Source organism: Curtobacterium sp. NPDC089991, assembly GCF_044748425.1.
Lineage (GTDB): Bacteria > Actinomycetota > Actinomycetes > Actinomycetales > Microbacteriaceae > Curtobacterium.
Map to the genome: position 1 here is coordinate 110588 of NZ_JBIVGB010000007.1, position 57671 is coordinate 168258.

Annotated in this window: 49 protein-coding genes and 1 tRNA gene (2 of these 50 running past the window's edge); 27 read left to right on the forward strand and 23 right to left on the reverse strand. The window is 70.7% G+C overall.

Going from position 1 to position 57671, the window contains the following annotated elements:
- The 4 genes in view from ACIPV1_RS17615 to ACIPV1_RS17630 are tightly spaced (at most 6 nt apart) and all read right to left on the reverse strand, a layout consistent with a single transcriptional unit that may run on beyond the window.
- Window positions 1-621, reverse strand: partial view of an FtsW/RodA/SpoVE family cell cycle protein gene (locus tag ACIPV1_RS17615; protein ID WP_132099242.1) — the beginning only. Its footprint begins 822 nt before the window's first position; the window shows 621 of its 1443 coding nt (coding positions 1-621); the start codon lies at window positions 619-621; its stop codon lies off the left edge, out of view.
- Window positions 618-1976: a Stp1/IreP family PP2C-type Ser/Thr phosphatase gene (locus ACIPV1_RS17620; protein WP_111083696.1), complete on the reverse strand. Its 1359-nt coding sequence runs from the start codon at window positions 1974-1976 to the stop codon at window positions 618-620. The genes ACIPV1_RS17615 and ACIPV1_RS17620 overlap by 4 nt, the downstream gene beginning before the upstream one ends.
- 6 nt (window positions 1977-1982) lie before the next feature.
- Window positions 1983-2534, reverse strand: coding sequence for an FHA domain-containing protein (locus ACIPV1_RS17625; protein ID WP_111083697.1), 552 nt, complete (start codon window positions 2532-2534; stop codon window positions 1983-1985).
- On the reverse strand, window positions 2531-3211 hold the full coding sequence (locus ACIPV1_RS17630) for a DUF3662 and FHA domain-containing protein (protein WP_123292929.1): 681 nt from the start codon (window positions 3209-3211) through the stop codon (window positions 2531-2533). Before ACIPV1_RS17630 ends, ACIPV1_RS17625 begins: the two co-directional genes overlap by 4 nt.
- 86 nt (window positions 3212-3297) lie before the next feature.
- Between ACIPV1_RS17630 and ACIPV1_RS17635 the strand changes: the two genes are divergently transcribed.
- Window positions 3298-3384: transfer RNA gene (locus ACIPV1_RS17635), tRNA-Leu, on the forward strand.
- An 86-nt stretch (window positions 3385-3470) separates the two neighbouring features.
- Here the strand turns inward: ACIPV1_RS17635 and ACIPV1_RS17640 are convergent.
- Window positions 3471-3950 carry a hypothetical protein gene (locus ACIPV1_RS17640; RefSeq protein WP_402726933.1) on the reverse strand — a complete coding sequence of 160 codons (480 nt, stop codon included), beginning with the start codon at window positions 3948-3950 and terminating at the stop codon, window positions 3471-3473.
- 58 nt (window positions 3951-4008) lie between these two features.
- Between ACIPV1_RS17640 and ACIPV1_RS17645 the strand changes: the two genes are divergently transcribed.
- The gene (locus tag ACIPV1_RS17645; RefSeq protein ID WP_131920786.1) at window positions 4009-4710 is read left to right on the forward strand and encodes an NUDIX domain-containing protein; all 702 of its coding nucleotides are present in this window, start codon (window positions 4009-4011) and stop codon (window positions 4708-4710) included.
- On the opposite strand, the gene ACIPV1_RS17650 is transcribed toward ACIPV1_RS17645, so the two are convergent.
- Entirely contained in the window at window positions 4693-5310 is a 618-nt protein-coding gene (locus ACIPV1_RS17650) for a TetR family transcriptional regulator (RefSeq protein ID WP_402726934.1), read from the reverse strand. The two genes, ACIPV1_RS17645 and ACIPV1_RS17650, sit on opposite strands and share 18 nt — an antisense overlap.
- Before the next feature lie 20 nt (window positions 5311-5330).
- Window positions 5331-6866: a PucR family transcriptional regulator gene (locus tag ACIPV1_RS17655; protein WP_131877947.1), complete on the reverse strand. Its 1536-nt coding sequence runs from the start codon at window positions 6864-6866 to the stop codon at window positions 5331-5333.
- Window positions 6867-6958: 92 nt separating this feature from the next.
- On the opposite strand from ACIPV1_RS17655, the gene gabT reads away from it, so the two are divergent.
- The 4 genes from gabT to ACIPV1_RS17675 are packed head-to-tail and all read left to right on the forward strand — an operon-like array spanning window position 6959 to window position 11432.
- Window positions 6959-8320 (forward strand): 4-aminobutyrate--2-oxoglutarate transaminase, encoded by a 1362-nt coding sequence (gene gabT, locus ACIPV1_RS17660; RefSeq protein ID WP_132099246.1) that lies wholly within the window; start codon window positions 6959-6961, stop codon window positions 8318-8320.
- Complete coding sequence (locus ACIPV1_RS17665) at window positions 8317-9849, forward strand: NAD-dependent succinate-semialdehyde dehydrogenase (protein ID WP_402726935.1); 1533 nt, start codon at window positions 8317-8319, stop codon at window positions 9847-9849. The genes gabT and ACIPV1_RS17665 overlap by 4 nt, the downstream gene beginning before the upstream one ends.
- On the forward strand, window positions 9846-11234 hold the full coding sequence (locus ACIPV1_RS17670) for a flavin monoamine oxidase family protein (RefSeq protein WP_402726936.1): 1389 nt from the start codon (window positions 9846-9848) through the stop codon (window positions 11232-11234). The genes ACIPV1_RS17665 and ACIPV1_RS17670 overlap by 4 nt, the downstream gene beginning before the upstream one ends.
- 36 nt (window positions 11235-11270) lie before the next feature.
- The gene (locus tag ACIPV1_RS17675) at window positions 11271-11432 is read left to right on the forward strand and encodes a hypothetical protein (RefSeq protein WP_159572952.1); all 162 of its coding nucleotides are present in this window, start codon (window positions 11271-11273) and stop codon (window positions 11430-11432) included.
- 84 nt (window positions 11433-11516) lie between these two features.
- On the opposite strand, the gene ACIPV1_RS17680 is transcribed toward ACIPV1_RS17675, so the two are convergent.
- The 4 genes from ACIPV1_RS17680 to ACIPV1_RS17695 all read right to left on the reverse strand — a co-directional run bounded on the left by ACIPV1_RS17680 (window position 11517) and on the right by ACIPV1_RS17695 (window position 16573).
- Complete coding sequence (locus ACIPV1_RS17680) at window positions 11517-12881, reverse strand: NAD-dependent succinate-semialdehyde dehydrogenase (protein ID WP_123937134.1); 1365 nt, start codon at window positions 12879-12881, stop codon at window positions 11517-11519.
- Between the two features lie 19 nt (window positions 12882-12900).
- Entirely contained in the window at window positions 12901-14322 is a 1422-nt protein-coding gene (locus ACIPV1_RS17685) for an APC family permease (protein ID WP_123937135.1), read from the reverse strand.
- 161 nt (window positions 14323-14483) lie between these two features.
- Window positions 14484-15542 carry an agmatine/peptidylarginine deiminase gene (locus tag ACIPV1_RS17690; RefSeq protein ID WP_402726937.1) on the reverse strand — a complete coding sequence of 353 codons (1059 nt, stop codon included), beginning with the start codon at window positions 15540-15542 and terminating at the stop codon, window positions 14484-14486.
- Entirely contained in the window at window positions 15539-16573 is a 1035-nt protein-coding gene (locus ACIPV1_RS17695) for a nitrilase-related carbon-nitrogen hydrolase (protein ID WP_123937137.1), read from the reverse strand. Before ACIPV1_RS17695 ends, ACIPV1_RS17690 begins: the two co-directional genes overlap by 4 nt.
- A gap of 60 nt (window positions 16574-16633) precedes the next feature.
- Here ACIPV1_RS17695 and ACIPV1_RS17700 point away from each other — a divergent pair, with 60 nt between their 5' ends.
- Window positions 16634-17074 carry a VOC family protein gene (locus ACIPV1_RS17700; protein ID WP_123339303.1) on the forward strand — a complete coding sequence of 147 codons (441 nt, stop codon included), beginning with the start codon at window positions 16634-16636 and terminating at the stop codon, window positions 17072-17074.
- Between the two features lie 106 nt (window positions 17075-17180).
- Window positions 17181-17999 (forward strand): SDR family oxidoreductase, encoded by an 819-nt coding sequence (locus ACIPV1_RS17705; protein WP_123671290.1) that lies wholly within the window; start codon window positions 17181-17183, stop codon window positions 17997-17999.
- 6 nt (window positions 18000-18005) lie between these two features.
- Here ACIPV1_RS17705 and ACIPV1_RS17710 read toward each other — a convergent pair whose 3' ends face one another.
- A complete protein-coding gene (locus ACIPV1_RS17710) occupies window positions 18006-18659 on the reverse strand; it encodes a DUF1345 domain-containing protein (RefSeq protein ID WP_123937138.1) in 654 nt (217 codons plus the stop codon).
- 748 nt (window positions 18660-19407) lie between these two features.
- Between ACIPV1_RS17710 and ACIPV1_RS17715 the strand changes: the two genes are divergently transcribed.
- A complete protein-coding gene (locus tag ACIPV1_RS17715) occupies window positions 19408-19800 on the forward strand; it encodes a hypothetical protein (RefSeq protein ID WP_402726938.1) in 393 nt (130 codons plus the stop codon).
- Window positions 19801-19805: 5 nt separating this feature from the next.
- Here the strand turns inward: ACIPV1_RS17715 and ACIPV1_RS17720 are convergent, their stop codons facing one another.
- Genes ACIPV1_RS17720 through ACIPV1_RS17735 form a run of 4 tightly spaced genes read right to left on the reverse strand, consistent with a single transcriptional unit; the run spans window position 19806 to window position 24431 of the window.
- Window positions 19806-21143, reverse strand: a complete 1338-nt coding sequence (locus tag ACIPV1_RS17720) for a flavin monoamine oxidase family protein (protein ID WP_402726939.1) — start codon at window positions 21141-21143, stop codon at window positions 19806-19808.
- Complete coding sequence (locus ACIPV1_RS17725; protein ID WP_402726940.1) at window positions 21143-22507, reverse strand: NAD(P)/FAD-dependent oxidoreductase; 1365 nt, start codon at window positions 22505-22507, stop codon at window positions 21143-21145. Before ACIPV1_RS17725 ends, ACIPV1_RS17720 begins: the two co-directional genes overlap by 1 nt.
- 2 nt (window positions 22508-22509) lie before the next feature.
- Window positions 22510-23952: an aspartate aminotransferase family protein gene (locus ACIPV1_RS17730; protein ID WP_123292906.1), complete on the reverse strand. Its 1443-nt coding sequence runs from the start codon at window positions 23950-23952 to the stop codon at window positions 22510-22512.
- The gene (locus ACIPV1_RS17735) at window positions 23949-24431 is read right to left on the reverse strand and encodes an Lrp/AsnC family transcriptional regulator (RefSeq protein WP_035809531.1); all 483 of its coding nucleotides are present in this window, start codon (window positions 24429-24431) and stop codon (window positions 23949-23951) included. The genes ACIPV1_RS17730 and ACIPV1_RS17735 overlap by 4 nt, the downstream gene beginning before the upstream one ends.
- 133 nt (window positions 24432-24564) lie before the next feature.
- Here ACIPV1_RS17735 and ACIPV1_RS17740 point away from each other — a divergent pair, with 133 nt between their 5' ends.
- From ACIPV1_RS17740 to ACIPV1_RS17765, 6 genes are all read left to right on the forward strand, one after another.
- Entirely contained in the window at window positions 24565-26019 is a 1455-nt protein-coding gene (locus ACIPV1_RS17740; RefSeq protein ID WP_123937142.1) for an aminobutyraldehyde dehydrogenase, read from the forward strand.
- 31 nt (window positions 26020-26050) lie between these two features.
- Complete coding sequence (locus tag ACIPV1_RS17745) at window positions 26051-27238, forward strand: ABC transporter ATP-binding protein (RefSeq protein WP_123292904.1); 1188 nt, start codon at window positions 26051-26053, stop codon at window positions 27236-27238.
- On the forward strand, window positions 27235-28455 hold the full coding sequence (locus ACIPV1_RS17750; RefSeq protein ID WP_221182536.1) for a PotD/PotF family extracellular solute-binding protein: 1221 nt from the start codon (window positions 27235-27237) through the stop codon (window positions 28453-28455). The genes ACIPV1_RS17745 and ACIPV1_RS17750 overlap by 4 nt, the downstream gene beginning before the upstream one ends.
- Entirely contained in the window at window positions 28452-29387 is a 936-nt protein-coding gene (locus tag ACIPV1_RS17755) for an ABC transporter permease (RefSeq protein WP_123339295.1), read from the forward strand. Before ACIPV1_RS17750 ends, ACIPV1_RS17755 begins: the two co-directional genes overlap by 4 nt.
- The gene (locus tag ACIPV1_RS17760; protein ID WP_123937143.1) at window positions 29384-30244 is read left to right on the forward strand and encodes an ABC transporter permease; all 861 of its coding nucleotides are present in this window, start codon (window positions 29384-29386) and stop codon (window positions 30242-30244) included. Before ACIPV1_RS17755 ends, ACIPV1_RS17760 begins: the two co-directional genes overlap by 4 nt.
- A gap of 534 nt (window positions 30245-30778) precedes the next feature.
- A complete protein-coding gene (locus ACIPV1_RS17765) occupies window positions 30779-31165 on the forward strand; it encodes a hypothetical protein (RefSeq protein ID WP_123937144.1) in 387 nt (128 codons plus the stop codon).
- A gap of 21 nt (window positions 31166-31186) precedes the next feature.
- Here the strand turns inward: ACIPV1_RS17765 and ACIPV1_RS17770 are convergent, their stop codons facing one another.
- Genes ACIPV1_RS17770 through ACIPV1_RS17795 form a run of 6 tightly spaced genes read right to left on the reverse strand, consistent with a single transcriptional unit; the run spans window position 31187 to window position 41801 of the window.
- Window positions 31187-32635, reverse strand: a complete 1449-nt coding sequence (locus tag ACIPV1_RS17770; protein ID WP_402726941.1) for an arabinose isomerase — start codon at window positions 32633-32635, stop codon at window positions 31187-31189.
- Window positions 32632-36567 carry a hypothetical protein gene (locus ACIPV1_RS17775; protein ID WP_402726942.1) on the reverse strand — a complete coding sequence of 1312 codons (3936 nt, stop codon included), beginning with the start codon at window positions 36565-36567 and terminating at the stop codon, window positions 32632-32634. The genes ACIPV1_RS17770 and ACIPV1_RS17775 overlap by 4 nt, the downstream gene beginning before the upstream one ends.
- Before the next feature lie 31 nt (window positions 36568-36598).
- Window positions 36599-37528 (reverse strand): ATP-binding cassette domain-containing protein, encoded by a 930-nt coding sequence (locus tag ACIPV1_RS17780; RefSeq protein WP_123937147.1) that lies wholly within the window; start codon window positions 37526-37528, stop codon window positions 36599-36601.
- 1 nt (window position 37529) lies between these two features.
- On the reverse strand, window positions 37530-39308 hold the full coding sequence (locus tag ACIPV1_RS17785) for a dipeptide/oligopeptide/nickel ABC transporter permease/ATP-binding protein (RefSeq protein ID WP_123937148.1): 1779 nt from the start codon (window positions 39306-39308) through the stop codon (window positions 37530-37532).
- Complete coding sequence (locus ACIPV1_RS17790) at window positions 39305-40246, reverse strand: ABC transporter permease (protein WP_123937149.1); 942 nt, start codon at window positions 40244-40246, stop codon at window positions 39305-39307. Before ACIPV1_RS17790 ends, ACIPV1_RS17785 begins: the two co-directional genes overlap by 4 nt.
- 19 nt (window positions 40247-40265) lie before the next feature.
- Entirely contained in the window at window positions 40266-41801 is a 1536-nt protein-coding gene (locus ACIPV1_RS17795; RefSeq protein WP_185094121.1) for an ABC transporter substrate-binding protein, read from the reverse strand.
- 181 nt (window positions 41802-41982) lie between these two features.
- Between ACIPV1_RS17795 and ACIPV1_RS17800 the strand changes: the two genes are divergently transcribed.
- From ACIPV1_RS17800 to ACIPV1_RS17820, 5 genes are all read left to right on the forward strand, one after another.
- Window positions 41983-42996, forward strand: a complete 1014-nt coding sequence (locus tag ACIPV1_RS17800; RefSeq protein ID WP_185094122.1) for a LacI family DNA-binding transcriptional regulator — start codon at window positions 41983-41985, stop codon at window positions 42994-42996.
- 127 nt (window positions 42997-43123) lie between these two features.
- Window positions 43124-45673, forward strand: a complete 2550-nt coding sequence (locus ACIPV1_RS17805; protein ID WP_402726943.1) for a glutamate--cysteine ligase — start codon at window positions 43124-43126, stop codon at window positions 45671-45673.
- Window positions 45673-47457, forward strand: coding sequence for an N-acetylglutaminylglutamine amidotransferase (locus ACIPV1_RS17810; protein ID WP_402726944.1), 1785 nt, complete (start codon window positions 45673-45675; stop codon window positions 47455-47457). The genes ACIPV1_RS17805 and ACIPV1_RS17810 overlap by 1 nt, the downstream gene beginning before the upstream one ends.
- The gene (locus tag ACIPV1_RS17815; RefSeq protein WP_402726945.1) at window positions 47454-49403 is read left to right on the forward strand and encodes a S9 family peptidase; all 1950 of its coding nucleotides are present in this window, start codon (window positions 47454-47456) and stop codon (window positions 49401-49403) included. Before ACIPV1_RS17810 ends, ACIPV1_RS17815 begins: the two co-directional genes overlap by 4 nt.
- 155 nt (window positions 49404-49558) lie before the next feature.
- A complete protein-coding gene (locus tag ACIPV1_RS17820; protein WP_123937155.1) occupies window positions 49559-50476 on the forward strand; it encodes a GNAT family N-acetyltransferase in 918 nt (305 codons plus the stop codon).
- Between the two features lie 20 nt (window positions 50477-50496).
- Here ACIPV1_RS17820 and ACIPV1_RS17825 read toward each other — a convergent pair whose 3' ends face one another.
- The gene (locus tag ACIPV1_RS17825; protein ID WP_402726946.1) at window positions 50497-51366 is read right to left on the reverse strand and encodes a phosphotransferase enzyme family protein; all 870 of its coding nucleotides are present in this window, start codon (window positions 51364-51366) and stop codon (window positions 50497-50499) included.
- 131 nt (window positions 51367-51497) lie between these two features.
- Between ACIPV1_RS17825 and ACIPV1_RS17830 the strand changes: the two genes are divergently transcribed.
- The 7 genes from ACIPV1_RS17830 to ACIPV1_RS17860 form a co-directional block, all read left to right on the forward strand.
- Window positions 51498-52475 carry a matrixin family metalloprotease gene (locus ACIPV1_RS17830; protein WP_402726947.1) on the forward strand — a complete coding sequence of 326 codons (978 nt, stop codon included), beginning with the start codon at window positions 51498-51500 and terminating at the stop codon, window positions 52473-52475.
- Between the two features lie 84 nt (window positions 52476-52559).
- Complete coding sequence (locus tag ACIPV1_RS17835) at window positions 52560-53579, forward strand: YhcG family protein (RefSeq protein WP_402726948.1); 1020 nt, start codon at window positions 52560-52562, stop codon at window positions 53577-53579.
- A gap of 44 nt (window positions 53580-53623) precedes the next feature.
- Entirely contained in the window at window positions 53624-54340 is a 717-nt protein-coding gene (locus ACIPV1_RS17840) for a GntR family transcriptional regulator (RefSeq protein WP_402726949.1), read from the forward strand.
- 91 nt (window positions 54341-54431) lie between these two features.
- Window positions 54432-55460: a sugar phosphate isomerase/epimerase family protein gene (locus tag ACIPV1_RS17845; RefSeq protein ID WP_402726950.1), complete on the forward strand. Its 1029-nt coding sequence runs from the start codon at window positions 54432-54434 to the stop codon at window positions 55458-55460.
- Entirely contained in the window at window positions 55457-56410 is a 954-nt protein-coding gene (locus tag ACIPV1_RS17850) for a 3-hydroxyacyl-CoA dehydrogenase family protein (RefSeq protein WP_402726951.1), read from the forward strand. The genes ACIPV1_RS17845 and ACIPV1_RS17850 overlap by 4 nt, the downstream gene beginning before the upstream one ends.
- 11 nt (window positions 56411-56421) lie before the next feature.
- Window positions 56422-57195, forward strand: coding sequence for an SDR family NAD(P)-dependent oxidoreductase (locus ACIPV1_RS17855; RefSeq protein ID WP_402726952.1), 774 nt, complete (start codon window positions 56422-56424; stop codon window positions 57193-57195).
- Between the two features lie 120 nt (window positions 57196-57315).
- Window positions 57316-57671, forward strand: partial view of an MFS transporter gene (locus ACIPV1_RS17860; RefSeq protein WP_123339283.1) — the 5' end (the start) only. The gene runs 1036 nt beyond the window's last position; 356 of the gene's 1392 nt are visible here — the first part of the coding sequence; it begins with the start codon at window positions 57316-57318; its stop codon lies beyond the right edge, outside the window.

Genomic DNA, 57671 nt, shown 5'->3' on the forward strand with positions numbered 1-57671 from the left:
CGCGGTGACGAGGTACCCGGCGAAGAACAGCGCCATGGTGATCTTCGCGAGCTCGCCCGGCTGGAACGAGAACGGTCCGACGCGGATCCAGACCCGTGCTCCGCCGGGCGCGTAGCCGATGCCGGGGAGCATCGGCAGCAGCAGCAGCGCGATCGTCAGGAACATGAAGATGTAGCGGTAGCGCTGCAGGAACCGGTGGTTCCGGACCAGCAGCAGCGTGATGATCGCCAGGACCATCGCGAGCATCGTCCAGACGATCTGCTTCACACCGATGGCGTCCCAGCCGGTCAGGCCGTTGTGAACGTCGATGCGGTAGATCTCCGCGATGCCGATGCCGTTCAGGACGAGTGCGATCGGAAGGACGAACGGGTCGGCGTTCTTGGCGACGACCCGCAGCACGACGTGCATCACGAGCCCCAGCCCGAGGATGCCCCCGCCGACCCACAGCACCGAGGTGTCGAACAGTCGCCCCTTGGTGCCGAGCTGCACGAGCACCATCGCGCCGGCGCAGATGCCGCAGGCGATGACGAGCAGCACGAGCTCGAGGTTCCGAGCACGGGCGGGTTCACGGAGCTTGATCGTGATCGCCTGCGTGAACGACTGGGCGGTGGCGTTGCTCATCGCGAGCCCCGGGTCGGGGACGGGGAGGGCGTCGACGACCGGGTCGGTGACGGCGAGGGTGACGAGGTGGATCCGCCGTCACCGCCGGTACCGGCTTGGTCCTGCCCGGTCTCGGCGGCCTTGCGCAGTCGGTCGACGATGTCCCGCGCGTCGTCGAGCGACTGCGCGTTGATCGTCGAGCGGACGTTCTCGCGGGTGTAGTCCGGCAGCATCGACACGGTGATGTCGGTGTCCTCGTAGACGTCCGACAGCGCCAGTGGTCCGATCGACTGCTGGACGCCCTTGTAGATGGCGACCGTGCCGCGGTCGGTGCCGACGTAGTAGTGGTCCTGGGTGATCCGCCAGCCGAGGAACACGGCCCCGACCAGGGCAGCGACCGCCACCACGAGCGCGACCGTCCACGAGACCCGACGTCGGATGCGGCGTCGGCGGTCCTCGGCGATGAGCTCCGCGAAGAACTGGTCGGACTCGGGCTCGAAGTGCGAGTCCTCCGGGGCGGTGGTGACCTTGAGCGGGTGCAGCAGGATCGTGGGGAGGCGGATCGGCTTGCGACCGGTCGACGCCTCGAAGGTCAGGGGGGCGGCCGCGGACCCGACGGTGGTGGCCGCGTCGTCGTCGTCGTCGACCTCGTCAGCGGTGACGTCCATGACGACGACGGTGACGTTGTCGGGGGCGCCGTGGTCGAGGGTCTCCTTGACCAGGCGCTGTGTGACCTGGTTGGCGTCCATGTTCGACGCCAGGGCGTGCCGGATGCGCTCTTCGGCCAGGTACGACGACAGGCCGTCGGAGCACAGCAGCCAGCGGTCGCCCGGCTGGATGTCCATGATCGCGGTGTCGACCTCTGGTGCGGCATCGACGTCGCCGAGCACCCGCATGAGCACCGAGCGACGGGGGTGGACCGCGGCTTCCTCCGGGGTGATCCGGCCGCTGTCGACCAGGCGCTGCACGAAGGTGTGGTCCGACGTGATCTGCTGCAGCTCGCCGTCTCGGTGGCGGTAGATGCGCGAGTCACCGATGTGCGCGATCGCGATCTGTTCGCCGACCCGGATCATCGCGGACACCGTGGTGCCCATGCCGGTCAGTTCCTGGTGTTCGAAGACCGTCTCGGTGATGAGCTGGTTCGCCGCGATCAGGGCCGACTGCAACGCGAACTCGGCGTCGTGGGCCGAGGGGAACTCGCGGTCCACCTCCCTGATGCGCCGGATCGCGATCGCCGAGGCGACGTCGCCGCCGGCGTGCCCACCCATGCCGTCCGCGACCGCGAACAGGTGCGCCCCGGCGTAGCCGGAGTCCTGGTTGTTCGCGCGGATGCGGCCCACGTGGGACACAGCGGCGCTCAACGTGCGAGCGGTCATGCCGGGTTACCGCCGCAGCTCGAACGTCGTCGTCCCGATCGTGATCGGCGTGCGCTCCGCGACGATCAGGGGAGCGCTCACCTTCTGACCGTTGACGAAGGTGCCGTTCGTGGACTCGAGGTCGGTGAGGAGCCAGCCGTCGGCGCGCAGGTCGAGCCGGGCGTGGTTGGTCGAGGTGTAGTCGTCGCGGATCACGACGTTGGACTCGCTGGAGCGGCCGATCGTGATCGGCCCGCCGCCGAGTGGCATCTCCATGCCCTCACGCGCGCCCTCGGTGATCACGAGGCGCACCGCTGCCGGCGAGGGCGACTGCGTCGCCGCCGTGGGTTGCCCGATGAGGTCGGTGAACGCGCCGCCCGAGGCCGCCGCCGGCGCTGCCGCTGCGGGGATCGTCGGGGTCGTCGGGCCGGAGGGAGCCGACTTGGAATCCGTGGGGATCGTGCGCACGCGCTGGCCGAAGAGATCACTGCGCAGGGCGAAGACGATCACGAAGACGAACAGCCAGAGCACCGCGAGGAACGCGAAGCGCAGGACGAGCAGGGTCAGGCCTGTGGTCATCGAGCACCTCCGTCGTTCTCCGGGATCACCCGGAACACCATACGGGTACGACCGATCTCGATGGTGGAGTCCGGCTCCACGATCGCCTGTTGGAAGTGCTGTCCGTTCAGCTTCGAGCCGTTCGTCGAGCCCAGATCCGTGGCCTGGGCGTGCTTGCCGTCCCACAGGACCTCGACGTGCTTCCGGCTCGTCCCGGTGTCCGCGATGGTGATGTCGGCGTCGCTGCCACGGCCGATCACGGTGCGTCCGCGCTGCAGGCGGTGGCGCTGCGAGCCGATGTCGAGCACGGCGATCCAGGCGACGTCGCGCTGCACCGTGGTGGAGTCGATCTGCAGGATGCCGGTCGACAGGGTGCCGTCCTGCTGCAGCCGGATGGTGACCGGTCCGGAGAACGAGTAGTTCTGCGCGACGGCGTGCTGGTGGGCCATCTGCGTGAGTTCGTCGATGAGCGGACGACCGACGTCGTTCATGCGCGTGAAGTCCGGCGGTGCGAGGCGCACGGTGAACTCGTTCGGCACGAGGATGCGCTCTCGCGACACCACGGCGGCCTTCGTGTCGAGCTCACGGCGCAGGGCGCTGGAGATCTCGACCGGCTGCACACCGGAGCGGAAGGTCTTCGCGAACGCGCCGTTCACGGCGCGCTCCAGCCCTCGCTCGAAGTTGTCCAGCAGGCCCATGTGTCTCCAGAGTCGTCGGTCGTCAACCACTGCATGGTAGTGGTTGGCGCAGGGGGCAGTCTGTGCGTGGTAGTGTTTTGGGGCTGGCGCGAGTGGCGGAATTGGTAGACGCGCACGGTTCAGGTCCGTGTGCTGGAAACGGCGTGGGGGTTCAAGTCCCCCCTCGCGCACCAGGCGAAACAGCGAAAGGCCCCGGAGGAATCCGGGGCCTTTCGTGTTCTTCCAGGACGTACCGGGGCGGCCGTCGCCGGTGGGCGGATCAGGTCCGATCGGCGTCCGTCGCGTGGTCGGGATCCGGCCAGGAGGCGCGGCTCGACCCCGACACGCCGGGCCCGGAGAACCCGTGGTCGGTTCTTCCCGCATCGCTGCGTGCGAAGAACGGGCGCGCGCTGGGCAGGAAGAGGAGGACCGCGGCGACGACCGACAGCGCGATCGTCAGGAGTCCGAGTTCGCCGCTCGTGAGGCTGAGCACCGCACGGGCCGCGGCGACGACGACCAGCACGATGCGTGCCACCCGCGACCCGGCGGCCGTGCGGACGACCGCCCACCCGACGAGTCCCCAGACCACGATGGCGACGAGCACCGTCAGGACCGTGCCGATGGCGTTGCCGCCCGTTCCCGCCACGAACTGCAGGACGGTCGCCACCAGGCAGACCGCGACCCAGACGAGCCAGAGCACGAACGACACGGTGACGACCTGCGGTCGCTCCGGGCGACGGGTGAACGGTGTCCTGGTCATGGCTGCACGGTACCGGGCGGGCGAGTCGTGCGAGCAGCCTCCCCGCTAGCGTGACCAGGTGACCGATGATCGTGCAGCAGCTCCTCGTCCCGGCGTCGACGTCCCCGATGCCCGTGGGCGGACCGGACTCGACGCCGTCGGCCGTGACCTCGACCGCAACCCCGACGTCGTCGTGCGGGACGTCGAGGTCGTGTCGGACGGCTGGCACGTGCTCCGTCGCACCACGCTCGACGTCCGGCGCCGGGACGGCCGGTGGGACCGACAGCAGCGGGAGACCTACGACCGCGGGAACGGCGCCACCGTGCTGCCGTACGACGCCGAGCGCCGTACCGTCCTGCTCACCCGGCAGTTCCGGTGGCCGGCGTACGTGAACGGGCACCCGGACGGCATGCTCATCGAGGCAGCGGCGGGGCTGCTCGACGAGGACGACCCCGAGACCGCCGTCCGCCGCGAGGCCGCCGAGGAGCTCGGCATCCGGCTGGGCGACCTGGTGCGCGTCGGCGACGTCTTCATGAGCCCCGGTTCGGTCACCGAGCGTGTCCACTTCTACGTCGGTGCCTACACACCGGCGGACCGGGTCGAGGCGGGCGGCGGGGTCGAGGACGAGGGCGAGGACATCGAGGTGCTCGAGCTGGCACTCGACGAGGCGCTCGCGATGGTCGAGGACGGCCGGATCGCCGACGGCAAGACGATCATGCTGCTGCAGTGGGTGGCACTGCGGTCAGTGGCACCGCGGCGGGTGTCACCCCGACAGGGCTGAGCCGTCCAGGCCCACCGCTCGGGCGATCGTCGTGCGGACCAGGCCCTCGCGGGTCGGTCGGTCGAGGTAGTCGACCAGGGCGTACCCGTTGGTGGCGTCGACGAGCGCGAAGAGCAGGCGTCCCACGCCGTCCGGGTCGTCGGTCCGCAGCACGCCCGCGCGCACCCCGTCGACGACGACCGTGGTCGCGAGGAGCTGCCAGTCGTCCATGACGTCCCGTGCCGCGGTCGCCACCGCCGCGTTCGTGCGGCCGATGCTCCACGCGTCGGCCCACAGGGTGGCGACGTCGTCGCGCGCGGGATCGGCGATGCAGCCGAGCAGGGTGCGGAGGCCGGAGACGGGGTCGGGCGCAGCGCCGACGATCGCGCGGACCTCGGCGACCTCGGCTGCCGCGACGGTGCGGAACGTCTCGCCGACCAGGTCCTCCATGCTCGGGCGGTAGTGGGCGACGAGCGACGGCGCGACCCCGATCACGGCGGCGACCCCGCGGAGCGTCACCGCCGCGAGGCCCTCGGCGCGCGCCAGGTCGACCGCGGCCGCCGCGATCTGGGATCCGCGTTCGGCCGGGCTCAGGCGCCGGCGGGCCGGTGTCGACGGCATCGTCCCACCGTATCCGCGGGTCACGCGCCCTCGACGACGAAGGCCGCCCACAGGTCGGCACGGGTCGCGAAGACGGAGAGGTCGCGGTCCAGGAGTCGGCCGGCGTGCTCGACCCGGGAGCGTGCGGTGTGGCGGTGGATGCCGAGCACCTGGGCGGCGCGGTCGTACTCGCAGTTCTGCTCGAGCCAGGCGCGGACGGTGCGGGTGAGCTCGGTGCCCGCCGACCGGTCGTGTTCGAGCAGGGGAGCGAGGAACGCGCGGGCGACGGCTCCGGCGTCCACGTCGACGTGGGCCAGGTGTGCGAGGACGCCTTCCCGGGCGAGGTCGCCGAACTCGGTGGTGCCCGGTCGTCCTTCGCGCCGACGGTCCAGGGCCTGCACGGCCTCGGTGCGAGCGCGGCCGAACGACCGGTACGCGGCACCGTCCGACAGGCCGGCCCGGAGGTCGAAGCGCCCGACCAGTTCCTCGACGATCGCGGTGTCGTCGGCGCTCACGCACAGGAAGAGGGCGTCGTCGACGGCGAAGAAGAGCTGTCCGGGCCGGTCCTGCACCCACAGTTCGAGCAGGTCGACGACGGTGTCGAGGTCGTGGTCGTCGACGTCGAGGGCCGCGATCCGGACTGGTTCGGCGGGCAGGGGACCCCACACCTCGCGCGACGTCGACTGGACCACCTCCGGATCGCCGACCGAGAGCATGGTGAGCAGGCCGGTGCGCAGGAGCCCGCGAGCCCGGGCCAGCTCACGGTTCTGCTGCAGCGCGAGTCCGGCGAGGGCGATGACGGACGTCACCACCTCACGACCGGCGCGGTCGAGCGCACCGCCGTTCGCGATCGCGAGCACGCCGCTCAGGTGGCCCCCGCTGCCGAGGGTCTGCAGCGTGAACCCGGTGTGGTGCTCGGTCGTCACCGGCAGGCTCGCCCGCTGTCCCGCGCGCAGCAGGCGCAGTGCCTCGGTCCGGAGCAGCTCGAGGTCCTGCGCGGGCACGCCGTCCGCCGGGTGACCACGGTCCAGGCGCCCCGACACGTCGAAGAGCCCGACCCAGCCGTCGAGCTGCCCGGAGAGCTCGGCGATCGTCGCCCCGAGCCCGTCCGGGCGCATCGCCGCGAGCGAGATCGCCCGCTGTGCGGCGAGGGCCCAGGCGTTCCGGGCGTTCGCGTCGCGGGCGACCGCTTCGGCGTTCGCCTGCGCGACCGCGATGAACGAGGTCTCGTAGGGCACCTCGAACAAGGGGAGTCCGTGCTGCGAGCAGGCGGCGACGAGGGCGTCCGGGGTGCCGGCGCGGACGACCTCGGTGCCGAACCCGAGTGCGACGACGCCCCGCTCGACGAGTCGGCGGACGTAGGGGCCGGCGACGTCCTCCGGGACCTCGGCCTCGGCGCCGAACTGGGTGCCCGTGGTCAGCAGTCCCTGCCCGTCGGCCAGGAACGGTGTCGGGTCCTCGAGGTCGGAGCTGTGCAGCCACGACAGCGGGGCGTCGAGGGCGCCCGTGTCCGCGTCGGTCAGCGGGCGGAGGCGGAGGTCGGCACGGTGCAACAGGGAACGCAGCGTCGCGGGCATGGGAGCACTTTATCCACCGGGGCGATCGGACCGGTGCTCGATGTACACGGTGGACAGCCGCCGTGGTCACCGCAGGCTCCTACCATCGCCGCATGTCCTCCACCGCAGCACCCTCGATCAGTGCGCCCACCGGCGGCCCCTCGCTGCCCCAGGAACGACGGCTCGTCACGGCCGTCCCCGGCCCGCGATCACGCGAGCTCATGGCGCGGAAGGCCGGAGCCGTCGCGGCCGGGGTCGGGGTCGCCGTGCCGATCGCCGTCGTCGCAGCCGGTGGCGGGGTCGTCGTGGACGCGGACGACAACTCGTTCGTCGACCTGGGGTCCGGGATCGCCGTGACCAGCGTCGGCAACGCGCACCCCGCCGTCGTCGCCGCGGTCACCGAGCAGGTCGCTGCCTTCACCCACACGTGCTTCACGATCGCCGCCTACGACGGGTACGTCGCGGTCGCCGAGGCACTCAACCGGCTGACCCCCGGTGACCACGACAAGCGCACGGCGCTGTTCAACTCCGGCGCCGAGGCCGTCGAGAACGCCGTGAAGATCGCGCGCAAGCACACCGGCCGGCAGGCCGTCGTGGTGTTCGACCACGCGTACCACGGCCGCACAAACCTCACGATGGCGCTCACCGCGAAGAACCAGCCCTACAAGGACGGCTTCGGACCCTTCGCGCCCGAGGTCTACCGGGTGCCGATGTCCTACCCGTTCCACGACGGGCTCTCCGGGCCCGAGGCGGCGAAGCGCGCGATCAGCCAGATCGAGAAGCAGGTCGGCGCGGCGAACACCGCGGCGCTGCTCATCGAGCCGATCCAGGGGGAGGGCGGGTTCGTCGTCCCCGCGCCCGGGTTCCTCACCGCCCTGTCCGAGTGGACCACGGCGAACGGCGTCGTGCTCATCGCCGACGAGGTGCAGACCGGCTTCGCGCGCACCGGGTCGATGTTCGCGAGCGAGCACGAGGGGATCGTGCCGGACGTCGTCACGACCGCGAAGGGCATGGCCGGTGGTCTGCCACTGTCCGCCGTGACGGGGCGCGCCGAGATCATGGACTCCGCGCACGTCGGCGGGCTCGGCGGCACCTACGGCGGCAACCCGATCGCCTGCGCCGCCGCCCTCGCCGCGATCGACGCGTTCGAGCACGACGGGCTGATCGACCGAGCCCGCGAGATCGGGGACGTGCTGCTCGGACGACTCCGTGCCGCGCAGACGACCGACCCGCGGATCGGTGACGTCCGCGGACGCGGCGCGATGGTCGCGATGGAACTCGTGGACCCCGCGACCGGCGAACCGGACGCAGCACTGACCGGGAAGGTGGTGCGGTCCGCGTTCGAGCACGGCGTCATCGCGCTGACCGCCGGCACGTACGGCAACGTCGTCCGGTTCCTGCCCCCACTGTCGATCGACGACGCCCTGCTCCACGAGGGACTCGACGTCGTCCTGGAAGGACTCGCAACAGCATGACCACCGGCACCACCACCGCCCCCGCGGCCGACCGCACCGACGCCGAACGCGAGCTGCTCGCCCGCGTCCCCACGGGCCTCCTGGTCGACGGCGCATGGCAGCCGTCGGCCGACGGCCGGACCTTCGCCGTCGTCGACCCCGCCACCGGCGAGACGCTGCTCGACATCGCCGATGCAACCCCCGAGGACGGTGTCCGAGCCCTCGACGCCGCGGAAGCAGCCAAGACGGGCTGGGCGAGCACACCGCCGCGGCACCGTGCCGAGCTGCTCCGTCGCGCGTTCGACCTGCTGCAGGAACGCCGCGAGGAGTTCGCGCTGCTCATGACGCTCGAGATGGGCAAGCCGCTCGCCGAGGCCCGCGGCGAGGTCGCGTACGGCGGGGAGTTCCTGCGCTGGTTCTCGGAGGAAGCGGTCCGGATCGGCGGTTCGTACGGCACCAACCCCGAGGGCACCGGCCGTGCCACCGTCTCGCACAAGCCCGTCGGCCCCGCGTTCCTCATCACGCCGTGGAACTTCCCGCTGGCGATGGCGACCCGGAAGATCGCACCGGCGCTCGCCGCCGGGTGCACGGTCGTCGTGAAGCCGGCCGAACTGACGCCGCTCACGACCCTGCTCTTCGTCGACCTGCTGCGCGAGGTCGGTCTGCCCGCCGGGGTGGTCAACGTGGTGCAGACCACGCGGGCCGCCGACGTCTCCGCGCCGGTGATCGCCGACCCCCGGCTCCGGAAGCTGTCGTTCACGGGCTCGACGCCGGTCGGCCGCACGCTCTTGGCCCAGGCGGCGCAGAACGTGCTCCGGACGAGCATGGAACTCGGCGGCAACGCCCCGTTCCTGGTGTTCGCCGACGCCGACCTCGACCTGGCCGTGGAGGGCGCGCTCGCCGCCAAGTTCCGCAACACCGGGCAGGCCTGCACCGCCGCGAACCGGTTCCTGGTGCACGAGGACGTCGTCGACGAGTTCACGCGCCGGGTCACCGCACGCGTCGAGGCCATGCGCGTCGGACGCGGCACCGAGGACGGCGTCGCCATCGGACCGCTCATCGACGACCGCGCCGTCGACAAGGCGCACCGCCTGGTCACCGACGCGCTCGACCGCGGGGCGACGCTCCGCACCGGCGGACACCCGGTCGACGGCCCCGGCACCTTCTACGCGCCCACGGTCCTGACCGACGTGCAGCCCGGCAGCGACCTGCTCCGCGACGAGATCTTCGGACCCGTCCTGGCGATCCGGACGTTCCGGACCGAGGACGAGGCCGTGGCCGCCGCCAACGACACCGAGTACGGTCTGGTCGGCTACGCGTTCACCGAGGACCCGGCCCGCGGCCAGCGCCTGATGGAGCGGCTCGAGACCGGCATGCTCGGACTCAACACCGGGGTCGTCTCGAACGCGTCGGCCCCGTTCGGCGGGGTGAAGCAGTCCGGCCTCGGCCGCGAGGGCGGCGGCGAGGGCATCGCCGAGTACCTCGAGACCATGTACACGCTGACCCCGGGCCCGTTCCGGAGCACCACCACCGAAGGAGCAGCACGATGATCGAGAGCGACGTCGTCGTCATCGGAGCCGGTGTCACCGGCCTGACCGCCGCGAACCGCCTGCGCGCCGCGGGACTGACCGTCACGGTGCTCGAGGCGCGCGACCGTGTGGGGGGCCGCACCTGGACGAACGACATCGAGGGGGTCACGCTCGAGATCGGTGGCCAGTGGGTCTCGCCCGACCAGACCGCGCTGCTCGAGACCCTCGACGAACTCGGACTCGACACCTGCGACCGGTACCGCGAGGGCTCCAGCGTCTACGTCGACGCCGAGGGCACCCGCACCGAGTACACCGGCGACATCTTCCCGCTGCCCGGGGCGACGGCGAACGAGATCGAGCGACTCGTGACGGTCGTCGACGAGTACGTCGCGGCGGTCGACCCGGCGCGCCCGTGGGAGTCCCCGCACGCGGCGGCACTCGACGAGGTCTCCTTCCGTGCCTGGCTGCACGCGCTCAGCCCGGACCGCGTCGCCACCGACAACGTCGAACTGTTCATCGCGGGCGCCATGCTCACGAAGCCGGCACACGCGTTCTCGGCACTGCAGGCCCTGCTGATGGCTGCCTCTGCCGGGAGCTTCACGAACCTGGTCGACGCCGACTTCATCCTGGACAAGCGCGTCGTCGGCGGCATGCAGCAGGTGTCCGAACGCCTCGCGGAGCGCCTCGGTGACGCCGTGCACCTGAACGCGCCGGTGCGCACCCTGCGCTGGACCGACGACGGGGTCGTCGCGTTCGCCGACGGCGGCCTCGAGGTCCACGCTCGGCAGGCGCTCGTCGCCGTGCCGCCGCCCCTGTACTCGCGGATCTCGTACGAACCCCCGCTGCCCCGTCGCCAGCACCAGCTGCACCAGCACCTGTCGATGGGCTTCGTCATCAAGGTGCACGCCGTCTACGACCGGCCGTTCTGGCGCGGCGCCGGGCTCTCCGGCACCGCGTTCAGCCCGTACGAGGTCGTGCACGAGGCGTACGACAACACCGAGCACGGCTCGGAGCAGGGCACGCTCGTCGGGTTCGTCTCCGACCAGCACGCGGACGACCTGTTCGAGCTGTCGGCCGAGGAACGGAAGGCCCGCGTGCTCGCATCGCTCGCGCACTACTACGGCGACGAGGCCCTGCGCCCGGTCGTGTACTACGAGAGCGACTGGGGCACCGAGGAGTGGACCCGCGGCGCCTACGCGGCGAGCTTCGACCTGGGCGGGCTCGTCCGCTACGGAGCCGACCAGCGTGCAGCCGTCGGTCCGATCCGGTTCGCGTCGAGCGACCTGGCCGGGCAGGGGTACCAGCACGTCGACGGTGCGGTGCGGATCGGGCGCGAGGTCGCCGACGAGATCCTGGCCGTGACCCCGGTCGCCGCCGGCTCGGGCGCTGCCGCCTCGTCCGTCTGAACGGGTGCAGCGCCGACCGCGCGTAGCGTCCGGGCCATGAGCGACACGACGGCGAACGGATCCAGCGACCCCAGCGAGGCCGAAGCGCAGTACACCGAGGACCTGCCGGACGGGTCGCCCACGGGCGACGCGACGAAGGACCCCGCGCAGGACAGCGACACGGACTCCGGCGGCGAGCCCGCCGACCCGCAGCAGTAGCGGCGACCGACGAGCAGACGGGAGGCACGGTGCCAGCTGGCACCGTGCCTCCCGTCCGTCGTGGAGCCGGGTCCAGAGCGTCCGTCAGCCGATGCGGATCAGCTTCTTGTTGACGAACTCGTCGGCCCCCAGGGGGCCGAGCTCGCGGCCGAAGCCGCTCGCCTTGACGCCGCCGAACGGCAGTTCGGGGCTGTCCGCGCCGACGATATTGACGTAGACCATGCCGGCCTCGAGCCGGTCCGCGACGCGGAGTGCCTGGTCGGCGTCGGTCGTGAACAGGTACGAGCCGAGGCCGTACGGGGTGTCGTTGGCGAGTGCGACGGCGGCGTCCTCGTCGGCGACGCGGTACACGGCGGCGACGGGGCCGAAGAACTCCTCGCGGTACGCGTCGTTGTCCGGCGTGACGTCGGTGAGGATCGTCGGCACGAAGGCGTTGCCCTGGCGGTCACCACCGGTGACGACGGTCGCACCCTGCGCGACGGCGGACGCGAGCTGCTCCTGCAGCCGGTCCGCGGCGGTCGGGGACGACAGCGGGCCGAGCTCGGCACCGGGCACGGACGGGTCGGTCGGCGAAACCGCCGACATGGCCGTCGTGAACTTCGCCAGGAAGTCGTCGTACAGGTCGTCCACCACCAGGAAGCGCTTCGGGGCGTTGCAGACCTGCCCGTTGCCCTCGAGGCGGGTCGTGACGGCGGACTCGACGACGGAGTCGAGATCGTCGGTGGACAGCACGATGAAGGGGTCCGACCCACCGAGCTCGAGCACGACCTTCGTGAGGTTCCGGCCGGCGATCTCGGCGACGGCGGCACCGGCGCGGGCGGACCCGGTCAGCGAAACCCCCTGCACGCGCGGGTCGGCGATGACGTCTGCGGCCTGGTCGTTCGTCGCGAAGACGTTCGTGTACGCGCCCTCGGGGAACCCGGCGTCGTGGAAGATCCGCTCGATCGCCAGGGCCGACTCGGGACACTGCGGTGCGTGCTTGAGCAGGACCGTGTTGCCGATGAGCAGGTTCGGGCCGGCGAACCGAGCGATCTGGTAGGCGGGGAAGTTCCACGGCATGATGCCGAGCAGCACGCCGATCGACGACTTCCGGATGAAGGCGCTGCCCTCGGAGCCGTCGGCCAGCGTGATCGGCTGGTCGGCGAGGAACTCCTCGGCGTGGTCGGCGTAGTAGTCGTAGATGTCGGCGCAGAAGTCCACCTCGCCCTCGGCCTGGTCGATCGGCTTCGCCATCTCGCGCACGATCGTGGCGGCGAGGTCGGCGTGACGCTCCCGGTACAGGTCCGCGACGCGGTGGAGCAGGGCCGCGCGGTCGGCGACGGTGCTGGTGCGGCCCCACTCGCCGTGGGTCTGGTGGGCGGTGGTGACGGCGGCGCGCAGCGCGTCGTCGGTGATGGTCGGGAACGTCTCGAGGGTCGTGCCCGTGGTGGGGTCGGTGACGGCGTACATGGCGTCCTCTCGTGGTGGGTCAGGCCTGGTCGGTCAGCTGCTTGTTGACGCCGGTGACCGGCTGGTTCTCGTCGAAGCTCTTCGGCAGCACCCGGAAGCCCTTCGTGATGACGAGCAGGTAGGCGAAGCCGATCGCCGCCCACACTCCTCCTGCGATCAGTGCGTCGGCGTGGAGCTGCGACCAGAGCACACCCGTCAGGACCATCGCGAGGCCGGGCAGGACGATGTACTTCCACCGGTCACCCGCGGTGTGGCGGCGGCCCTGCCGAACGGCGAAGTGCACGATGACGCTCGCGTTGACGAAGGTGAAGGCGACGAGCGCGCCGAAGTTGATGTACGACGAGATGGTGTCGAGCGAGAAGCTCATCGCGAGCAGCGTGACCGCCCCGACGAAGACCACGTTGAACACCGGGGTGTGCGTGCGCGGGTTGACGTAGCCGAACACCCGCTTCGGCAGGACGTTGTTCCGACCCATCACCATGAGCATGCGGGCGACACTCGCGTGCGATGCGAGCCCCGAGGCGAGCGCAGCGACGAACCCGGCCGACACCAGGACCGCCTGGAACACCGGACCACCGACGAGCAGGCCGATCTGGGGGAGCGGGTCGTCGGTGAACTCGCCGAACGGGGTGTTCGTCGGGAACCGCAGCTGCGCGAAGTACGCGGACACCAGGAAGATCGCGCCGCCGAGCAGCACCGTCAGCATGATCGCCTTCGGCATGATCCGGATCGACTTCGCCTCTTCCGTGTACATCGTCACGGCGTCGAAGCCGATGAACGAGAAGCAGACCACCGTCGCACCGGTGAGCAGGGCGGACATCGTCACGCCATCGTGCACGAACGGCTCGGTGCTCGCGATCGTGCCGGCGCCGGCACCGTGGACGAGTTCGATGACGGTGAAGACCACGAACGCGATCATCGCCAGGATCGCGCCGATGAGCAGCACCATGTTGAGGTTCGACGTGCCACGCATCGACAGGCAGATCACCGTCGTCACGAACACCGTGTAGACGACGACCGTCACCCACGACGGCAGTGCCGGGAACACCTGCTCCAGGTAGAGCCGGATGATCAGGGCGTTCACCATCGGCAGCAGCAGGTAGTCGAGCAGGGACGCCCAGCCGACCATGAACCCGAGGTTCGGGTGCATCGACTCCCGCACGTACGTGTAGGCCGAACCGGCTGCCGGGTAGACCCGGACCATCTTCCCGTAGCTGATCGCCGTCAGGGCCATGATGACCAGCGCGATCAGGTACGCGCTCGGCACGGCGCCGTCGGTCTGCCCGGAGACGATGCCGAAGGTGTCGAACACCACCGTCGGGGTCATGTAGCCGAGGCCCAGGCCGACGATCGCCCAGAGTCCGAGGCTCCGCTTCAGGGAACCGCCGCGCGCAGGTGTTGCCGGTGCTGTCGGTGTGGGGACCGCGGTCGGTGATGCCATGTGCGTGGACTTCCCTGCTGGGTCGGGGGATGGGCAGCGCCGGAGCTGGGCTGGGCAGCGTCGCCCGGACTGGTTCGGAGCAACATACCGATGTGCGAGTGCTCGGTGGACCGGCCGCGGTGTACAGACGTCGGGCAGCCGCTGTACACCGCGGCGATGGCTCAGACCGCCGGCTGTTGCTGCGTGATGCAGTGCAGGCCGCCGCCGCGCGCGAAGACCTGACGAGCGTCGATCGAACGCACCTGACGACCCGGGTACACGTCGGCGAGGATGCCGCGGGCGCGGTCGTCGGCGACGGCGTCACCGAACGCGCAGGCGATCACGGCGCCGTTCAGCACCACGTGGTTGACGTAGTTCCAGTCGACCGGGCCGTCGTCGTCGGTCAGGGTCGACGGGGCCGGCAGTTCGACGATGGTCGCTCCCGTGGCCTGCTCGAGCGCCCGACGGATCTGCGGCATCACCAGGTGGTCCGGGTGGCCGGCGTCGGGCTGCGCGTGCAGCAGGACGGTCCGGGACGTCGTGGTGGCGCTGGTGGCGCTGGAGTCGCTGGAGTCGCTCGGCGCATCCGCGAACGTCGCGACCATGTCGACGTGGCCCCGGGTCCCGAACCCGTCGTAGTCACGGGTCAGGCCGCGGGGCAGCCAGACCACGTCCGTCGCGCCGATCGTCCGGGCCAGCTCGAGTTCGACGCGCTCGCGGTCGGCGTACGGGTTCCGTCGCGGATCGAGCTGCACGGTCTCCGTCACCAGGACCGTGCCCGTGCCGTCGACGTGGATCGCCCCGCCCTCGTTCACGAGCAGCGACGGGATCCGCCGCGCACCGGCGGCGGCCGCGACCGTGGCGGCGACCTCGGCGTCACGGGTCCACGTCGACCAGGAGTTCGCGCCCCAGCCGTTGAAGACCCAGTCCACGGCGCCGAGCTCGCCGGTCACGTCGTCGACGACGAACGTCGGCCCGATGTCGCGCATCCAGAAGTCGTCGAGGGGCGCTTCGAGCACCTCGACCGCGGTCGACAGCAGGCGACGAGCGTCGGCTCGCGCGACCGGGTCCACGACGATCGTGACGGGCTGGTGCTCGCTGATCGTGTTGGCGGTGGTCGCCCACGTCCGTCGCGCCGCCTCAGCGCTCGCCGCGTCGTCACCGAGCGTCAGGCCGGGGCGCGGGAACGCCATCCAGGTGCGTTCCTGCGGAGCCGTCTCGGGAGGCATCACCCACGTCATGCGCGCACCTCCGGTCCGGCGTCGGTCGCGGCCACCCCGATGGCCGCGTCGATCGCGTCGCGTGCGCCGTACGCGTGGCGGTCCTCGTCGACCGGGGCGACGAGCCCCGCGTAGAGGTCGGGGCGACGGGTCACGTAGAAGGGGAACAGTCGGAGCCACTCCGTCCGGGCCTCGAGGTCGAGGTCCGCCACGAGCACCGCGTCAGCGTCACGCGGCGCCTCGGCGAGCACGCGGCCGAACGGGTCCGAGATGAACGACGACCCGTAGAACGTGATGTCGCCCTCATCGCCCCAGCGGTTCGGGACGACCATGAACTGGCCGGCGGTGACGCCGTTCGCGACGATGACCTGCCGCCAGATCGGTGCGGTGTCGAAGTCCGGGAACGTCGGCTCGGAGCCGATCGCCGTCGGGTACGCCAGGACCTCGGACCCTGCGAGGCCGTAGGACCGGGCCACCTCGGGGAACCACTCGTCCCAGCACGTCGGCAGTCCGACGCGTGCGCCGAGACCCGCCGGCTCGTACACCGGGAAGGCGTCGTCGTCCGTGCCCGGGCGGAAGTACGTGTCCTCGTAGTAGCCGGCGCTGATCGGGATGTGGGTCTTGCGGGTCCGGCCGACCAGGGTGCCGTCGGGGGCGACGAGGACGGCGGTGTTGTAGCCGCGGGGGTCGTCGGGGTGGTCGTCGTCGGCAGGTCGCTCGTAGAGCGAGGCGTGGACGAAGACCCCGTGCTCGATCGCCTGTGCGCGGGCGAAGGTGACCGTCGGGCCGTCCTCGAGCGACTCGGCGAGGTCCTTCGGGACACCACTGGCCGGAGTGTCGCCGGGGTAGCGGCGCAGGGTGAGCTCGGGCAGGAACACCGCCGCGGCGCCGTTGGCCGCGGCGGTGACGATGCCGTCGGCGAGTTGTGCTCGGTGGGCAGCGGGGTCTTCGAGCCAACGCACCTGCACGAGGGCGACGCGGGTCGAGCGGCGGGGGTTGCCTGTGTCCTGGTGCAGCGGAGACGGGTGCGGGGGAGCGATGACGACGTCCATCCCGCCATTGTTGATCGCATGGTCAATGAGCGCAAGGCCCAGGGGGAGTTGGGTGGGGTGATGAGCGAACCCATCGTCACGCCGCTCGGCTTCTCGCACGTGCGCCTCACGGTCACGGACATCCGCCGGAGCAAGGCCTTCTACGAGCAGCTGTTCGGCATGTCGCCCGGCAGTGACTTCAGCGACCAGATCGACGACCCGACGATTCACGACGACCCGTGGCGGACCTACGGCGGATGCTCGTTCACGTTCGGCGGGCAGACGCTCGGCCTGCGACCGGTCGCCCCCGCCGAGGACCGGTTCGATCCCGACCGAGTCGGCCTCGACCACGTGTCGTTCCGCGTCGGGTCCGTCGACGACCTGCACGCCGCCGTCGAGCGGCTGGACGCCGCCGGCATCGAGCACGGCGACGTCACCGACCTGCCGCCGTTCGGCCTGGTGATCCTGTCCGTGCAGGACCCCGACGACGTCAACCTGGAGTTCGCGGCACCTCGACCCTGAGTCGCGGTCCGCTGGTGTCCGCTTGCCGCGTCCGTCACCCGGACCTCCAGGTGCCACGGAAGCGGGGAGCGTTGCCTGATCGCGTCAGATCTCAGGAGGAGACAGCATGAGCAAGACCTGGTTCATCACCGGAGCGTCGAAGGGCTTCGGCCGCGAGTGGGCGGAAGCCGCCCTCGAACGTGGAGACTCCGTCGCCGGCACGGCCCGCGACACCGACGACGTGCAAGCACTCGTCGACCAGTACCCGGACACGTTCCTCGGACTGCAGCTCGACGTGACCGACCGTGCCGCGGACTTCGCGGCTGTGCAGCGCGCGGCGGAGCACTTCGGCTCGCTCGACGTCGTCGTGAACAACGCCGGCTACGGCCACTTCGGCATGGTCGAGGAACTCACCGAGGACGACGTCCGCGCCCAGCTCGAGACGAACCTGTTCGGAGCGCTCTGGGTGACCCAGGCCGCGCTTCCGATCATGCGGGAGCAGGGTTCCGGGCACGTCATCCAGGTCTCGAGCATCGGCGGGATCAGCGCGTTCCCGACCGTCGGCGCCTACCACGCGTCGAAGTGGGCGCTCGAGGGGCTGTCCCAGTCCCTGTCGCAGGAGGTCGCCGGCTTCGGCATCCACGTGACGCTCATCGAGCCGGGCGGCTTCTCGACCGACTGGTCCGGGCCGTCGTCGAAGAAGAGCGACGAGATCGCCGCGTACGCCGACGTCCGCGAGGCCGCGTCGAAGCGCCCGTCGGCCGCCGACCCCGGCAAGCCCGAGGCGACCCGCTCGGCGATCCTGAAGGTCGTCGACGCCGAGCAGCCGCCCCTGCGCGTCTTCTTCGGCAAGGCGCCGCTCGGCATCGCCGAGCAGGACTACGCGTCCCGCCTGGCGACCTGGCGCGAGTGGCAGCCGGTGTCGGAGGAGGCACACGGCTCCTGAGCGGCCTCAGCTGATGATGTTGACCGCGCGCGAGATGACCAGGGCCAGCAGGATGAACCCGCCGAGTGCCTGGTAGGCCATGATCATCTTCGCGCGCACGGTCATCGGCATCGTGTCCGTCGGGCTGAACGCGACCATGTTCGTCATCGCGACGTAGAGGTAGTCGAGGTAGACCGGTCGCCACGCAGCGGTCTTCGGGTCGGTCTCCTGTGGGAACTGGAAGTCTGCCTCGTCACTCGTCCACAGCTCCGGACGCCGTCGGGCCACCGGCCCGCCCCGGTCGAGCTCCCAGTACACGAGCCCGAACGCGATGATCGTGCTCACCCACACCTGCAGGGCGGTGAGCAGCACGGCACCGCCGTCCGCGTGGCCGCCGAGGAGCAGCTCGATCGTCCGGACCACGGTCAGCTGGTTCGCGACGGTGAGCAGGATCGCCAACGAGAAGGACACCCACCGCGACCAGGTCGTCTCGCGGGTCAGTCGCCGCGGGTTGAAGACGACGAGCGGGATCAGCAGCAGGACGCCGAGCACCGGGACCACCCATGACGGGAAGAACAGCACCTCGCTCGGCAGGAACAGGCTGAGCCCGAGGTTCACCAGGACGGCGATCGCCACCGGCGCGCGGTGCTCGTGCCGGGGTGTGGTCCGCGTCGTCGTCACGGCTCCGAGTGTGGCACTCGAACATCGTTCCGGGCCCGTGCGACCCGTGAGGGTCCGGTCAGTAGGACACCCGTGTCTCTCTCACCGGCACCTGGAACATCAGTAGGCTGGTGGCGGGCCGCGTCACCGCCGGAGCGTGGCCCGAGCAAGGATGAAGCCCACCGCTGGGCAAACAGCGATGGGCTTCGATTTGCTCTCCGAGTGGAGAACGAGGGACAGAACGCGTCCCGAGCTTGAACTCGGAACCAGTGTAACTCGATCACCGTCGGGTCGCACGTCCCTCGGCCCCTGCTCTTCGTGTCCGCCGGCGCTGACACGGAAGGTGGTTCGGATGTCCTCCGACGACGAACCGCGTCGACGCCGTCAGGTGCCGTGGTTGGGGATCGCGACGTTGCTCGTGACCCTGGCCCGGTTCCTGCACGACGTGTGGCGCAAGGGTTGAGCACAGGGTGTCCCGCGCTCTTGCCGGCGCGGGGCACCCGTCGGGAGCCGCTCAGTCGACGCGCGCCGGGCGAGAGCACCGAGGGGCACGAAGAGCAGCACGTTGAACAGGACCTGCGCGGACGCCGGGTCGACGGTACTGACCGCCAGGGCGGACGGAGCCGATGTCAACCGCTCGGAGGACCCGGGATCGATCCGTCGTCGCACGGGGTCGCGTCGCCCGGGGGACGATCCGCGGGCGCTCGGTGCGCAGGCTGATGGCAGGTCCGAACGCAGCCGTCCCACCGTCCGTCTCCTCGCCGCCGTTGTGGTCGCCGGCTCCGTCGCGGTGCTCGCGACCGGGTGCAGCTTCGTCCAGCAGCAGACGGGCGATGCCTGGTCCGTGACCTACGAGGTCAGCGTCGACCAGCCGAGCGGGGCCGCGCTCACCGACGTGCGCGTCGAGGGCGCCGAGAAGCGCGGCGACGCCCCGGAGGTGCACCGGCTCGGCACGCAGGAGACAGGCACGGAGGAGACGGGTACCTGGGAGCACGAGTCGATCGTCCTCGCCGAGCAGCGCGCCTCGGTCCGGGCGACCCCGGCGCGGGGTGCGACGGCGACGTGCCGGATCCTGCTCGACGGCAAGCGCGAGATCGCCACGGAGACCGCTGCCGCGGGTGAGCCCGTGACGTGCTCGGTCGACACCCCGGCGTTCGACTGAGCGGATCAGCCGCCGACGGGCGTCGCGAGCACGAGCGGGTCGACCTCGGAGCCGAGCAACCGCCCGGCCGCCCGCAGTCCGGACAGCAGCGCGCCGTGCACGGTCGCCGGGTCGTCTCCCCACGTGGCCTCGCCGGCGAGTTGCACCCGGCCGGACGGCGCTCCGAGCAGGTCGTGGTCGTCCGGTGACGCCCCGACGTGCAGGTACGAGTAGGAGCCTCGTGCGAACGGGTCGTCGGCCCACCGGGTGATGCGGAACGCCTCGGGTTCGGGGACCGACGGGCCGAACATCCGCCGCAGGCCGCCGATGCCCTCTTCCACGATCATGGCGTCCGGCAGGGTCTCGAGGCGCCGGGCCCCGGTCCCGCCGACCAGGGCGGCCAGCACGGGGGCTCCGGTGACGCGGGACATGTCGTACCAGGAGTGCCAGTCGACACCGGCCGACCCTTGCTGGCGGACCACCCACGAATCGCCCCAGAACCGCTCCGGGAACCGCAGGAACACCTTGTCGTAGACGCCCATCCCGAGTCGGCCCATCGCACCGGTGACCGTCTCGCCGAGCGGTGGGTCGAACGTCACGTCGCCGGCCTGCAGCACCCCGAGCGGGACGGTCACGACGACGTCGTCCGCCGTGACCGACGAACCGTCGGCGAGTCCGACCACGACACCCGTCGCGGACTGCGTCACCGACCGCACGACCGCGGACAGCCGGACGTCGAGCCCCTCGGCCAGGGCGGCGGCGTACTGCGCGTAGCCGCCGGGGAACACCACCTCGTCGCCGGGGACGTGTTCCTCTTCGAGGCCGCGGGCGTCGAGGACGGTCACGGGTGCGCCGCAGAGGTCCTCGGAGCGGTGCGCCATGTACTCGCGGACCCGCGCGGCCCGGTCGCCCTGCCACTGCAGGGACCGCAGCACGGTGTCGACGGCGGCCGCGTACGTCGAGGGCGGTGGAGCGTGTGCGATGACGGTGTCCAGGACGGCGTCGACGGTGTGCAGGTCCGCGACGAACGCCGAGGCCGAGGCCTCGGACAGCGGTCCGCCGGAGGGGCCGTGCCACGCGATCGGCCGGCCGTCGAACTGGAAGCTCCCGACGGTGAACTCGACGGTCTCGATGCCGAAGCGGGGAGCCAGGGCCCAGAGCGGGTTGCCGTCGACGCCGTGGATCCACGAGGCACCGAGGTCGACGGGCACGCCGAGCGCGGTGTCGGTCCAGGTGCGGCCGCCGATCCGGTCGCGGGCCTCGAGCACGACGACTCGCTGGCCGTCGAGTGCGAGCGCCCGGGCAGCGGCGAGCCCGGCGACCCCGGCTCCCACGACGACGACGTCGGCATCGAGTGCAGCCATCAGTGGCCTCCTGTCAGGGGTGCCATCAGCCGCGCCGCCAGGCTCGGCCGTCCGGTCAGGGCTTCTTCGCGGTCGGCCAGGTCGGTCGCCACGAGCCCGGCGTTCGCCCCGAGGAACCGGAGCGGCTCGGGCTCCCAGTCGGGCGAGCGGTGGTTCACCCACGGCAGCGCGGTGAGCGGCGACGCGACCCCGCGCACGAGGTCGGCGAGCGTCCGCCCGGCCAGGTTCGTCGTGGAGAGTCCGTCACCGACGTAGCCGCCGGCGGTGCCGACGTGCCCGTCCCAGGTGACGGACGCGCACCAGTCGCGCGGCACCCCGAGCGGGCCGCCCCACGTGTGGGTGACCGGGGCGTCGGTGACGGCGGGGAACAACTCCACCAGGGACTTCCGCAGGTGCTCGAAGACGCGTGGCACTCGGTCGTAGCCGGGGGTGATCGCGGACCCCCAGTGGTAGCGGGCTCCGCGTCCGCCGAACGCCAGTCGGTCGTCCGCCGTGCGCTGCCCGTACACGAGCAGGTGCCGGTAGTCGGAGAACGTCTGCCCGTGCTCCAGGCCGATGCGCTCCCACACCGCCGTGGGCAGCGGCGCCGTCGCGATCATGAGCGAGTAGAGCGGCAGGATCCGCCGCTTCGTCTGTTCGAGCTGTGCGCCGTACCCCTCGACCGCGATGACGACCGCGCCGGCCGTGACGGTCCCACGCGACGTGACCACACGCCCGTGGTCCCACGACGAGGCGGGCGTGTGCTCCGCGATCCGGACGCCCCGGGCCTCCAGGGCGGCCGCCAGGCCACGCACCAGTGCGGCGGGCTGCACCCGCGCGCAGTCCGGGGTCCACGCGACCCCCGCCGATCCGGCGGCGTCGCCGGGCCGGGCCGCGCGCCACGTCATGGCGTCGCCCCACTCGGCCGACGAGGCGACCTCGTCGTGCGCCGCGCGTTCCTGCACGGCGGACCGTGCGTAGAGGACGGTGCCGCCCTTCACGTAGTCGCAGTCGACCCCGGCCTCGGACGCTGCGCGCCCGACCTCGTCGACGGTGTCGCGCATCGCTGCGCGCAGCGCGAGTGCTGCGTCGCGGCCGTGCTCGCGCGCGACGGAGTCCGCGGAGCGCGGGAACAAGGCCGAGCACCAGCCCCCGTTGCGACCGGAGGCGCCGAACCCGGCGATCTCGCGTTCCAGGACGACGATCTGGAGGCCCGGGTCGGCCTGGAGCAGGTACCAGGCGGTCCAGAGACCCGTCAGTCCACCGCCGACGATCGCGACGTCCGCGGTCGTGTCGCCGTCGAGCGGCGGCCGGGGCGCCAGGTCGTCGCGTCCGGTGGACGCGAGCTGGTCGAGCCAGAACGAGACGCCCCGGTAGCCGCTCACGGTCAGATCTTCGACGAGGCCTCGGACAGGACGCTCCGCAGGATCGAGGTGATCTCGCGGAACTCCGGCTGCCCGATGGTCAGCGGCGGAGCGAGCTGCACGACCGGGTCGCCGCGGTCGTCCGCCCGGCAGTACAGCCCGGCGTCGAACAGCGCCTTCGACAGGAACCCGCGCAGCAGCCGCTCGGACTCGTCGTCGTCGAAGGTCGTCTTGGTGGCCTTGTCCTTGACGAGCTCGATGCCGTAGAAGTAGCCGTCACCGCGGACGTCCCCGACGATCGGCAGGTCCTTCAGGGTGTCGAGCTCGGCCTTGAACAGCGGGGCGTTCTGCCGCACGTTCGCGAGCAGGCCCTCTTCCTCGAAGATGTCGAGGTTCTCCATCGCGACGGCGGCCGACACCGGGTGCCCGCCGAACGTGTACCCGTGGTAGAAGGTCGTGTCGCCCTTGGAGAACGGCTCGAAGAGCTTGTCGCTGATGATGGTCGCGCCGATGGGGGAGTAGCCCGAGGTCATCGCCTTCGCGCACGTGATCATGTCCGGCACGAAGTCGTAGGTGTCGCACGCGAACATGGTCCCGATGCGGCCGAAGGCGCAGATCACCTCGTCGGAGACGAGCAGGACGTCGTACTCGTCGCAGATCTCGCGCACCCGCTGGAAGTACCCGGGCGGCGGGGTGAAGCAGCCGCCGGAGTTCTGCACCGGTTCCAGGAACACCGCCGCGACGGTGTCGGGGCCCTCGAACTCGATCATCTCGCGGATGCGCTCGGCCGCCCAGAAGCCGAACTGCTCCTCGGTGCCGCCCGGGAAGCCCATCTCCTCGGCGCGGTAGTAGTTCGTGTTCGGCACCCGGAAGCCACCGGGCGTCAGGGGCTCGAACATCTGCTTCATCGCCGGGATGCCGGTGATCGCCAGGGCACCCTGCGGGGTGCCGTGGTAGGCGACCGCGCGCGAGATGACCTTGTGCTTCATGGGCTTGCCCTGGAGCTTCCAGTAGTACTTCGCGAGCTTGAAGGCGGTCTCCACCGCTTCGCCGCCGCCCGTCGAGTAGAAGACCTTGTTGAGGTCGCCCGGGGCGTGCTCGGCCAGGCGGTCGGCGAGCTCGATGGCCGCCGGGTGCGCGTAGGACCAGATCGGGAAGAAGCTCAGCGTCTCCGCCTGCTTCGCAGCCATCTCGGCCAGGCGCTTCCGACCGTGGCCGGCGGCGACGACGAACAGGCCGGAGAGCCCGTCGATGTAGCCCTTGCCGTGGCTGTCGTAGACGTGGTGGCCCTCGCCGCGCACCATGATCGGCACGTCGGCACCGGCCTGGTTCGCACCGTGCCGGGCGAAGTGCATCCACAGGTGGTCCCGGGACTTCCGCTGCAGGTCGGCGTCGTCGACCGGGGCGAACGGGTCGTAGGAGTGGAGCCGCGTGGGCTGTCCGGTCGTCTGGTCTGAGATGGTCATCGCGTTCCCCAGTCGTAGAGCTGTTTGCGGAGTTGCAGGTAGACGAAGGTCTCGGTGCCGGCGACGCCCGGGATGGCCCGGATCGTGCCGTTGAGCAGTTCGATCAGGTCGTCGTCGTCCTCGCAGACGACCTCGACCATCAGGTCGAAGCTGCCGGCGGTCATGACGAGGTAGTCGACCGCCGGCAGCTGTTCGAGGGCATCGGCGACTGTTCGGGTGTCGCCGCTGACCCGGATGCCGATCATCGCCTGCCGGTGGAAGCCGAGCTGCATCGGGTCGGTGACCGCGACGATCTGCATGACGCCGGTCTCGGTGAGCTTCTGGACTCGTTGCCGGACCGCCGCCTCGCTGAGACCGACGGCCTTGCCGATCTCGCCGTACGGACGGCGGCCGTCCGCCTGGAGTTGTTCGATGATCCGCTTCGAGGTGTCGTCGATCGGTCCCGGACGTCGTGGTGCTGCCGCCATGCCGGACAGCATGGCAGCGAGGCCCGGAGCGCGCAAGGGATTCCGTTGTGAACACCGTGTTTCGCGACGATTTCCGTTGTTACGGTTCTCCACAACCTCCGAATCCGTCTTCCGAACCGCCGGAATCCGTGTCAGGATCACCGCCATGCTGGACACGACGGAAACGGTGACCACGACGCACGAGGTGCGCAACTTCGTCGGTGGGGCGTTCGTCGAGTCGGGCGCGGACACCCGGTTCGACCTGGTCGACCCCACCACCGAGCAGGTCTACGGCACGTCCCCCGTGTCCACGGCCGCCGACGTCGACGCCGCGTTCACGAGCGCGAGCACCGCCTTCGCGACCTGGCGCCGCACGACCCCCGGCGAACGACAGCTCGCGCTGTTCCGGATCGCCGACGCCATGGAGCAGCGGGCATCGGAGTTCGCCGACCTCGAGTCCCTCGACACCGGCAAGCCCCGGGCCACCCTGGTCGAGGACGAGATCCTGCTGTCCGTCGACCAGATCCGCTTCTTCGCCGGAGCCGCCCGCAACCTCGAGGGCCGCAGCGCCGGCGAGTACATGGCCGACCACACCTCGTTCGTCCGGCGCGAGCCCATCGGCGTCGTCGCCCAGGTCACCCCGTGGAACTACCCGCTCAACATGGCGGTGTGGAAGTTCGCCCCGGCGCTCGCCGCGGGGAACACCACCGTGCTCAAGCCGAGCGACACCACTCCGCTCTCCACCCTGCTGCTCGCCGAGGTCGCCGCCGAGTTCCTGCCGCCCGGCGTGCTCAACGTCGTCGTCGGCGACCGCACCACCGGCGCCGCGATGATCGACCACCCCACCCCGCAGCTCGTGTCCATCACCGGGTCCGTCCGCGCCGGCATGGAGGTCGCCCGCGCCGCCGCCGGCGACCTGAAGCGCACCCACCTCGAGCTCGGCGGCAAGGCCCCGGTGATCGTGTTCGACGACGCCGACATCCCGTCCGCCGTCGCCGGCATCGTCGCCGCGGGGTTCTTCAACGCCGGGCAGGACTGCACCGCCGCCACCCGGGTGCTCGTGCAGGACGGCATCCACGACGAGTTCGTGGCGGCGCTCGCCGCCTCGGCACGTGCGACCGCGACCACCGGCGCCGACACGGCCACCCCGTACTTCGGCCCGGTGAACAACGCGAACCAGCTCGCCCAGGTCCGGTCCTTCGTCGACACGCTCCCCGACCACGCCACGATCGAGCTCGGCGGCGGGCGGCAGGGCGACGTCGGCTACTTCCACCAGGCCACGATCGTGTCCGGCCTGCGCCAGACCGACCGCATCGTGCAGCAGGAGGTCTTCGGCCCCGTGCAGACCGTGCAGCGCTTCACGACCGAGGACGAAGCACTGCGCGCCGCGAACGACGTCGAGTACGGGCTCGCGAGCTCGGTGTGGACGACCGACCACTCGCGGGCGATGCGCTTCGCCCGCGACCTGGACTTCGGGTGCGTGTGGATCAACACCCACATCCCGATCGTCGCCGAGATGCCGCACGGCGGCTTCAAGCACTCCGGCTACGGCAAGGACCTGTCCCAGTACGGGTTCGACGACTACACCCGCATCAAGCACGTCATGTCCTACATCGGCTGACCCCGATCCTTCCGAAGCAGCAGGAGGCACCATGGCAATGACCGGCACGTTCGCCGAATCCGGAGCCGATCTCCGACTCGAGCAGATCACCAAGTCGTTCCCCGGGCACACCGCGGTCGACGCGCTGGACCTGACGGTGCCGGCCGGCTCGTTCTTCGCCCTGCTCGGCCCCTCGGGCTGCGGCAAGACCACGACCCTGCGACTGGTCGCCGGGCTCGAGGAGCCCACGAGCGGCACCATCACGATCGGCGGCGAGGACGTCACCGACACGAAGCCCTACCAGCGGCCCGTCAACACGGTGTTCCAGAACTACGCGCTGTTCCCGCACATGAGCGTGCTCGACAACGTCGCGTTCGGCCTGAAGCGGCGACGGATCCCGGACCCGATGACGAAGGCGCGCGAGGCCCTGCACCTGGTCGAACTCGACGCCTCGGCCGACAAGCGCCCCGCTTCCCTGTCCGGCGGCATGCAGCAACGCGTCGCGCTGGCACGCGCGATCGTGAACCGGCCGGCACTCCTGCTGCTCGACGAGCCGCTCGGTGCGCTCGACCTGAAGCTCCGGCACCAGATGCAGCTCGAACTCAAGACGATCCAGGCCGAGGTCGGGCTCACCTTCCTGCACGTCACCCACGACCAGGAAGAAGCGATGACGATGGCCGACACGGTCGCCGTCATGAACGGCGGCCGGATCGAGCAGATGGGCAGCCCCCAGGACCTGTACGAGCTGCCCCGCACCGCGTTCGTCGCGAACTTCCTCGGCCAGTCGAACCTGCTCGAGGGCGAGGTCCGCGGCACGGACGGCCCGCTGCTCGTGGTCGCGACCCCGGCGGGCACCATCGCCGTCCCGGCCGACCGCGCCGTCCGCACCTCGGGCAGCGTCGTCGTCGGCGTCCGCCCCGAGAAGCTCAAGATCCGCACCTCGGAGCCCACCCCCGAAGCCGGCCGCAACATCCTCGGCCCCGGCCGCGTGGTCGACGTCTCGTTCTCCGGCGTCAGCACGCAGTACCTGGTGGACGTCCCCGGTGCCGGCCGCGTCTCCGTCTTCGCGCAGAACTCGAAGGGCGGACCGCGGATCGCCACCGGCACCGAGGTCTGGCTCACGTGGGGCGTCGACCACGGTTTCGGCCTGGAGGCGCACCCCGCGTCCGACCAGACCGTCACCACCCACGCGGCCACGGGCCTCCAGTCCGCACCCGCCACGGCAGGATCGCTCGCGTGACCGGCGGGGGACCCGGCCCGGACCTGCTGCGCGGACTGACGTCCGCGCGCGTCAGCCGACGAGGCCTGCTCGCCGGCGGAGGAGCCGCCGCGCTCGCGGCGCTGCTCACCGGGTGCAGCATCAAGGGCTCAGCCGCCTCCGGCGCCGAGAACGCCGTCGACTGGACCGCGTTCTGGAAGGACGCCAAGGCGACGAAGCAGCTGAACTTCGCGAACTGGCCGCTCTACATCGACTCCGACCACGGCAAGTCCGAGTCGCTCGCGCTGTTCCAGAAGGCCACCGGCATCAGCGTCGACTACCAGGCGGTGATCCAGGACAACGCGACGTTCTACGCAACCGTCTCGCCGATCCTGCGGGCGCAGGGTGCCACCGGCTACGACCTGGTCGTGATGACCAACGGGTTCGAGCTGACCCAGATGATCAAGAACGGCTTCGTGTGCGAGCTCGACCACTCGCGGCTGCCGAACTTCGCGGCGAACGCGGGTGACTCGGTGAAGGACCCGACGTACGACCCCGGCAACAAGCACTCTGTCGTCTGGCAGACCGGCTTCACCGGGATCGCCTACAACCCGAAGTACGTCGACCGCGAGATCACGTCGTTCCAGGACCTGCTCGACCCGGCGTTCGCGGGCCGCGTCGGGCTGATGAGCGACAACACCGAGCTCGGTTCCCTCGGATTGCTCGCGAACGGCATCGCCCCGGAGACGTCGACCCCGGCGGACTGGCGGAAAGCGCAGGCCTGGTTGCGGAAACTGCGCCCGAGCGTGACCGGCTTCTACGACCAGAGCTACATCAACAAGCTCGAGAACGGCGACACCTGGATCACCCAGGCCTGGTCCGGCGACGTCTTCCAGGCGCAGCAGTCCGGGTTCGAGGACCTGAAGTTCGTGACGCCGGAGGAGGGCCAGATGATGTGGCACGACAACCTCATGATCCCCCGGCAGGCAGCGAACCCGGTGGCCGCCCTCGAGTGGATGGACTTCTACTACACGCCGAAGATCGCGGGCATCGTCGAGGACTGGGTCAACTACGTCTGCCCGGTCCCCAGCGCCGAGGCCTACGTCCGTGACGAGCTCGACGACGCGACGGTGGCGGACAGTCCGCTGGTGTTCCCGGACTCCGACGTGCTGGACCGGTCGCACGAGTTCCGGGTGTTCGAGAACTACGACGAGTACTCGGAGTGGAACGGCATCTTCAACGCGGTGGTGCAGTCGTGACCGCCGTCGGGGTCGCCGGCCCGGGTGCCGCACCGACACCGGGTGCTGGTCCGGCACCGGTCCGTCGGGGACGCCGTCGCAGCACGCCCTTCCTGCTCGCGCTGGTCGGGACCGCGTACCTCTGCGTGTTCTTCGTCATCCCGCTCGTGTCGGGGCTCATCGTCTCGCTCATGTCGGGCAACCCGGACGACGGGTACACCTTCACGTGGAACTGGGGGATCTACGGCTCCCTGTTCATCGACCCGCAGGTGCCCTACCTGACGTTCCTGCTCCGGTCCCTCTGGTACGGCGCCGCCGCCACGGTCGTGACCATCATCGTCGGCTACCCGGTGGCGTACTTCATCGCGTTCCGGGTCTCGCCGCGGTGGAAGAACCCGCTGCTCATGCTCGTGTTCGTGAGCTTCCTGGTGTCGTTCATCATCCGCACCGACATGTGGGCGTTCGTGCTCGCGTCGCAGGGTCCGGTCGTCACCTTCCTGCAGGCGATCGGCCTGGCGGGCAAGGACTTCCACATCCTCGGCACCGGCGGCGCGGTGATCTTCGGCGACGCCTACAACGACCTCGCGTTCATGGTGCTGCCGATCTACGCCGCACTCGAACGCATCGACCCGCGACTCGGCGAGGCCGCCAACGACCTCTACGCCGGCAAGTTCCGGGCGTTCTGGCACACCACGCTGCCGCTGTCCCGCTCGGGCATCTTCGCCGGCGTCCTGCTCGTGTTCATCGACAGCGTCGGCGACCCGGTGAACTCGGCGCTGCTCGGCGGCACGAACACGTACACGATCGGCCAGGCGATCCAGGACGCCTACTCCGGCAACCAGCAGTACAACGTCGCCGCGGCACTGTCGACCGTGCTCATGGTCGTGCTCGGCATCATCCTGTTCATCTACGCCCGCGTCTCCGGCACCGACGACCTCGAGGACCTCGTATGACCGCCGTCGCACCGTCTCGTCCGTCCACCGCGACCACCTCGTCGCCCGTCGTCCACCGCCACGGCGTGAACCGTCGCGGGCCCTGGCTCGCGATCGTCTACTGGGTCACCATCGCGATCACACTCGTCCCGATCGTCTACATGATCGTGTACTCGTTCAACGACGCCCCGACGAACCGGCTGTCGTTCGCGTGGAACGGCTTCACGACGTACTGGTACGCGAACCTGGTCAACGTGTCCGGGCTCGGAGCCGCGTTCGTCACCTCGGTCGTCGTCGCGTTCCTGGCCGCGATCATCTCGGTCGCGATCGGGCTGCCGCTGGCCCTGGCACTCGAGCGGTACCGGTTCCCCGGCCGCGGCGCCGTGAACGCCGTCGTGTTCGCGGACATCGCGGCGCCCTCGATCGTGGTCGGCTCGGCGTCGCTGTCGTTCTTCTTGTCGGTGGGCCTCGGCACCGGGTTCCTGACCGTGCTCATCACCCACGTGGCGTTCGACGTCGCGTACGTCGTGGTGGTGCTCCGCGCTCGGATCTCCGGCACGTCGCGGGTGCTCGAAGAGGCCGCGAGCGACCTCGGTGCGACGCCGTTCCAAGCCTTCCGGCTCGTGACGCTGCCGTTGCTCGCGCCGGGCATGCTCGCGGCCGGGCTGCTCGCGCTCGCGATGTCGATCGACGACTACGTCATCACCTCGTTCGTCGCCGGGCCCGCGGTCACGTTCCCCTTGTTCGTCTACGGCGCCGCGAAGGCCGGGATGCCGCCGCAGGTGCTCTGCTTCGGGACGCTGGTGTTCGCGGTGGGGCTGCTCGTGGCGCTGCTCAACGGCGCACTCAACCGTCGCTTGTCCCGCACGCGCGGCTGACTCGCGGCCCACCACCCTGACGAGTGCGCGGAGGTGGTCGCCCGTAGCCCACAGAAGCCGTCTCTGCTGCGCACTCGTCCGGGCTGGGCACCGTCGGGAACGTGCCGCACCGATCGAGACCGGTGCGGCACGTCCTTGTCTCAGTCCTTCCGGACCAGGTCGACCAGGAGCCTGGCGAGGTTCACGAGCAATCCCGCGACCCCCAACCAGAACACCCGACGCCCGGGCTTGGGATCGGTGTCGTTCGACATCGAGACCACCTCCGGTGTCAGCGCCGGCGGACACGAGGAGCGGGGACCGGGACGGGCGTGCAATCGGGCCGGGGCTCGATTACACTGGGCCCGAGCGTTCAGACTCGGGAACGGTTTGTGCCCGTCCTCGGCTTTCCACTCGGAGAGCAACCCGAAGCCCATCACCGTTGCAGCGGTGGTGGGCTTCACGCTTGCCCCAGGACCACGACCCGGCGGTGTCGGAGTCCACGCGGACAGCCTACGTGGAATTTCACCGGACACCCGGCTCTCGTGCGCTCGATCGATGGACGCCATCGAGGTCGACGAGCGCGACAGCACCTGGGAAGACCACAGCCCGCACTTCCGGGTGTACCTACAGGAGCGATCGGGCGACTCGTACTCGACGGAGACGGTCGACCTGTTCGATGCAGACGTCCTGCAAGCGATCGACTGGGCGCAACGAGCGGTCGCGCCGCGCACCGACGCGGTCTGGGGGCTCGCGCTGGTCGGGCGGGACAGTCGTGGGCTCCGCGGGCTCACGTGGCTCGTCGGCATGGACGCCAACGACCCGCCGTCCGACGAGCACGAGATCGACCTCGGCGAACGGATGCGCGCGCGAGGTGGCGCTCCCGTCGGTGTGCCGTCCGCGGACCACTGGCAGCCGGATCTGCGACAGCGGACCGGCGACTGAAGCTGCCGTGGTCCGTCCGGGTCAGCAGGTGCGGAACTCGATCCCGAGGAGCTCGGCGGCGGCCCGGTAGTCCGCGACCCGGTCACCGATCGACAGCGACCAGTGGTGGCCGACGCCCGTCCCGCTCCACTCGTCCACCCACTCGCCGGGGTCCCGGCCGAAGTCGACCCGTGAGGTCGTGTTGCCGATCTGCAGGAGCGGCCCGGGGACGACGTCCCCCGTGGAGGCGATGAACGACAGCCGCCCGTCGCGGTCCTGGCCGAGGCCGAGCAAGGTCACCGGGCCGTGCTGCACGTCGAACTCGACGGACACACCCCATCCGCGCTTGCCGTGGTAGACCCCGAGCCCCCGGAGCAGGGGGTCGCGCGACGAGACGGCCAGGTTCGCCGGACCGTCGTGGCCCATCTCGACGACCCCGTCCTCGAAGTCGAGCGCCTGGAGTTCGCAGAACGATCCACCAGCACCGGCGACCTGCGTCACGAGTTGCGCGACCGTGGTCCGCAGCTCGTACTCGCCCGTGGTCGGGATGCCGCGAGCGGTGAGCAGCGACGCACCGAGGATCATGCCGGCACCGAGTCGCTCGTGCTGCTCGCCGTCGAGTCCGCGGTGGTAGTACGCCAGGCTGTCGAGGTCTGCGTCCTCCACGAGTCGGTCCAGCCCGACGGAGACGCGCGCGCCCCACGCCAGGTCGACCTCGTCCACGGAGTCGTCGACGGTGAAGACCGCCCGGGCGAGTGCCACCCGGTCGGCGACCTCCGCCTCGGTCACCAGTTCGACCCGGTGCCGGAGATCGTCGAACTCGAGGACCTCGACGTGCGATCCGAAGGTAGTCGGGAGCAGCGTCAGGTCGGTCGAGACGTCGAGCATGCCGGGGTAGAGGTGCCCCATCAGGCCGTGCCGTGCGTGCCGGAGTGCTGCACGGACGTCGGCCGCCCGGACCCAGCGGGCGATGCGCTCCCAGGCGGCGTCCTGTTGCAGCCAGCCGGACACCGACCGGAACGGGATGCCCGCCCGTCGGAACACGTTGCCGATCTCCGGAACCGGGCACTGGCCGCAGTACGCGAGCCACTCGCCGGTGCCGAACGTGTCGTGGTCCATGCGAGGGGTCGGTTGGAGGTCGATGACGAGGACCGGGGTGCCCGTGCGCTGTGCGATCGGGAGCACCATCGACGACGTCAGGTAGGTGGCCACGAAGAGGACGATGAGGTCGCAGTCGGCGCCGCGCAGCCGTTCTGCCGCCCGGGCGGTGTCCGTGGCGTCCGACACGAACCCCGCGTCGACGATCTCGGCGTCCATCGACTCGAACCGGCGCGCGACGTACGCCGCGGACCCCTCGAGTTGCGGCAGCAGGTCGGGGAACTGCGGCCAGTACGCTCCGAGCCCACCCGAGACGAGCCCGATCCGGGTCCGACGACGCGTCCGCATCGGCAACAGGTCGGACACCGCCGTCACAGTGGTCGTCGTGGTCATCGGAGATCCTCCTGGTCGGTGAGCAGCTCGACCCGGACCTTGCCGGTGATGCCGGTCCGCAACTGCGCGGGCTTCAGGAACGTTGTCTGCGTCGCTGCGGCGTAGCGGGGCGCGAGCGTCCCGTACACGGTCACGGCGAGTTCGTGCCGGCCGCTGCCGACGTCGGGGACCGTGAACACCCAGGGCGCGCAGAACGCCGCGGCGACCCGTTCGCCGTCGAGGTCGAGCTCCACAGCACCGCGGACGGTCCCGAGGTCGATGCGGATCGCGCCGCGGGCCGCGGTCTCGATCGGTGTGGTGTACCGGACGGCGCCGCTCCAGCTCTCCAGGTGCTGCTCGGACCAGTCCTCGAACCGCGCCGCCGTCGGGACCGTGCGGACCCGGACGGGCTCGGACCACGCGGCTCCCGACGTGGAGAAGGCCCGGGGGGCGACCGTGACAGCGAGTGTCGCAGGCGCGTCCGTCGGGGCGTCGAAGGTCACCGTCCGTCCGGACACGACGGAGTCGCGCCCGGGGATCTCGACGTGCTGCGGATCGACCGGCAACTCGACGGCGGCGGCACCGGCCGGCAGGCGCAGTGCGAAGTCCTCCGCCCGCGGCACGCTCGACACGGCGGTCTCGAACGGGACGGTCGGCGGACCGACCTCCGGCGGTCCGCTCAGCCAGTGCGCCGCGGGGAGGGGGTGCGGCCGGACCGCTGCACGCGCGTGCACGGTCGATCCGGTCCGCGCGGGCAGCAGGACCACCGTGGCGTCGTCGGGTCCGACCGACCAGTCCGCGCCGCTCGGGACCGCGACCGTGCCCGACGGCGTCGTGAGGACGAGGTCGACGAAGAGCGGTGTCGTGGACGTCACCCCGTCGGTCGTCACCTCGATGACGTGGTCACCGGCGGCGAGCGTCCCGAGTTCGTGCAGGAAGTAGTTCGGCAGGTCGCCGAGGCCGGACTCGTAGTACTCGACCTTCTCCTGACGCGCGACCATCCGACCGTCCAGGAGCACGGTGAGCGCGCTCGGTGCCCCCGTGACGATCCGGACGTCCGACGCGTCGGCGTCGATCCGGAACGCGCGACGGAACGTCGCGGAGCCGTCGACGACCCCACGCTCGCCGGCACCGACGAACTCCGGTCGGACCGAACGTTCGCCGGGGCGCTCGAGGCGGAACGCCGACGTGACGTGCGTTGCAGGGTGGGTCGAGCCTCCAGGCAGGGCCGGTGTGCCCAACCGGTACTCCAGCACCCCGACCGTGGACGCGAAGCGGACCGGTGCGGTCGCGTCGAAGCCGGTACCCGTGAGTTCCAGCTCGACCCCGTCGAACCAGGCGCGCGTCGCGCAGGCCGAGGAGATGGTCAGTTCCAGGTCGCCTGGCTCGGGGACCCGGACCAGGGCACGGACGGCGACCTCCTCGCCGACCGCCGGCGTCTCGTGCGTCACGAACTCCTCGGCGATGAAGCCCTTCGGGTCCTGCGCCGCACCGAGTGCGCCGTCACGACCGAGCGACGCCGAGAAGCGCTGCACGGTCCAGCCGGAACCGGCGAGCGAGCCTCCGTCCCAGGCCCGAGCGGCGCCGTCCGGATCGAGGGGCTCCGGCGTGGCCGCATCGGTGAACGGGCCGCTGACGAGCAGCTCCTGACCCATCGTGACGGTGACCGGTGTGGTGCCCTCGGCGGTGACCTGATCGATGCTCCAGAGCTCCAGCGGGATCGGGTCGGTGCTCGCCGGCAGGGCGAAGTCCCCCCACCGGTTGTCGAGGGTCGGGACGAGTTCCTGCGACCAGTCGGTGTCGAGCGGTCGGGCGGTCCGCTCCGCAGGGGCGGCCGGAGGCGGTCCGTCGACGGTGTCGCCGGTCCGCCACACCGCGATCAGGAGTGGTGACCCACCCGTGACGACCTCGATCGTGCTCGAGGCGCCGTCCGCGGCGACCGCGAACGACGTGGGTGTCCTCGTTCCGGTGGCCGGGTCCCAGACCTCGGCCTCGACGACCGTACCGCGCACACGGAGCTCGTCGTGCTGCCCGTACCTGGCGGCGTCGAAGTCGATGTCGTCCCAGCCGCCTGCACCCTCGTCGGTGCGGAGCGGGTAGGCCGTGGCGTTCGGGAACGCCCCCGGCAGCAGCGCGACGCCGTGGTCGCCGTGTTCCTGCGCGCGGACACCGTGCGTGGAACGGGCGAACAGGGCCGAGCGGTCGACGGCCGCCACGGCCGCTTCCGGGGTGGCGAACCGTTCGATGCCGACGAGTCGCTCGTCGACGTCGCCCACGCCGAGGACGCGCCCGCCCGCACGGAGGAGCGCGGTGAGACGGTCCACGACGACGTCGGGCAGCCGGGTCGTCGACGGCAGGATCACCGTGCCGAAGCGGAACCCGTTCACGTCGAGGGTCCGGTCACCGGCGCTCGAGCGCGCGAACGAGTCCTCGTCGACGACGTCGAAGTCGATGCCGCTCTGATCGAGCAAGCCCGGCTGTGCGCGGAACCAGTCGTTCTTCCCCGCGAGCGCCATGTAGGTCCGCTGGGTCACGTCGACTCCCGGGTACTCCGGGCCGATGTCGCCGTCGAGGAAGTGGTCGATCGGCAGGTCCGGCGGCAGCTCGCTGCTGATCGAGGTCGACGGGTACAGCACTGCCACGTCGACGGCGTGCCGGCCCCAGGTCATGAGCGCCGACACCCGGGCGACCGCTCGCGCGAACTCCGGGTACACCGCGTAGTACGGCTGCCGGAAGTCGGTGGACGGCGGAGCCCACTCGAACCAACCCGCGCGGAGACCGTAGTAGCTCGCGTGCGGGTTGTAGAGGTTGGCGCCGCTGCGGAAGAACGGGATGAGCCAGTCCCAGGTGTCCTCGAGCGTTCCGCCCCATCCGCTGGAGTGGAACGACTCGATCCACACGCGCGGGTGGTCGTACATGTCGGCCATCGACGAGTGGATCCTGGCGTCGCCCTCGTGGTCACTTCCCACCGCGTCGAACCACCGGTGCGTGGCGTAGTAGTCGCCGTAGAGCTGCGTGCTCTGGGTCGGGACACCGGCACGCGCTGGGTTCATCTGATCGGCGCCGATCAGCATGCCCCTCGACCGGTGCCACTCGCCGAGCGGCTTGAAGAACGCCCGTTCCGCGAGCAGGGTCCGGACGCGGTGGTAGTCCGCGCGGACGGCTGCGCTCGCCGGTGCCCCGTGGTCCCACAGCGCGGGCAGGTTCGCGACGAGGTCGTAGCCGGTCTCGTCACGGAACCGTTCGGCGAACGTCGCCGACCAGGTCGGCATCGCCGGGAGTTCGTCCTGGAAGCTGCCGACGATCGTCGTGCCGACGTGCTCCGGGACGCGCCGCTCGTACTCGCCGTGCACGAAGTCGATCAGGCGGGCGACGGAGCCCTCGTCGAGGTAGTCGAACGAGGTCTCGTGCCAGGCCACGACGCGGAGTCGCGAACCGGCCGGCACGTCGACCCGGCCGTCTCGGACCTCGTGTCGAACCCACCGTCCGCCGGCGTCGGGCTCGACGTCGAACACGGCGATCAGGTGCTCACGCGGTTCCTCCGGCAGGACGCCGTCCGCGGGGACCTCGACCACGTGGGAACGGAGGGACCGTCCGGCCGCCTCCGGGTGCTGCGCCGTGATGACACCCTGCAGGTTCGCACCGGAGAAGCCGATCTGGTCGTAGAACCAGAGTGCGATGCCGAGGTCCCGCGCGCGGTCGCAGGTGTACCGGAAGAGCTCCCACCAGCGCTCGCCGAACCACACCGGGTCGTCCGGCGGTGCGCCGTACGTCGGGCCCTTCGGCGCGAGGTTCATCAGGACGAGGTTGAGGATCCCGCCGTCCGCGAAGCGCCGGAGCTGCCAGTCGATGCCCTCCTCGGTCACCGTCCCACCGCTCCACCACCACAGCGGTGTCGGGCCGTACTCGGACGGCGGGGTCTCGAAGCGCTCCACGAGTGCTGGATCGATCACGTTCGTCACTCTCCTTGCGAGTGTGTGCGGGTCAGTGGGTGGTCGTGCTGATCGACGGTTCGATCGACCACGGGTCGCCGTCGGCGCCGGTGTGCTCGAGCAGCGTGCGCTGTGCCTCGAGGAGCCGGTGCCGGTCGGCGCGACGTCGTTCCTGCGCGACCGGGTCCGGGATCGGCGTCGCCATCTGCAGCCGTTGCGTGTAGGGGTGCTCGGGGTTCGTCGCGACCGTCTCGGCGTCGTCGAGCTCGACGACCTCTCCGCCGAGGAGGACCGCGGTCCGGTCGCTCATCCGGCGCACGACACCGAGGTCGTGGCTGATGAAGAGGTACGCGACCCCGGTCCGCTCCTGGATCGACTGCAGCAGGTCGAGCACCCGCGCCTGGGTCGTCATGTCGAGCGCGCTCGTCGGTTCGTCGCAGACGATGAGCTCGGGTTCGAGCGCGAGTGCCCTGGCGATGGCGATCCGCTGGCGTTGCCCGCCGGAGAACTCGCGGGCGAGCCGCGTCCCGGAGTCACCCGGAAGCCCCACTGCGTCGAGCAGCCGGGCGACCGTGTCGCGACCGGCGGCGACGCGGCGGACCCGCAGTGGCTCGGTGAGGATGTCCTCGATCGTGAGGGACGGGTTCAACGACGAGTACGGGTCCTGGAACACGACCTGGATGCCCTGGGCGACGCGGCGTCTGGCGGTCCTGGAGAGCGTGTCGATGCGGGTGCCGTGGAACTCGACCGACCCGCCGGTGACCGGCGCGAGGCCGAGGACCGCTCGACCGATGGTCGTCTTGCCCGAGCCGGACTCGCCGACGAGCCCCAGGGTCTCGCCGCGGCCGATGTCGAACGAGACGCCACGGATGATGTTCGTCGTCCGTCGGAAGCCGCGGGCCGGGTACGCGACCTCGAGGTCGCGGACGCGGAGGAGGGGTTCGGCGGTGCTGCTCGTGTCGGGTTCGGTGTCGTGGGGCATCTCAGTGCACCTCCGGGGCGGTGGACGTGGACGTGGTCGCGGCCGCCAGCAGCTCGCGTGTGTAGGGGTGGGACGGCGCCGCGAACACGGTCCGGACGTCCCCGGTCTCGACGATGTGGCCGCCGCGCATCACGCTGACGGTGTCGCAGATGTCCGCGACGACGCCGAGGTTGTGCGTCACCAGGACCATGCCGAGGCCGCGCTCGTCGCGGATCTCACGGAGCAGGTCCAGCACGTCGGCCTGGATCGTCACGTCGAGGGCGGTCGTCGGTTCGTCGGCGAGGATGACGTCCGGATCGGCGGCGATCGCGCCCGTGATGAGGACGCGCTGGGCCATCCCGCCGGAGATCTCGTGCGGGTACATGTCGAACACGGCTGGCGGGTCCTTGATGCCGACCCGCGCCAGCAGCCCGAGGAGCTCCGTGCGTGCGGCACGGCGGCTGATCGGCTTCACCGCACGGACCCCGACGACGAGCTGCTGCCCGACGGTGAGCGTGGGGTCGAGGTTGCTCATCGGCTCCTGCGGCACGTATGCGATCCGCTTGCCCCTGACCGCGCGCAGGGCCGAGTCGGAACCGAGGATCTCAGCGCCGTCGAACACGATCGACCCGGCGGCGACGGCCTCGCGGGGCAGGATCCCGAGCACGGAGAACACGGTTTGTGACTTCCCCGAACCGGACTCCCCGACCAGACCGTGGATCACCCCGCGGTGCACGTCGAGGTCGATGCCGTGGACGACCTCGGTGTGGTCGTCCCCGTTCGGGTAGGCGATGTGGAGGTCCCGGACGGCCAGGAGCGCGTCCCCTGCAGGCGCGGCCGTCGTGGTCGTGGTCAGGCGGTCGCGCAGGTCGTTCCGCTGTCTGCGGGTCAACGGCCGGGGAGCGGCCGTCACCTGCAGGACGTCCCGCAGCGCGTTCCCGAGCAGGACGAGCACGAGGGTCGTCAGGCTGATCAGGACCGTCGGTGCCACCACAGCGCCCGGGTTCTGGTAGATCGACGCGAAGGACGTCTGCAGGATGCCGCCCCACGACGCCTCGCGAGGGTTCCCGAGCCCGAGGAACTCGAGCCCCGCCTGGATGCCGATGCCGGCGGCGAGCACGAACGAGCTCTGGATGATCACGGGAGCACGGACCGCGATGAGCACGTGCCGGAGCACGATGCGCAGGTCCGACAGCCCGGAGACCCGAGCCGCGTCGATGTACAGCTCGCGCCGTACCTGGGTGACGACGGCTCGGACGAGACGGAAGAACGACGGTGCGATCAGGAGTCCGAACACCGCCATCGCGATGAGGATCGACGGCCCGATCACCGTGTACAGCGCGATGAGGAGGACCGTGCCCGGCAGCGCGAGCACGACGTCCGACAGCCAGCCGGAGACCCGGTCCGTCCACCCGCCGAGGAACCCGGCCGCGAGTCCCGCGGTCACGCCGATCAGGACGGAGACGACGAGCACGACGACGCAGGCGAGGAACGTCCCGCGCGACGCCCAGATGAGCCGGGAGAGGATGTCGCGTCCCGAGGAGTCGCCACCGAGGACGAAGCTGCCGGAGAACGGCTTCGCGTTGGTCAGGTCGACCCTGGTGAAGTTCTGGTCGTACGGTGCGAGCACCGGCGCGAGCAGGGCGACGGCGACGAGCGCCGCGAGGAAGACGATGCACGTCACGGCCATCGGGTTCCGGACGAGTCGACGGAGCGTGGACGTCCGGCGCGTGCGCGAGTCGACGGTGACGCCGCCGACCTCCGGGTCGACGCTCGTCGCGGTGATCTGTTCGACGCTCATGCCTGCCTCGCTTTCGGGTTGAGCCACGCCGCCGCGATGTCGGCGAGCAGGTTCACGACGACGACCACGACGATGGTGAAGAGCACGCACCCCATCACCGCCGGGACGTCGCCCTGGAGTGCCGTGGACACGGTGAGGTCGCCGACACCGGGCAACGCGAAGATGCGCTCGATGAGGACGACGCCGCCGAGCAGCCCGATCGTCTGGAGCCCGAGGATCGTCAGCCCGGGTCCTGCGGCACTCCGCAGCACGTGCACGAACACGATGCGCCGCTCGGGGACGCCACGGGAACGCAGAGTCCGGACGAAGTCCTGCGAGAGCACGTCGGCGACGGCGCCCCGGAACTGCTGCGCGGCGCCGCCGACCGACCCGACGAGGACCGCGAGCACCGGCAGGACGAGTGCGCTCAGCCAACCGGTGACGCTCACCGTCGGCGATACGTACCCCGTGGCGGGCAGCAGGTGCAGCCCGACGGCGAACGTCAGGACGAGCAGGATCGCCACGATGAAGCCGGGGACGGCGGCGCCGAGGACGCTGACGAACTGCAGCACGCGGTCGATCCACCCGCCCTTCACCGCTGCGGCTACACCGACCAGGATGCTGATCACGGCGGTCAGCAACAGGATGATCACCGCGAGGCTCGCGGTCACCGGCACCCGGGTCGCGAGCATCGTCGTGATGGGCTCCTGGGTGAAGTAGCTCCGGCCGAGCGACCCCGTGAACAGACTGCCGAGCCAGTGCAGGTACTGCGTGAACACGGGCTGGTCGAGTCCGAGCTCCACGACCTTCGCCTGCACGGTCGCCTGCGTCGCCTCTTTCCCGAGGATGGCGCGGGCGATACCGGGGCCGTTGCTGAAGACGAGGAAGTACGTCGCCATCGTGACCACGAGGGTGAGGAGGACCGCCGACCCGAGCCGACGGGCGACGAGTCTCAGCACGGTGTACCGCCGCCCGCCGTCACCGGAAGTCCCACAGGTTCGGGATGAGGTGGAACTGGTCGGTCTGTTCCGGAGCGAGGTCCTTCGAGGTCAGCGCGAAGTAGCTCTTCACGTCCACCCACGGCACGTACCAGGCCTGGTCGACCACGTACTCGTTGATCGCCTGAGCGTTCTCGTCGGCGGCCGAGCCCTGCAGGGTCTGCGCCTTGTCGAGGAGCGGTTGGAGCTCCGGGTCGCTGGTGTGCCGGACGTTCCAGATCGAGTCCGGCTGCAGCGACTGGACGATGTCGAAGAGCGAGTCCGCGGTGCCGAGCTGGATGGGGAACACCGGGAAGTCACCGCGGAGCACCTTGTCCTGGGCGGTCGGTCCGGAGATCGTGACCTGGTCGACCTTGATCTTCAGGAGCGCGAGCTGCTGCACGACCATCGGGTTGACCTTGTTGCCGCTGCCGTCATCGCTCGCCTGGTTCGGGATCTGGAGGGTGAACCCGTCGGCGTACCCCGCGTCCTGCATCAACTGCTTCGCCTTCTCGACGTCGTAGGCGTACCGGTCGTCGAGCTTCGCCTGGTAGGCGGTCTCGTTCGGCGTGAAGATCTGTGTCGTCGGGGTCGCCTCACCGTTGAACAGGCCCTTCGCGATCGCCTTCCGGTCGAACACCATGTTCATCGCCTGGCGGACGCGGACGTCGCCGAGTGCCGGGACGGTCTCGCCGGCGCGGTCGGCGATGGCGAGTCCGCTCCAGCCGGACAGGTGCGACAGGACCTCGAGGCCGGACGACGACGCCTGAGCCGCGGTGGACTGGTCGATGACGGCGCCCTGGATCTCCTTCGAGCGCAGCGCGTTGAGTCGCGCGTTCACGTCGGGCATCACCTTGAGCACGAGGTTCTCGTACGGGTACTCCTTCGCGTTCCAGTAGTCGTCGCGCTTCTGGAACGTGTAGACCGACCCGCTCGTCGTCTTCGACGGTACGAGCGTGTACGGCCCGGAGCTGACGACCTTCGACCCGACGTCCTTGCTGTCGAGTTGCGCGGGACTGGCGACGATCCCCGGCGCGAAGCACATGAACGTCGGCAGCTGCCCGGTCGGTTCCTTCGCGGTGAGCACGACCGTGTCGGAGTCCGGCGTCGTGATCTGCATCCCCGCGACCCGGCCGGCATCACTGCCGCCGCCGGTCTGCATGTGCTCGATCGACGCCTTCACCGCGGCCGCGTCGACCGGCTTGCCGTCGGAGAACTCCATCCCGTCGCGGAGCTTCATCGTGAGCGCCTTGGCGTCGTCGCTCATCGAGAAGCTCTTGGCGGCCGCCGGGTGCACCTTCCCGTTCTGGTCGCAGCGCAGCAGGGTGTCGTACACCGCGTGCCACCGCCAGACCAGGTCACCGGCGCTCGACTGCAGCGCGGGGTCGAGCGACGGGGGCCGACCGGAGACCGCCAGGGTGAGGGTGGTGTGGTCGCCCGTGGCGCTCTGGGCACCGGAGGTGCAGCCGGTGAGCGCGGCGACGGACAAGGCGGCGGTAGCCACCCCGAGGACGATCTTGCACTTGGTTCCGAGCACGTTCACTCCCTTGTCAACGTCGTCGACGGGCGTGGAGCGTGCCACGTCGCCATCGACGGTGGAACTTGGACCGATCATGATTTAATCGATTAAAAGTGAGGATGCCCGGTGGCTCGGCTCCTGTCAACAGTCGGCGCCGAATCGAGTGGCAGGGGGGCGGTGATCGTGCTTGACTGACCGCGTGGCGGGCATCCAGGACCTCGGGCTCGCTGCCGTCGCGCAACTCGCGGGTGTCTCCACCGCGACCGTCTCGAACACGATCAACCGTCCCGAGATGGTCACCGCGAAGACCAGGAGCAAGGTCGAGGCGGCGATCCGCGAACTCGACTTCGTGCCGAACCAGGCAGCGGCGGCACTCCGGACCGGGTTCAACCGACTGTTCGGTCTCGTCATCCCCGACGTCGTGAACCCCTTCTACGCGACCATCGTCGACGCGGTGTCCGACGCCGCCGATCGCAGTGGGTACTCGCTCGCGCTCTGCGTGAGCCACGACGACCCGGCGAAGGAGCTCCGACAGCTCGACACCCTCGCGCGGCAGCGTGCGGCCGGTGTCCTCGTCGTCCCGCTGACGGCGGACTCCTCACGCCTCTCGATGCTGCGACGCATCGGGTCACGGCTCATCCTCGTCGACCGTGGGGCGGACCCCGGGGAGAGCTGCTCGGTCGCCATCGACGACCGGCACGGCGGCGCGCTCGCCGCCGAGCACCTGCTGGACCTGCCTGGCGACGGGCTGACCCTGGTGAACGGCCTCCGGTCGATCCGTCAGTGCGAGGATCGGCGCAGCGGTGCGCGGAGCGCGGTCGCGGGGCGCGGGCTCGACCCGGACGCGATCGTGGAGTTCGAGACGGATGCGATGACGATCGACTCCGGCTTCGACATCGGTCGACGCCTCGTCCTCGCTGGCGCCCCGCGGCGGGTGTTCTGCACCAACGACCAGCTCGCACTCGGCGTGATCCGTGGCATGGCGGCCGAGGGCGTGCGGACACCGTCCGACGCCGTCGTCGTCGGCTACGGCGACCTCGCGTTGTCGACCGAGGGGGCACTCCCGTTGTCGACGGTCGGGCAGCCGAAGCGCGCGATGGGTGAAGCGGCGGTCGCTCGGTTGCTCGCCGAACTCACCGAAGGGCCGCGGCACCACCACACCGCGACGCTCCTGGAGCCGGAGCTGCTCGTCCGCGAGTCCTCGACGCCGTGACCCCGGCGCGCTGACTCTCCGTCCGCTCCGGTGCGGAACTGCAGCGCACGAGGACGACCTTGTTACGAGCATGCGTCAGGCGGTGTGCCGCGGCGCACGCCACAGCGGCCGCGCGTAGGTTCCAGCCATGAGTGCAGAGCTGACGCTCGGCGCCGAGGAAGAGCTGCACCTCATCGACCTCGAGTCCGGCCGACTTTCCGCGAAGGCCCCGCGCCTTCTGCCCAAGCTGCCCGCCGACCGCTTCGGCGCGGAACTGCAGCGCACGACCATCGAGACGAACACCCCCGTGGTGCGTACCCTCGACGACCTGCGGCGGGTGATCGTCGACCTGCGCCGAGAGCTCAGCGCCGCGATCGCACCGGCCGGGGTCACCATCGCGTCGGTGGGCACCGCGCCGCGGTCCGAGTACGCCGACTTCGAACTGACCAGCGGCGGGCGCTACGGCCGGATGCAGGAGCAGTACCGGATGCTCGTCGACGAGCAGCTCATCTGCGGCCTGCAGGTGCACGTCGGTGTGAGCGACCGCGACCTGGCGGTGCAGATCGCGCAACGGGTCGCGCCGGTGCTGCCGGTGCTGCTGGCCCTGAGCGCGTCGAGTCCGTTCTGGAACGGGCAGGACACCGGGTACTCGTCGTTCCGCAGCATCATCTGGCAGCGGTGGCCGTCGGCCGGCAGCTTCGGACGGGTGTCGAACGCGGCGGAGTACGACAAGGTGCTCGACGACCTGATCGCCTCGGGGGTGATCGCCGACAAGAAGATGGCGTACTTCGACGTGCGGCCGTCGTCGCACGCTCCGACACTCGAACTCCGGGTGTGCGACGCCACCCCGATCGTCGACGACGCGGTGCTCATCGCCGGGTTGTTCCGGGCAGCGGTGCGGAAGGCCGAGGTCGCCGTCGAGTCCGGCGCCGAGTGGCACCCCCGCAGCGAACCCCTGCACCGTGCAGCGATGTGGCAGGCGGCGCGCACGGGGCTGAGCGGCGAACTGCTCGGCCTCGGGCAGCACCCGGACCGCCTGCCCGCCGAGGTCGCCGTCCGGCAACTGGTGTCCCGCCTGCGCCCGGAACTCGAGGAGCTCGGCGACTGGGGCACCGTCACGGACCTGCTCGAGGACACCCTGGCCCGCGGCAACTCCACCGATCGACAGCGCACCGCGTACGCCGAGCGCGGGGAGCTCGACGACGTCGTCGCCCTGGTGGTCGAGGACACCGCCGGCACGCCGTCCGGTCGTGACGAGGACCCGGCGGTCGCGGTCCCCGGCTACCGGGTGCGCGCCGGCGACGAAGCGGTCGGCCCCGGTGCCCGCCCCCGTCCGGCGTTCCGCGACCTGGCGACGTACTTCACCGCCTGGGACGCCGACACCACGAACGAGCACTGTGCCGCGCGCGACGCCTGGACGCGCGAGCACGAGGTCGGCTTCGTCGTGGACGGCGGCGTGCAGGCGTTCGGGTGCGACCTGGTGCCGCGGACGATCAGCGCGTACGAGTGGTCGCAGCTGGAGCGTGGCCTCGGGCAGCGCGCACGGGCGATCGAGCTGTTCCTGCGCGACGTGTACGGCGAGCGGCGGATCGTGGCCGACGGGGTCATGGACGAGCACCAGTTCGTCGGGGCGAACGGCTGGGACCCCGACGCCTCGCGCCTGCCCGGTCACGCGGTGCGGGCACCCGTGCTCGGCTTCGACCTGGTGCGGAACGAGTTCGGCGGTTGGCGGGTGCTCGAGGACAACGTGCGCTCGCCCTCCGGGGTGGCCTACGGCATCGCCCTCCGCGAGCTCATGGACGCCGTCGTGCCCGACGCGCCCCGTCCGGCGCTGTTGCGGGACCCGCACGGCGTGACCGACCGGCTGCGCGAGACCCTGCGCACCAACGCGACCGCGGTGACCGGCAACCCGGACCCGGTGCTCGCACTCGTCAGCGACGGCCCCGCCGCCGGCGCGTGGTTCGAGCACCGCAGGCTGGCCGACGGAGCCGGGCTGCGCCTCCTGGCCGGGTCTGACCTGGACGTCCGTGACGGACGCGTGGTCGACGCGACGACCGGCGACGTGCTCGACGGGCTGTACCTGCGGATCGACCGCGACGTGCGGGCCCTGACCGCGGACCACGCGCCGGAGCTGGGCGCCCGCGTCCTCGACGTCGCCGAGGCCGGACACGTCCACCTGGCGAACGCCCCGGGCAACGCCCTGGTCGACGACAAGGCGATGTACGTCAACGTGCCGGACCTGATCTGGTACTACCTGGACGAGAAGCCGCTGCTCGAGTCGGTGCCGACGTACCGCACGAGCATCGAGGGCGAACGGCTGTCCGTGCTCGACCGGGTCGGCGAACTCGTGACGAAGCCGGTCGACGGCGAAGGCGGACGCGGGGTCCTGATCGGGCCGAGCGCGAGCGCTCCCGAGGTCGCCGAGCGACGGCGTGAGATCGCCGCGGACCCGGCTGGTTGGGTCGGGCAGGAAGTGGTGCAGCTGTCGTCACACCCGACCATCGGACCGGCGGGCCTCGACCCACGGCACGTCGACCTGCGCGCGTTCGTCTACCTGACCGGCACCGGAGTGGACGACGCGCAACTCGCCGACGTCGCCCTGACCCGGGTCGCACCCGAGGGCAGCATGGTCGTGAACTCGTCGCGCGGCGGCGGCGCCAAGGACACGTGGATCATCGGGACGACAGGGGAACGCTGATGTGTGGACTCGCGGGTGAGATCCGGTTCGATGGCACGGCCACGGACGTCGGAGCAGTGGCGCGGATGACCGGGTGCATGGTGCACCGCGGCCCCGACGGTGACGGGCTGTGGGCACGCGGACCGGTCGCGCTCGGGCACCGACGGCTGTCGATCGTCGACCTGTCCACCGCCGGTGGGCAGCCGATGGTGCTGCCCCGGGCCGGACTGACGATCGCCTACAACGGCATGGTCTACAACTACGAGCAGCTGCGTGACGAGCTGCGGGGCAAGGGTCACGAGTTCTTCTCGACGTCGGACACCGAGGTCATCGCCGTCGCCTACGCCGAGTGGGGCACGGCCTTCGTCGAGCACCTGATCGGCATGTTCGCCATCGCGATCTGGGAGCACGCCAGCGGCCGACTCGTGCTCGCGCGGGACCGGCTCGGCATCAAGCCGTTGTACGTGGCACAGGTACCTGGCGGGCTCCGCTTCGCGTCGTCCCTGCCTGCGGTGCTGGCCGGCGGCGGCATCGACACGTCCATCGACCCCGTCGCCTTCGCCTCCTACATGAGCTTCCACTCGATCGTGCCGGCACCCCGCACGATCCTGTCCGGCGTCGGCAAGCTCCCGCCGGCCACCGTCCGGGTGATCGAGCGCGACGGCACGTCCCGCGACACCGTCTACTGGGAGCCCAGGTTCGAGCGCGACCCCGCCAGGGCCGACTGGACCGACCAGGACTGGGAGCAGGCGTTCATCGGGTCGCTCCGCACCGCGGTCGAGCGCCGGATGGTGGCCGACGTCCCCGTCGGCGTGCTGCTGTCCGGTGGCATCGACTCATCCCTGGTCGTCGGACTGCTCGCCGAGGCCGGGCAGCAGGACCTCGCCACGTTCAGCATCGGCTTCGAGGCCGCTGGCGGTGAGTCCGGCGACGAGTTCGAGTACTCGGACCAGGTCGCGAAGCACTTCGGCACCGACCACCACCGCATCCACATCCCGTCGACGCGCCTGCTCGACGGCATCGACGGTGCGGTCGCCGCCATGAGCGAGCCGATGGTCAGCCACGACTGCGTCGCGTTCTACCTGCTGTCGCAGGAGGTCTCGCAGCACGTCAAGGTCGTGCAGTCCGGCCAGGGTGCCGACGAGGTGCTCGCCGGCTACGACTGGTACCCGCCGCTGGCCGACGTCCCCCGCGACCAGGCGGCGGAGGCCTACCGTTCCGTGTTCATGGACCGCAGGTGGCCGGCGCTGCAGGGGCTGCTCGGGGAGCGCTGGAAGAGCGACGACGACACCCCGTCGGCGTTCGTGGACGCTGCGTTCGCGGTTCCGGGCGCGGAGACGAGCGTGGATGCTGCGCTCCGCAGCGACACGATGACGATGCTCGTCGACGACCCGGTCAAGCGCGTCGACAACATGACGATGGCGTGGGGCCTCGAGGCCCGCGTGCCGTTCCTGGACCACGAGTTCGTCGAGCTCGCCGGCGCGATCCCGCCCGCGCTCAAGCTGTCGGACGGCGGCAAGGGCGTGATGAAGCGGGCGTCGCGCGGCATCGTCCCCGACAGTGTCATCGACCGCAGCAAGGGGTCGTTCCCGGTGCCCGCGATCCGGCAGCTCGAGGGCCCGTACCTGGAGCGGGTGTGCACGGCACTGCACGCGCCGGAAGCACGTGAGCGCGGCCTGTTCGACCCGGGTACGGTCGAGCGGATGCTCCAGGACCCGAACAGCACGCGAACCGAGATCGGCGCGAACGCGCTCTGGCAGCTCGGCCTGATCGAGATGTGGCTGCAGCAGCAGGGGGTGCGGTGAACGTGGGTTCCACCCGGACTGGAGGCTCGGCGAGCGTCGCGTCGTCGGCCGACGTCCGTCCCTCGGTCACGACCAGGGCCGCGGCCGACCTGGGTGAGCGGCTCGCCGCCGCCTGGGGGTCGTGGGGCCCCACCATGACCCGGAACGCCCGGCGCGTGGCGTTCGTGTCCGACCGGCACGGCACGCCCGAGGTGTTCGTGCAGGACGTCGTCGTCGACGGCGAACTGCCGGAACCGGTCCGGATCGCGCTGTCCGACGACCCCGTGATCCGGGTGTCGTGGTCGTCCGACGGGGAGTGGCTCGCCGTGGCGATCGCGACCGACGGCGGCGTGAAGCAGCAGGTCTGGGTGGTGCGGCCGGACGGCACCGACGCCGCGCAGATCGCCGGTTCGCGCTACCAGCACGCCGAGCTCGGCCCGTGGAGCCGCAGCGGGCACCGGGTCGTCATCACGCTGCCCTCGACCGAAGCCGACCAGCCGGCCCGCTCGTACCTGGTCGACCCGGTGTCCGGCGACCGCGACGACCTGGCCGTCGGCGAACTCATCCACATCCTCGACCTGTCGGTGGAGGAACGCCTCGTCGTGCTCAGTGACGGGCAGCGCGGCCAGGAGTTCGTGGTCGTCGTCGACCGGCTGACCGACGAGAGCCACGCCCTGTTCGCCGACGACCCCGACGGGTCCGCCGAGATCGCGTTCCTGCGGCCCTCGCCCGCGAGCGAGACCAGCCCCCTCGTCGCCTACGTCGCCACCGAGGCCGGACTGCCCCGCCGCGGACTCGTCGCCCAGCCCGTCGGACCACACGGCTGGCGTGGCACGCCCCGACGGATCATCGAGCGCGCCGACGCCGAACTCGAGTACCTCGACGCCGACGACGCCGGCCGCACGCTGCTGCTCGTCTGGAACGTCGACGGGCGCAGCGAACTCGACCTCATCAACACCCACGACGCCTCGCGCACACCGGTGCCCGACCTGCCCGGGTACGTCGTCACCGATCCCGTGCTGAGCCGCGACGGTCGGAGCGTGCTGCTCGCCGTCGAAGGACCGACCCGGCCCCGCGAACTGTGGCGGCTCGACACGAACGCGCTCACCTGGAGCCGGGTCACCGACGTCCCCGCGCTGCCGGACGTGCAGCTGGTCGAGCCGACGCTCGAGCGGTTCACCGCCCGTGACGGACTGGAGCTGACCGCCTGGCTGTACCGGGCGGTGGAGCCGGCCACGTCGTCGGCCGTCGGCGCTCGTGCTGCTGCTGCCGTGCCTCCCGGCCCGCGCGCAGCGCTCGTCCACCTGCACGGCGGACCGGAGTCGCAGGAACGACCCACGTTCTCGCCGCAGCACCAGGCGCTCGCCGCAGCGGGCGTGACCGTCCTCGCCCCGAACATCCGCGGATCGTCCGGGTACGGACACGAGTTCGTGCACGCCGACGACCTGGCCCTGCGCTGGAACGCGCTCGCCGACGTCGTGGACTGCGCACGGTTCCTGGTGTCGAACGGGTACGCCGACCGCTCCCGGGTGGCCGTCGAGGGCCGCTCCTACGGCGGGTACGCGACCCTCGCATCCCTGGCGTTCACGCCCGACGTGTTCGCGGCAGGTGTCGCCGTGTGCGGGATGAGCGACTTCGCCACGTTCTACCGGGACACCGAACCGTGGATCGCCTCTGCCGCTGCGACGAAGTACGGACACCCCGTCGACGACGAAGCGCTGCTCGCGGCCCTGTCGCCGATGCGGGCGATCGACGACGTCACGGCGCCGTTGCTCGCCGTGCACGGCGAGCTCGACACGAACGTCCCCATCGGCGAGGCGCACCAGGTGGTCGCGGCGCTGCGGGAGCGGGCGCACGACGTCGAGTACCTGGAGCTCGCGGGCGAGGGGCACGAGTACCGGCGGGCGTCGTCGCGGGCGCTGCTGGTGCGGCGGATGGTGGAGTTCGTGGCGTCGCGGCTGGGGTGAGGCGGGGCGCTCGGTCTGGTGGGGGTGCTCGCTGGTGCGAGGTTTCACACTCGGTGCGAGGTTGTTTCCTCGCACCAGGTGAACAACCTCGCACTGTGCCGTCACGGGGTGCAACGATGCGGTGGCGGCGCTCGCCGCGGGCAGAGAATGGTGGGATGACGACGACTGCGCCGACCTCGACCGCGCTGCCCCGACCGGGAGAGGTCCTCGTGACCTCGGCAGCGGACGTCGAGCAGGTCGTCCAACGCGCCACGAACCACTACGCCTCCGGTGTCGTCGCGGACACCGCCGGGTGGGCGGACGGCGATCGTCGGCGGCTCGAGGACCTCGGGTTCCGTGGTGGTGATGCCCGCGGCGAAGCACTCCGGACCCTCGACCTGACGATCGCCGACGACGGCACCCCGACGCGGATGCTCGACGCGCCCGCCATGGCCGCGCTGAACAGCCACCACGCACGGTTCGCCGAGCGGCGTGGCGAGGTCGTCCGGTACCAGACCGACGTGTCGGTGTGGACAGGGATCCCCGAGCAACCCACTGCGCAGGACTGGGAGGACGTGCGGGCGCTGCTCGGGTCGGGCGGGATGCTCGGCGTCGGTGCCGCTGCCGTCCTACCGTCGGGGTGGGAGCTCGTCGAGGGCGCCGGCGGCGTGCAGCTCACCGGTGAGGCGATCGAGGGGGCGCCCGACGACGAAGCCGTCGTGCTGACATCCGACGACGTGCCGGAGATGACCGCCCTGGTGGAGCGGACGAAGCCGGGGCCGTTCCTTCCGCGCACCATCGAGCTCGGCACGTACCTGGGCATCCGGCGGGACGGACGGCTCGTCGCCATGGCGGGGGAGCGGTTGCACCCGCCGGGGTGGACCGAGATCAGCGCCGTGTGCACCGATGCGGAGTACCGAGGTCAGGGGTTCGGGCGGCGGCTGGTGCTCGCCGTCGCGCACGGGATCCGCGAGCGTGGGGAGACGCCGCTCATGCACGCGGCCGCCGGGAACACCGGGGCGATCGGGTTGTACCAGCACCTCGGGTTCCGGCTGCGGGATCGCGGGGCGCCGCGGTTCGTGCGGGTGCCGTGAGCTGGGCTCGTTCCTGACCGTCAGAAGGCGGCGAGGGCGTCCCGGAGCATGTCGTGGCCCTGTGCCTCGAAGCCCTCGTCACCGACCGCGTAGGCCCAGGTCGCGGTGCCGACGGCCTCGCGGAGTTGCAACCAGCGCCAGGCATCTGACTCGCGCGGATCGTTGCCGTAGCCGTCGAAGAACGCCGCTTCGAGGGTCGGATCGTCCTGCCAGTGCAGCACCGCGAGGCGGGTGAGGTCGAACGAGGCCGGGCGCCAGCCGAAGCGGCCGAAGTCGATGACGCGGAGCCGTCCGTGGCGGTCGTCTTCGTCGTCGACGATCCAGTTGCGCGGGTGGAAGTCGCCGTGGGTCGGGACCAGGGGCTCGTCCGGGTGGTCGGCGGGGAGCATCTCGAGTGCCGCGCGGGTCCGGGCGGCGACGTCGGGCGAGATCCGGTGCGGGGTATCGAGGGCACGGAAGGCCTTCGCCTGCTCGTGCAGCAGGAACGTCGGGTCGTGCCGGGTGCCGTGGTCGTGCAGACGCCGGAGGACTGCGCCGGCCTGCCGGTGGACGTCAGGGGCGTGCTCGTCCGCAGTACCGAGCGCGAGGTGACCAGGGACGCGTTCGAGGACGAGGACACGGTGGTCTTCGTCGGCGGACACGAGGGCACCGGCGTCCCCGGCAGTGCACAGGGCGTCGGTCACGGTCCGGTGGGCCTCGAGTTCCCGGGGGAAGTGGGTGTTGTCCGGGCCCGACGCCTTCACGGTGTAGCTGACGGCGCCGTTGACGACGTGCAGGACCCTCGTGTCGAGGAGCCCCCACGAGTCGTCCGCCACGAGGACGGCATCGGGGAGCGTGCGGAGCACGAACGCGATCTGGTGGCCGTCGAGTCCGGTGTCGCCCCACTGCATGGCGGCACGCTACCCGGTCCGCTCTGCGCACCGCGGCCGTTCTGGGGGCTTGTCGGCCCTCCCGCGCCCCCGGACACTGATGCAGCCGTCCGCCACCGTGGTTCGGGTGCGGCGTGATCAAGGAGGGCGCAGTGCGCACGTCATCGAAGACCGCCGCCGCGGTCGCACTCGGGTTCGTCCTGACGGCGGTCATCGCCGCACCGGGGCTCGCCGAGGCGGCGAGCTGCCGAGGCGACAGCATCTCGGTCCACGATCTCGATTCCGGGTGCCGCGTCGACTCCGGCGTGGTGGCGCTCGAGGACGGCCGGACCTTCGCAGTGCCCGCAGCCGGCACCACGCTCACTGCTGCCCCGGTCGCGGAAGGGGACACCGACCCCGGGGACGTGGTGATCGCGAACCGCGGTGCCGCGGGCATCGCCGTGCAGGTCGACGAGGTGTGGGGCGGATCGCCCGCCGCCGTCCGGCAGGAACGCGCAGCCCAGCAGCGCCGAACGCTCGGGGCGACGATCCGTGGCACTGTCTCGCACAGCGGCGCCACGACGTCCGCGAGCTGCGGGAGCAAGGCGTACGTGCTGACCGGCGCGCACTGGGAGTCGCCGATCCGGTGGCGGTACAACCCGACCGGGGCGAAGGTGTCGAAGGTCGCAGCGATCCAGAGCGGTGCCGAAGCGTGGACCGGCACGATCACGGCGTGCGGTCAGACGATCCAGTCGACGGCGGCCCAGGAGTACCTCGGCACCGCGAAGCAGCAGGCTGCGGTCACCGCTGACGGGGGCTGCGGAACCTCGAACCGGACGAGCGTGGTCGGGTGGGGCAAGCTGCCGTCGAAGACCCTGGCGCTGACGTGCATCTGGTCCTTCACGGGCGGGGTCGCATTCGAGACCGACCAGCGGTACTCGACGGGCCACCGGTGGGGATCGACCAGCACCTGCTCGGGCAACCGGTTCGACCTGCGCGGCATCGCGACGCACGAGTGGGGGCACTCGTACGGGCTCGGGCACACGGCGCAGAAGTCGGGGCTCGTGATGAAGCCGTCGTCCACGGTGTGCGACACGGCGCAGCGGACGCTCGGGCTCGGCGATCTGCGGGGGATCGCGGTGCTGTACTGAGCGGACGCGACGGCGTCGTCGATCTGTCCACAGGATCAGCTGGACGGGCCCGCTGACCGCGCGCACTGGCTACGGTCGTTCGCGATGACCCAACCTGCCCTGCCCGAGAATTACGCGGCAACGCTCGATGCGCTGAAGAAGCGCGTCCAATCCGCCAGGTTCACGGCGCAGCGCTGTGTCAACACAGGGCTAGTCCGCCTCTACTGGCAGATCGGCGCAATGATTCTCGACCGCCAGCAAACCGCAGGGTGGGGGAGTGGGCTCGTGGACCAGTTGGCGCGTGATCTCCGGACCGCCTTTCCTGAGATGAAGGGCTTCTCACGGCGGAACGTGTTCTACATGCGCAGTTTCGCGGCAGCGTGGCCTGGTCCGGATGTCGTGCAACAGCCTGTTGCACAACTTCCGTGGGGTCACATCACCGTGTTGCTCGGTCGCCTCGACGGCCGAGAGCGCCGTGACCGGTACGCGGCGCAAGCGCTCGAGCACGGTTGGTCCCGGAACGTCCTCGAGCACCACGTCGCGACGAACGCCCACGAGCGATTCACCTCAGCACTGACCAACTTCGACCGTGTCCTCGACGAGGCTGACTCCGATCTGGCGCAGCAGATCACGCGCGATCCGTACGTGCTCGACTTCTTGGCGCTCGACGCAGGTGCAACGGAGCGACAGCTCGAGGAGCGGCTCGTCGACCGCATCATCGACACGCTCCGGGAGCTCGGCACTGGGTTTTCGTTCGTCGGGCGGCAAGTCCACTTCGAGGTTCACGGTGACGACTTCTTCGTCGATCTTCTCTTCTTCCACGTCGACCAGCTCCGGTACGTCGTCGTCGAACTCAAGAGCGGCAAGTTCAAACCCGAACACCTCGGCCAGCTGTCGTTCTACGTGTCCCTGGTAGACGACCGGCTCCGGCGCCAACAGCATTCGGGCACCGTTGGGCTCCTGCTCGTGGCTGACAAGAACGACCCGGTCGTGCGGTACGCCCTCAGCGGGCACGGAGCCCCGGTCGGCGTCGCTCGGTACGACCTCCTTCCATCGACGCTTCGTGCGGCACTGCCCTCGGAGGACGACCTGACGGGGATGCTCGCCGATTCTGCCGTCAACTGATCAGGGTCGAGCTGTCGGATTCGTGGATTCTCTAGGATCGACACATGTCCACGACCATGCCCGGCTTCGGGACCGAACGCATCGCGCAGCTCGGCCTGCGTGACCGCGTGTACGACCGGGTTCTCGAGGTCCTGATGGGCCACGACGTCGAACCCGGCATGCGACTGTCGATCGACGGGCTCGCCCGCACCCTCGGCGTCTCCCCGACTCCGGTGCGCGAAGCCCTCGTGCAGCTCGAACGCACCGGCCTCGTCACCCGAGAGGCGAACAAGGGCTACCGGGTCTCTCCACCCTTGGCCGGCGACCAACTCGAGGCACTGTTCGACGCCAGACTCATCGTGGAGAGCGGTGCCGTCGAGCTCGCTGCGCGCGGTGACGTCGACGCCCTGCGGGGGCGGCTCGGCACGGCGCTCGACGAGCAGGCTGCGGTGGCCGACGAGGTCGCGGCGGTCGGTGCGGCTGAGGCGTCGGAAGAACTCATGGCCCGGTTCTTCCGCAGCGACTGGCAGTTCCACCAGCTGATCTTCGATGCCACGCGGAACCCGTTCCTCGAGGAGATGTCCGAGATCATCACGACCCGCGTGCACCGGATGCGGCAGATCGTCGAGGGCGGCGGGGACGACACCGACCGCGCCGTCCACGAGCACCGAGCGGTGGTCGATGCCCTCGCGGTCGGGCCGGCCGAAGCGGTCGCGGCGATGCGGCACCACATCGACGCCGTCCGGCTCCGGTCGCGCGAGGACGCTTCGCACACGAGCTGATCCCGCAGGGGTTGCGCTCTGTCGAGGTGCGAGTATCTTTCCTATAGGAAAGAGGTTCACCGCCGAACCCCGACATGCGAAGGAGCATTCCGTGAGCACACCGCAGGACTGGGTCGACCAGGATTGGGACCCCACCACCTGGACGTCGGACACCTGGCCGATCGCCGCCTGTCTGCACGGCTTCGCCCAGGTCACGCGCGATGGCACTGCGTTCCACGATGCCCCGGCCGCGGTCTGGGACGACGTGTTCGCACAGATCGCAGCCGCAGGGTTCTCGCTCGCTGAACTCGCCGACAGCCACATCCGCCCCGCGGACCTCGAGCGCTCCCGCCGCGACGAGCTGTTCGCCGTCGCGAAGGCGCACGGCATCGGGATCCCCTCGGTGCACCTGCAGCGCAAGAGCGTCATCCAGCCCGGACACGAGGAGGACAACCTCGCCTACGCCCACCGCACCATCGATGCGGCGGCCGAGTGGGGCATGCAGGTGTTCTCGACGGGCCTGCACCAGCCGTTCAACGAGGCCCAGAAGCGCGCGCTGTGGTTCTGGACCGCGCAGGGCCCGAAGGACCCGGACGACCCCGAGGTCTGGAACGCGGCGGTCAAGCGCCTGCGGGAGCTCGGTGAGCACGCTGCCTCCGTCGGACTGCCGATGGCCCTCGAGCTGTACGAGGACACCTACCTCGGCACCGCCGACAGCGCCGTGCGACTGGTCGAGGACATCGGGCTCGACAACGTCGGCCTGAACGCGGACGTCGCCAACCTCATCCGCCTCCACCGGCCGATCGAGGACTGGCGGGAGCTCTTCGCGAAGACCATGCCGCACACGAACTACCTGCACGTGAAGAACTACACGCGTGACGAGGCCGGCGACGGCAGCTGGGCGACGAGCGCGCCGAGCACGATGGAGACGGGCCTCATCAACTACCGCCAGGTCCTGCGCGACGCCGTCGCCGACGGGTTCCGCGGGATCGTCATGACCGAGCAGTACGGCGGGGACAGCCTCGGCGTCTGCGCCACGAACCAGCAGTACATCCGATCCGTCCTCGCGACGACGAAGCTCGACGCGACGGCGACGGCGACCCCGACTGCAGCAACCAGCACCGAAGGAGCAACCCGATGAGCACCCTCGACATCGCCGTCGTCGGATCCGGCTACATGGGCGGCGGGATCGCCCAGGTCCTCGCCCTCGCCGGCCACACCGTCCGGATCGCCGACGTCTCGGCCGAGATCGCCGCGTCCAACCGCGCCCGCCTCATCGCAGAGACCGAGCAGTTCGTCACGGACGGCCTGTTCCCCGCGGACGCCGTGGCTCGCGTCGACGCGCACCTCAGCGCAGCCGCCTCCATCGAGGAAGCGGTCGCCGACGCCGACTTCATCGAGGAGGCCGTCCCCGAGAAGATCGAGATCAAGCACGCGACCCTCCGCCGCATCAGCGAAGCCGCCCGCCCCGACGCGATCATCGGCTCGAACACCTCGACGATCCTGATCGAGTCGCTGGCCGAGGCCGTCGTGGGCCCGGAGCGGTTCCTCGGTGTGCACTTCTCGAACCCGGCCCCGTTCATCCCCGGCGTCGAGCTCATCCCGCACCCGTCCACGAACGAGCACGCGATCGCGGTCGGCGAGACCGTCGTCGCCGCGACCGGCAAGCAGTCGGCGCGGGTGAAGGACTCGACCGGGTTCGTGCTGAACCGCCTGCAGTACGCGCTGTTCGAGGAGGCCACGAAGATCGCCGACGAGGGCATCGCCACTCCCGACGACATCGACACCATCGTGCGGACCACGTTCGGGTTCCGGCTGCCGTTCTTCGGCCCGTTCGCGATCGCCGACATGGCCGGTCTCGACGTCTACGCGTTCTGCTTCGAGTCGCTGCAGACCCGTTGGCCCGAGCGCTTCGCCACCCCGCCGTCGCTGCAGCAGCACGTCGAGGCGGGCGAGCTCGGCACGAAGTCCGGCGCCGGGTACCTGGAGGTACCGGCCGACCGGACGCCGGAGCTCGTCGCCTACCGCAACAAGGCCTACGTCGCGATGCAGAAGCTGCTCGACGACCTCGGCCCGGCGCCGATCCACTGAGGGGGACGAGCATGAACACGAACACGCAGAACCAGCCCCGCACCGCCGTCCTCACCGGAGCGGCCTCACCGCGCGGCATCGGACGCGCCACCGCCCACCACCTGGCCGAGGCCGGGTGGGACATCGGGATCATCGACCTCGACCAGACCTCGAGCGAACAGGTCGCCGCCGAGATCCGCGAGCAGCACGGCGTCCGCGCGGTCGGCGTCGGTGCGAACGTCGCCGACGAGACCGCGGTCCGGGCGGCCTTCGACACGATCGAGGCCGAACTCGACCCCATCGTCGCCCTCGTCAACCTGGCCGGCGTCTCGTCCGCGCACGCCTACCTCGACCTGCCCGAGGGGGAGTGGCACCGCGTGCTGTCGATCAACCTCGACGGCGTGCACTTCGCCAGCCTGCGGGCAGCGGAGTCGATGGTGCAGCACGGCTACGGCCGCATCGTGAACCTGTCGTCGGTCTCGGCCCAGCGCGGTGGCGGCACCTTCAGCAAGACCCCGTACACGGTGGCGAAGGCCGGCGTGATCGGCCTGACCCGTGGCCTCGCGCGCGAGCTCGGCCCGCGCGGCGTCACCGTCAACGCCATCGCCCCCGGTCCGATCGACACCGACATCATGGGCGGGACCCTGACCGAGGAGCGCAAGACCGAGATGGCCGCCGACGGCGTACTGCCACGCATCGGCACACCGCGGGACATCGCTGCCGCCATCGCGTACCTGATCAGCGAGGACGCCGGGTTCGTCACGGGCCAGACGCTGAACGTCGACGGCGGCCTGTACATGCACTAGGGCCAGCCGCCCACGGAACGCGCGCCGACCATGCGACGCGATCCGTGCCTCCCGTCCGGACGACCGAACCGACCGCCGGACGCCAGAACGACCGCACCGTGCTCGCAAAGGAGCGAACCCGTGTCACTTCCCCCTGCCCCCGCGCTCGGGTCGACGAACGACCCCGGCCTCAAGTCCGCCATCGGCAAGGCGACGAAGCACCTCATGCCGATGCTCGTCATCCTGTACTTCGTCGCGTTCCTCGACCGCACCAACGTCGGGTTCGCCGAAGAGGCCCTGAGCGTCGACCGCGGCATCTCCGACGCGGCCTTCGCACTCGGCGCCGGCATCTTCTTCATCGGCTACGCGATCTTCGAGATCCCGTCGAACCTGCTGCTCAAGCGCTTCGGTGCCCGGTTCTGGCTCGCCCGCATCGCGGTCACGTGGGGCATCGTCGCCGCACTGTTCGCCTTCACGACGAACGACACGATGTTCAT

Coding starts and splice junctions, on each gene's coding strand:
- ACIPV1_RS17825 (WP_402726946.1), bottom strand. CDS start 51,366: ATGCAGTGGGGCGACACCGGACTCGACGGCCACCAGATCGCGTTCGTG.
- ACIPV1_RS17625 (WP_111083697.1), bottom strand. CDS start 2,534: ATGACCACAGGCCTGACCCTGCTCGTCCTGCGCTTCGCGTTCCTCGCG.
- ACIPV1_RS17840 (WP_402726949.1), top strand. CDS start 53,624: ATGTCCACGACCATGCCCGGCTTCGGGACCGAACGCATCGCGCAGCTC.
- ACIPV1_RS17680 (WP_123937134.1), bottom strand. CDS start 12,881: ATGTACGCCGTCACCGACCCCACCACGGGCACGACCCTCGAGACGTTC.
- ACIPV1_RS17690 (WP_402726937.1), bottom strand. CDS start 15,542: ATGACGTGGGTGATGCCTCCCGAGACGGCTCCGCAGGAACGCACCTGG.
- ACIPV1_RS17720 (WP_402726939.1), bottom strand. CDS start 21,143: ATGGCTGCACTCGATGCCGACGTCGTCGTCGTGGGAGCCGGGGTCGCC.
- ACIPV1_RS17685 (WP_123937135.1), bottom strand. CDS start 14,322: ATGGCATCACCGACCGCGGTCCCCACACCGACAGCACCGGCAACACCT.
- ACIPV1_RS17765 (WP_123937144.1), top strand. CDS start 30,779: ATGGACGCCATCGAGGTCGACGAGCGCGACAGCACCTGGGAAGACCAC.
- ACIPV1_RS17730 (WP_123292906.1), bottom strand. CDS start 23,952: ATGACCATCTCAGACCAGACGACCGGACAGCCCACGCGGCTCCACTCC.
- ACIPV1_RS17805 (WP_402726943.1), top strand. CDS start 43,124: ATGAGTGCAGAGCTGACGCTCGGCGCCGAGGAAGAGCTGCACCTCATC.
- ACIPV1_RS17740 (WP_123937142.1), top strand. CDS start 24,565: ATGCTGGACACGACGGAAACGGTGACCACGACGCACGAGGTGCGCAAC.
- ACIPV1_RS17655 (WP_131877947.1), bottom strand. CDS start 6,866: ATGCCCGCGACGCTGCGTTCCCTGTTGCACCGTGCCGACCTCCGCCTC.
- ACIPV1_RS17670 (WP_402726936.1), top strand. CDS start 9,846: ATGATCGAGAGCGACGTCGTCGTCATCGGAGCCGGTGTCACCGGCCTG.
- ACIPV1_RS17650 (WP_402726934.1), bottom strand. CDS start 5,310: ATGCCGTCGACACCGGCCCGCCGGCGCCTGAGCCCGGCCGAACGCGGA.
- ACIPV1_RS17630 (WP_123292929.1), bottom strand. CDS start 3,211: ATGGGCCTGCTGGACAACTTCGAGCGAGGGCTGGAGCGCGCCGTGAAC.
- ACIPV1_RS17780 (WP_123937147.1), bottom strand. CDS start 37,528: ATGCCCCACGACACCGAACCCGACACGAGCAGCACCGCCGAACCCCTC.
- ACIPV1_RS17675 (WP_159572952.1), top strand. CDS start 11,271: ATGAGCGACACGACGGCGAACGGATCCAGCGACCCCAGCGAGGCCGAA.
- ACIPV1_RS17665 (WP_402726935.1), top strand. CDS start 8,317: ATGACCACCGGCACCACCACCGCCCCCGCGGCCGACCGCACCGACGCC.
- ACIPV1_RS17640 (WP_402726933.1), bottom strand. CDS start 3,950: ATGACCAGGACACCGTTCACCCGTCGCCCGGAGCGACCGCAGGTCGTC.
- ACIPV1_RS17760 (WP_123937143.1), top strand. CDS start 29,384: ATGACCGCCGTCGCACCGTCTCGTCCGTCCACCGCGACCACCTCGTCG.
- ACIPV1_RS17835 (WP_402726948.1), top strand. CDS start 52,560: ATGACCCAACCTGCCCTGCCCGAGAATTACGCGGCAACGCTCGATGCG.
- ACIPV1_RS17695 (WP_123937137.1), bottom strand. CDS start 16,573: ATGGACGTCGTCATCGCTCCCCCGCACCCGTCTCCGCTGCACCAGGAC.
- ACIPV1_RS17620 (WP_111083696.1), bottom strand. CDS start 1,976: ATGACCGCTCGCACGTTGAGCGCCGCTGTGTCCCACGTGGGCCGCATC.
- ACIPV1_RS17735 (WP_035809531.1), bottom strand. CDS start 24,431: ATGCTGTCCGGCATGGCGGCAGCACCACGACGTCCGGGACCGATCGAC.
- gabT (WP_132099246.1), top strand. CDS start 6,959: ATGTCCTCCACCGCAGCACCCTCGATCAGTGCGCCCACCGGCGGCCCC.
- ACIPV1_RS17785 (WP_123937148.1), bottom strand. CDS start 39,308: ATGAGCGTCGAACAGATCACCGCGACGAGCGTCGACCCGGAGGTCGGC.
- ACIPV1_RS17745 (WP_123292904.1), top strand. CDS start 26,051: ATGGCAATGACCGGCACGTTCGCCGAATCCGGAGCCGATCTCCGACTC.
- ACIPV1_RS17705 (WP_123671290.1), top strand. CDS start 17,181: ATGAGCAAGACCTGGTTCATCACCGGAGCGTCGAAGGGCTTCGGCCGC.
- ACIPV1_RS17850 (WP_402726951.1), top strand. CDS start 55,457: ATGAGCACCCTCGACATCGCCGTCGTCGGATCCGGCTACATGGGCGGC.
- ACIPV1_RS17700 (WP_123339303.1), top strand. CDS start 16,634: ATGAGCGAACCCATCGTCACGCCGCTCGGCTTCTCGCACGTGCGCCTC.
- ACIPV1_RS17770 (WP_402726941.1), bottom strand. CDS start 32,635: ATGACCACGACGACCACTGTGACGGCGGTGTCCGACCTGTTGCCGATG.
- ACIPV1_RS17810 (WP_402726944.1), top strand. CDS start 45,673: ATGTGTGGACTCGCGGGTGAGATCCGGTTCGATGGCACGGCCACGGAC.
- ACIPV1_RS17855 (WP_402726952.1), top strand. CDS start 56,422: ATGAACACGAACACGCAGAACCAGCCCCGCACCGCCGTCCTCACCGGA.
- ACIPV1_RS17820 (WP_123937155.1), top strand. CDS start 49,559: ATGACGACGACTGCGCCGACCTCGACCGCGCTGCCCCGACCGGGAGAG.